General features: G+C 41.4%; 52 protein-coding genes, 1 tRNA gene, 1 pseudogene and 1 other annotated feature (1 of these 55 running past the window's edge). Of the genes and pseudogenes, 6 read left to right on the forward strand and 48 right to left on the reverse strand.

Features of this window, described 5'->3' with window-relative positions; genetic code table 11:
* From LI149_RS02010 to LI149_RS02040, 7 genes are all read right to left on the reverse strand, one after another.
* Positions 1–29 carry the beginning of a putative DNA modification/repair radical SAM protein gene (locus LI149_RS02010; protein WP_117613209.1) on the reverse strand. 1300 nt of this gene lie to the left of the window's left edge, so the window shows 29 of its 1329 coding nt (coding positions 1–29); the start codon lies at positions 27–29; the stop codon falls past the left edge of the window.
* A 233-nt stretch (positions 30–262) separates the two neighbouring features.
* Positions 263–1093, reverse strand: a complete 831-nt coding sequence (locus LI149_RS02015; RefSeq protein WP_005339188.1) for an Mrp/NBP35 family ATP-binding protein — start codon at positions 1091–1093, stop codon at positions 263–265.
* A 26-nt stretch (positions 1094–1119) separates the two neighbouring features.
* Positions 1120–1497, reverse strand: coding sequence for a RidA family protein (locus tag LI149_RS02020; protein WP_117657056.1), 378 nt, complete (start codon positions 1495–1497; stop codon positions 1120–1122).
* 135 nt (positions 1498–1632) lie between these two features.
* Positions 1633–3027 (reverse strand): MATE family efflux transporter, encoded by a 1395-nt coding sequence (locus tag LI149_RS02025; RefSeq protein ID WP_117494698.1) that lies wholly within the window; start codon positions 3025–3027, stop codon positions 1633–1635.
* Complete coding sequence (locus LI149_RS02030; RefSeq protein ID WP_168933678.1) at positions 2996–4180, reverse strand: iron-containing alcohol dehydrogenase; 1185 nt, start codon at positions 4178–4180, stop codon at positions 2996–2998. The genes LI149_RS02025 and LI149_RS02030 overlap by 32 nt, the downstream gene beginning before the upstream one ends.
* Positions 4181–4225: 45 nt before the next feature.
* Positions 4226–4849 carry a response regulator gene (locus tag LI149_RS02035; protein WP_005339183.1) on the reverse strand — a complete coding sequence of 208 codons (624 nt, stop codon included), beginning with the start codon at positions 4847–4849 and terminating at the stop codon, positions 4226–4228.
* A gap of 1 nt (position 4850) precedes the next feature.
* Complete coding sequence (locus tag LI149_RS02040; RefSeq protein WP_173786380.1) at positions 4851–5969, reverse strand: sensor histidine kinase; 1119 nt, start codon at positions 5967–5969, stop codon at positions 4851–4853.
* A gap of 151 nt (positions 5970–6120) precedes the next feature.
* On the opposite strand from LI149_RS02040, the gene LI149_RS02045 reads away from it, so the two are divergent.
* The 3 genes from LI149_RS02045 to LI149_RS02055 are packed head-to-tail and all read left to right on the forward strand — an operon-like array spanning position 6121 to position 9349.
* Complete coding sequence (locus tag LI149_RS02045; RefSeq protein WP_173786381.1) at positions 6121–7050, forward strand: ABC transporter ATP-binding protein; 930 nt, start codon at positions 6121–6123, stop codon at positions 7048–7050.
* Between the two features lie 12 nt (positions 7051–7062).
* The gene (locus tag LI149_RS02050; RefSeq protein ID WP_173786383.1) at positions 7063–8205 is read left to right on the forward strand and encodes an ABC transporter permease; all 1143 of its coding nucleotides are present in this window, start codon (positions 7063–7065) and stop codon (positions 8203–8205) included.
* On the forward strand, positions 8192–9349 hold the full coding sequence (locus tag LI149_RS02055; protein ID WP_173786384.1) for an ABC transporter permease: 1158 nt from the start codon (positions 8192–8194) through the stop codon (positions 9347–9349). The genes LI149_RS02050 and LI149_RS02055 overlap by 14 nt, the downstream gene beginning before the upstream one ends.
* Before the next feature lie 38 nt (positions 9350–9387).
* On the opposite strand, the gene dnaJ is transcribed toward LI149_RS02055, so the two are convergent.
* The 9 genes from dnaJ to LI149_RS02100 all read right to left on the reverse strand — a co-directional run bounded on the left by dnaJ (position 9388) and on the right by LI149_RS02100 (position 19386).
* Positions 9388–10578: a molecular chaperone DnaJ gene (gene dnaJ / locus LI149_RS02060; protein WP_168934072.1), complete on the reverse strand. Its 1191-nt coding sequence runs from the start codon at positions 10576–10578 to the stop codon at positions 9388–9390.
* Between the two features lie 115 nt (positions 10579–10693).
* On the reverse strand, positions 10694–12571 hold the full coding sequence (gene dnaK, locus LI149_RS02065; RefSeq protein WP_005331515.1) for a molecular chaperone DnaK: 1878 nt from the start codon (positions 12569–12571) through the stop codon (positions 10694–10696).
* 13 nt (positions 12572–12584) lie between these two features.
* Positions 12585–13220, reverse strand: a complete 636-nt coding sequence (gene grpE / locus LI149_RS02070) for a nucleotide exchange factor GrpE (RefSeq protein WP_227142915.1) — start codon at positions 13218–13220, stop codon at positions 12585–12587.
* Positions 13221–13237: 17 nt separating this feature from the next.
* Positions 13238–14281: a heat-inducible transcriptional repressor HrcA gene (gene hrcA, locus LI149_RS02075; protein ID WP_117613201.1), complete on the reverse strand. Its 1044-nt coding sequence runs from the start codon at positions 14279–14281 to the stop codon at positions 13238–13240.
* Positions 14282–14537: 256 nt separating this feature from the next.
* Positions 14538–14831: a hypothetical protein gene (locus tag LI149_RS02080; RefSeq protein ID WP_005331523.1), complete on the reverse strand. Its 294-nt coding sequence runs from the start codon at positions 14829–14831 to the stop codon at positions 14538–14540.
* 106 nt (positions 14832–14937) lie between these two features.
* Positions 14938–16257, reverse strand: coding sequence for a replication-associated recombination protein A (locus tag LI149_RS02085; protein WP_005331524.1), 1320 nt, complete (start codon positions 16255–16257; stop codon positions 14938–14940).
* Between the two features lie 42 nt (positions 16258–16299).
* Entirely contained in the window at positions 16300–17070 is a 771-nt protein-coding gene (locus tag LI149_RS02090) for a polysaccharide deacetylase family protein (RefSeq protein WP_227142916.1), read from the reverse strand.
* 63 nt (positions 17071–17133) lie between these two features.
* A complete protein-coding gene (locus LI149_RS02095; protein WP_005331528.1) occupies positions 17134–17721 on the reverse strand; it encodes a flavin reductase family protein in 588 nt (195 codons plus the stop codon).
* A gap of 15 nt (positions 17722–17736) precedes the next feature.
* The gene (locus LI149_RS02100; protein ID WP_227142917.1) at positions 17737–19386 is read right to left on the reverse strand and encodes a putative manganese-dependent inorganic diphosphatase; all 1650 of its coding nucleotides are present in this window, start codon (positions 19384–19386) and stop codon (positions 17737–17739) included.
* Positions 19387–19605: 219 nt separating this feature from the next.
* On the opposite strand from LI149_RS02100, the gene LI149_RS02105 reads away from it, so the two are divergent.
* Complete coding sequence (locus tag LI149_RS02105) at positions 19606–20280, forward strand: S1 RNA-binding domain-containing protein (RefSeq protein WP_005331537.1); 675 nt, start codon at positions 19606–19608, stop codon at positions 20278–20280.
* 99 nt (positions 20281–20379) lie between these two features.
* On the opposite strand, the gene LI149_RS02110 is transcribed toward LI149_RS02105, so the two are convergent.
* The 6 genes from LI149_RS02110 to LI149_RS02135 all read right to left on the reverse strand — a co-directional run bounded on the left by LI149_RS02110 (position 20380) and on the right by LI149_RS02135 (position 29758).
* A complete protein-coding gene (locus tag LI149_RS02110) occupies positions 20380–22299 on the reverse strand; it encodes an NAD(+) synthase (protein WP_227078360.1) in 1920 nt (639 codons plus the stop codon).
* A 107-nt stretch (positions 22300–22406) separates the two neighbouring features.
* Positions 22407–23285: an Hsp33 family molecular chaperone HslO gene (gene hslO / locus LI149_RS02115; RefSeq protein WP_227078397.1), complete on the reverse strand. Its 879-nt coding sequence runs from the start codon at positions 23283–23285 to the stop codon at positions 22407–22409.
* An 8-nt stretch (positions 23286–23293) separates the two neighbouring features.
* Entirely contained in the window at positions 23294–24061 is a 768-nt protein-coding gene (locus tag LI149_RS02120; RefSeq protein ID WP_118447122.1) for a class I SAM-dependent methyltransferase, read from the reverse strand.
* A 164-nt stretch (positions 24062–24225) separates the two neighbouring features.
* Positions 24226–25059, reverse strand: coding sequence for an Rpn family recombination-promoting nuclease/putative transposase (locus LI149_RS02125; protein WP_227078359.1), 834 nt, complete (start codon positions 25057–25059; stop codon positions 24226–24228).
* Positions 25060–25445: 386 nt separating this feature from the next.
* Positions 25446–27665 carry a hypothetical protein gene (locus tag LI149_RS02130; RefSeq protein ID WP_227078358.1) on the reverse strand — a complete coding sequence of 740 codons (2220 nt, stop codon included), beginning with the start codon at positions 27663–27665 and terminating at the stop codon, positions 25446–25448.
* Positions 27666–27685: 20 nt separating this feature from the next.
* The gene (locus LI149_RS02135) at positions 27686–29758 is read right to left on the reverse strand and encodes an RND family transporter (protein ID WP_227078357.1); all 2073 of its coding nucleotides are present in this window, start codon (positions 29756–29758) and stop codon (positions 27686–27688) included.
* A gap of 264 nt (positions 29759–30022) precedes the next feature.
* Here LI149_RS02135 and LI149_RS02140 point away from each other — a divergent pair, with 264 nt between their 5' ends.
* The gene (locus LI149_RS02140) at positions 30023–30619 is read left to right on the forward strand and encodes a TetR/AcrR family transcriptional regulator (RefSeq protein WP_227078356.1); all 597 of its coding nucleotides are present in this window, start codon (positions 30023–30025) and stop codon (positions 30617–30619) included.
* A 110-nt stretch (positions 30620–30729) separates the two neighbouring features.
* On the opposite strand, the gene LI149_RS02145 is transcribed toward LI149_RS02140, so the two are convergent.
* The 20 genes and pseudogenes from LI149_RS02145 to LI149_RS02240 form a co-directional block, all read right to left on the reverse strand.
* On the reverse strand, positions 30730–31386 hold the full coding sequence (locus LI149_RS02145; protein WP_227142918.1) for an ABC-2 transporter permease: 657 nt from the start codon (positions 31384–31386) through the stop codon (positions 30730–30732).
* The gene (locus LI149_RS02150) at positions 31383–32231 is read right to left on the reverse strand and encodes an ABC transporter ATP-binding protein (protein ID WP_227142919.1); all 849 of its coding nucleotides are present in this window, start codon (positions 32229–32231) and stop codon (positions 31383–31385) included. The genes LI149_RS02145 and LI149_RS02150 overlap by 4 nt, the downstream gene beginning before the upstream one ends.
* Before the next feature lie 5 nt (positions 32232–32236).
* The gene (locus LI149_RS02155; protein WP_040015332.1) at positions 32237–32608 is read right to left on the reverse strand and encodes a GntR family transcriptional regulator; all 372 of its coding nucleotides are present in this window, start codon (positions 32606–32608) and stop codon (positions 32237–32239) included.
* A 225-nt stretch (positions 32609–32833) separates the two neighbouring features.
* Positions 32834–33979 (reverse strand): lactaldehyde reductase, encoded by a 1146-nt coding sequence (gene fucO / locus LI149_RS02160; RefSeq protein WP_227078894.1) that lies wholly within the window; start codon positions 33977–33979, stop codon positions 32834–32836.
* A gap of 120 nt (positions 33980–34099) precedes the next feature.
* Entirely contained in the window at positions 34100–34669 is a 570-nt protein-coding gene (locus LI149_RS02165; protein ID WP_173786577.1) for a TetR/AcrR family transcriptional regulator C-terminal domain-containing protein, read from the reverse strand.
* On the reverse strand, positions 34650–35612 hold the full coding sequence (locus LI149_RS02170; RefSeq protein WP_118358292.1) for a carbohydrate kinase: 963 nt from the start codon (positions 35610–35612) through the stop codon (positions 34650–34652). Before LI149_RS02170 ends, LI149_RS02165 begins: the two co-directional genes overlap by 20 nt.
* Positions 35613–35856: 244 nt before the next feature.
* A complete protein-coding gene (locus LI149_RS02175; protein ID WP_005331563.1) occupies positions 35857–36882 on the reverse strand; it encodes a branched-chain amino acid aminotransferase in 1026 nt (341 codons plus the stop codon).
* Positions 36883–36991: 109 nt separating this feature from the next.
* Positions 36992–37510, reverse strand: coding sequence for an acetolactate synthase small subunit (gene ilvN, locus LI149_RS02180; protein WP_227142920.1), 519 nt, complete (start codon positions 37508–37510; stop codon positions 36992–36994).
* Positions 37511–37526: 16 nt separating this feature from the next.
* A complete protein-coding gene (gene ilvB / locus LI149_RS02185; protein WP_005331565.1) occupies positions 37527–39254 on the reverse strand; it encodes a biosynthetic-type acetolactate synthase large subunit in 1728 nt (575 codons plus the stop codon).
* A gap of 102 nt (positions 39255–39356) precedes the next feature.
* Positions 39357–39658 (reverse strand) — a binding site (T-box leader).
* 90 nt (positions 39659–39748) lie between these two features.
* A complete protein-coding gene (locus LI149_RS02190; protein WP_118364680.1) occupies positions 39749–40951 on the reverse strand; it encodes a glycosyltransferase family 4 protein in 1203 nt (400 codons plus the stop codon).
* Positions 40948–41439: a dihydrofolate reductase gene (locus tag LI149_RS02195; protein ID WP_005331567.1), complete on the reverse strand. Its 492-nt coding sequence runs from the start codon at positions 41437–41439 to the stop codon at positions 40948–40950. Before LI149_RS02195 ends, LI149_RS02190 begins: the two co-directional genes overlap by 4 nt.
* Positions 41440–41477: 38 nt before the next feature.
* Positions 41478–42326 carry a thymidylate synthase gene (gene thyA, locus LI149_RS02200; protein ID WP_227142921.1) on the reverse strand — a complete coding sequence of 283 codons (849 nt, stop codon included), beginning with the start codon at positions 42324–42326 and terminating at the stop codon, positions 41478–41480.
* A 147-nt stretch (positions 42327–42473) separates the two neighbouring features.
* Positions 42474–42752 (reverse strand): DUF2325 domain-containing protein, encoded by a 279-nt coding sequence (locus tag LI149_RS02205; protein WP_029731900.1) that lies wholly within the window; start codon positions 42750–42752, stop codon positions 42474–42476.
* A gap of 102 nt (positions 42753–42854) precedes the next feature.
* A complete protein-coding gene (locus LI149_RS02210) occupies positions 42855–43280 on the reverse strand; it encodes a flavodoxin (RefSeq protein WP_173789846.1) in 426 nt (141 codons plus the stop codon).
* A 41-nt stretch (positions 43281–43321) separates the two neighbouring features.
* Positions 43322–43836 (reverse strand): annotated as a pseudogene (locus tag LI149_RS02215) (DUF3793 family protein).
* Between the two features lie 145 nt (positions 43837–43981).
* The gene (locus LI149_RS02220) at positions 43982–44413 is read right to left on the reverse strand and encodes a MarR family winged helix-turn-helix transcriptional regulator (RefSeq protein WP_005331573.1); all 432 of its coding nucleotides are present in this window, start codon (positions 44411–44413) and stop codon (positions 43982–43984) included.
* Between the two features lie 52 nt (positions 44414–44465).
* Positions 44466–45824 carry an MATE family efflux transporter gene (locus LI149_RS02225; protein WP_227142922.1) on the reverse strand — a complete coding sequence of 453 codons (1359 nt, stop codon included), beginning with the start codon at positions 45822–45824 and terminating at the stop codon, positions 44466–44468.
* A gap of 22 nt (positions 45825–45846) precedes the next feature.
* Positions 45847–47139 carry a homoserine dehydrogenase gene (locus LI149_RS02230; RefSeq protein WP_173786250.1) on the reverse strand — a complete coding sequence of 431 codons (1293 nt, stop codon included), beginning with the start codon at positions 47137–47139 and terminating at the stop codon, positions 45847–45849.
* Positions 47140–47157: 18 nt separating this feature from the next.
* A complete protein-coding gene (locus LI149_RS02235) occupies positions 47158–48102 on the reverse strand; it encodes a CorA family divalent cation transporter (RefSeq protein ID WP_227142923.1) in 945 nt (314 codons plus the stop codon).
* Positions 48103–48331: 229 nt separating this feature from the next.
* Positions 48332–48404, reverse strand: a tRNA-Gly gene (locus tag LI149_RS02240).
* A gap of 327 nt (positions 48405–48731) precedes the next feature.
* On the opposite strand from LI149_RS02240, the gene LI149_RS02245 reads away from it, so the two are divergent.
* On the forward strand, positions 48732–49430 hold the full coding sequence (locus LI149_RS02245; protein WP_118399060.1) for a hypothetical protein: 699 nt from the start codon (positions 48732–48734) through the stop codon (positions 49428–49430).
* A 58-nt stretch (positions 49431–49488) separates the two neighbouring features.
* Here the strand turns inward: LI149_RS02245 and aspS are convergent, their stop codons facing one another.
* Genes aspS through LI149_RS02275 form a run of 6 tightly spaced genes read right to left on the reverse strand, consistent with a single transcriptional unit; the run spans position 49489 to position 57611 of the window.
* Entirely contained in the window at positions 49489–51279 is a 1791-nt protein-coding gene (aspS, locus tag LI149_RS02250; protein WP_117494739.1) for an aspartate--tRNA ligase, read from the reverse strand.
* A gap of 38 nt (positions 51280–51317) precedes the next feature.
* On the reverse strand, positions 51318–52589 hold the full coding sequence (gene hisS / locus LI149_RS02255) for a histidine--tRNA ligase (protein ID WP_227142924.1): 1272 nt from the start codon (positions 52587–52589) through the stop codon (positions 51318–51320).
* Entirely contained in the window at positions 52574–54046 is a 1473-nt protein-coding gene (gene hemZ / locus LI149_RS02260; RefSeq protein ID WP_117494741.1) for a coproporphyrinogen dehydrogenase HemZ, read from the reverse strand. The genes hisS and hemZ overlap by 16 nt, the downstream gene beginning before the upstream one ends.
* Positions 54047–54048: 2 nt before the next feature.
* Positions 54049–54678, reverse strand: coding sequence for an MBL fold metallo-hydrolase (locus tag LI149_RS02265; protein WP_040015333.1), 630 nt, complete (start codon positions 54676–54678; stop codon positions 54049–54051).
* 16 nt (positions 54679–54694) lie between these two features.
* Positions 54695–57040, reverse strand: a complete 2346-nt coding sequence (locus tag LI149_RS02270) for a bifunctional (p)ppGpp synthetase/guanosine-3',5'-bis(diphosphate) 3'-pyrophosphohydrolase (protein ID WP_117494742.1) — start codon at positions 57038–57040, stop codon at positions 54695–54697.
* Between the two features lie 46 nt (positions 57041–57086).
* Positions 57087–57611, reverse strand: a complete 525-nt coding sequence (locus LI149_RS02275; protein WP_040015335.1) for an adenine phosphoribosyltransferase — start codon at positions 57609–57611, stop codon at positions 57087–57089.
* Positions 57612–57671: the final 60 nt, after the last annotated feature.

Genomic DNA, 57671 nt, shown 5'->3' on the forward strand with positions numbered 1-57671 from the left:
TAGATAGACATGGGATTCTGTATCTTCATATTCTTTCCTGCTTTCCTAATATCATAGCACAAACATCTGTTCTGTTTTTATTATAAGAACATTTGTTCGATTTGTCAATTTATATTTTAATGATGCCAGGATAAAAAAAGAATAACCAACTGATATCTTTCTTCTCACATATCAGTCGGTTACTCTTTCTTTTATTGTTACATGAAGTACATCTCTGCACTCTTATCAGCAAATATTTTTCAAAATATTCCTTGTAATCTTCTTATATTTTATTTACTGCATCTGCCAGGTACTCATTCGAAACTTCATAGAACTTCTCATTCTCTACCATCTCAGAAAGAGCCGGATCGATCGGCATCTTACCAAGAACCGGAATACCTAACTCAGCTGCCACTTCATCGATATGGCTTTCTCCAAATACGGAAATCTTCTTTCCACAATCCGGGCAAGTCAGATAACTGTAATTCTCTACGATTCCGAGCACTGGAATATTCATCTGTCTTACCATCTTGTAAGCTTTCTCTACGATCATACGCACAAGATCCTGTGGAGATGTTACGATCACTGCTCCATTCACCGGAAGTGACTGGAATACTGTAAGTGGAACATCACCAGTTCCAGGAGGCATATCCACAAAGAGATAATCCAGATCTCCCCAGATAACATCTGTCCAGAACTGCGTCACAACACTTGTAATAATCGGTGCTCTCCAGATTACCGGATCCGATTCATTCGGTAAAAGCAGGTTGACAGACATAATCTTTGTTCCGTCTTTTGCAATCTCCGGAAAGATTCCATCATCGCTTCCTTTTGCTGTATCATGGATTCCATACATCTTCGGAATAGACGGTCCTGTAATATCTGCATCCAGAATTCCTACAGAAAATCCTTGTTCTCTCATCATTCTTGCCAATGATGCAGTTACCATCGATTTTCCGACTCCGCCCTTTCCACTGACAACTGCGATCACATTACGAATGTGTGATTTTGCATTCGCCGGTTTATGAAAATCCTGCGGTTTACTATTACAAGTCCCTGCATGTGCACACCCCTGGCAATCGGATGGTGAGCATCCGTTCTGATTCTCTGACATAACTAAAACTTCCTTTCTGGCCTCTTTTACTCTTCTACTGCTGCGATTACTTCAATCTCGCAGAGTGCTCCCTTAGGGAGATCTTTCACTGCAAAACAGCTTCTTGCCGGTTTAGATGTGAAATATTTTGCATAAACTTCATTGAATGCTCCGAAATCAGCAATGTCAGCCAGGAAACATGTTGTTTTAAGTACATGCTCATAATCTGTACCTGCTGCTTTTAAAATCTCTCCTACATTCTTGCAAGACCACTCAGCCTGCTCTTCGATTGTATCTCCGCCAAGATTTCCTGTCTCAGGATTGATTCCAAGCTGTCCGGATGTATAAAGAACTCCGTTATTAACATATGCCTGTGAATATGGTCCGATTGCTGCCGGTGCTTTTTCTGTTGCGATTATTTTCATAATCCTATACCTCTCTTTCATTATTCTGAAACTGCTCTGTATTTCTGAGCTCTGAATCTATTGTACTACCTTTTCAGGTAATTTATCAACCTCGAATTACCTTTAATCTTTGCTTTTACTCCCTCTTTCACAGCTTTAAATTTCCAGGTTATTCCTCGTGACATCTTTGAGCCATTTGTAACTGCGGTACCTCTTTAGCGTAAGCGGTAATTTCACCAGCTCATCACTCATCAGAAGTATATAAACGACCGGTACACTTGCGTGTAAGAAAAATGCTGCGACTGCACCCAGTAATATAGAAAATCCCCACATCGTAGACACATCCAGAATTAATCCGAATCTCGTATCTCCTCCTGAGCGAAATACACCTACTACCAATGTTGTATTGACTGCCTGTGCAATGACAAAATAAGACATGACGCCAAACATCATATAAAGATATTCTTTTGCCTCAGGCGATAATACAAGAAATGTATTTGCAATCGGAGCACAGATTAAAATTACACATGCACCACAACAGCCCATAATAAGTGCCAGCCGGATAAATCTTTTTGCATAAGCCTTCGCATAATCGAATTTACGCTCCCCGATCGTCTTACCCAGATAGACGGCTGTCGCATTTGCAATTCCAAATACAACGACCTGGGCAAGCTGTCTCGCTACTTGTGCAACTGAATTTGATGCAACCGCCGCACTCCCAAGATGACCGATGACAGCAGTATTCGCAGAGACTCCAAGTCCCCACATCATTTCATTTAACACAACCGGCATGGCATAGATTAGATAATCTTTTGCAAGTACTCTGTCAATCTGTATCATAAATCGAGGACGAATTTTCACATCCTGATTCATGAAATGTGCATAAATAAGCACGATCAATGTCTCTGTCATTCTGGCACATAATGTGCCGATTGCAGCTCCTTGTATTCCAAGTGCCGGAAATCCAAGAAGTCCAAAAATCAAAATTGCATTAATAATTGCATTGACAACCAAAGACATAAAATATACAAAAGTAGCAATCATCACCCGTTCAATACTTCTCATAATATTCAGATAAACCTGCGTTACCGCTATGAAAAGATAAGATATTCCAACGATTCGTAAGTATTTCACTCCCTCTGCAATTACTTCCGGATCCGATGTAAAAATACGCATCAAAGGACCCGGAATAGTCAAGGCCAATGTCATAAAAATTACCGCAATTGCAAGTGAGATTGTAAGTCCCATACCAAGAATCTTCTCAATAGTTCTGATATCTTTCTTTCCCCAGTACTGCGCTGTCAGTACTGTTGCTCCAGATGTGATGCCGAAAAAGATCAGCATCATAATAAACTGGATCTGTCCTGCCAGCGAAGAACCGGACAACACTTTTTCTCCCACTCTTCCAAGCATCATAACATCAACTGCAGTCACTCCGACGTTGATCAGATTTTGGAGCGCCATTGGAATAATTAAGGCAAATACATTTCTGTAAAATGCATGCCAGTCAATATTTAGATTATCTGTGGTTTGCCTTTTTATAAATCTCATATAACTCTTTTTCCCCCATTTTCTGGAAAGCGCCCACTTTCATGGTATCCCCTGCAGTCGCCTTGCCAGCCATTTCTTTTAATACTTCATCCGGCTGTACACCCATTTTCATATCTCCCAGACAAGTCGGCATATGCAAAGACCGGAAGAATTCTTCGGTTTTCTCAATCGCTGCCACAGCCGTTTTTTCATCATTTTCCTCATCAATGTTCCATACTTTTCTTCCGTAATTTGCAAATCTTGCCTCGTCCAGATGATAGACGTATCTCGCCCAGCTTCCCCAGACTGCAGATAATGTTGCACCGTGAGCTTCGTCAAATTTTGCACCAAGCTGATGTCCCAGCTTATGACACAGAAAATCCTTTGGTCTTCCAAGTCCGGTAATTCCGTTATGGGAAATACTTCCGCACCACATGATTTCACTCATAGCATCATAATCTTCTTGATTCTCATATGCCTTTGCTGCATTCCGGATCAATGTACGCATCAGTCCTTCTGCAATCTCATCTGTCAGTTCATTTCCATGTACCGGTGTGAAATAACGTTCAATTGTATGCATAAAAATATCTACAATTCCGCAAGTAAGCTGATATTTCGGAAGTGTGTATGTCAGCTTTGGATTCATAATTGCAAATTTCGGACGAATCAGATCGCTTCCGATTCCAGATTTATCCTGCGTCTCTTCATCTGTCAGTACCGCAGAATTACTCATCTCACTTCCGGCTGCTGAAATTGTCAAAACGGTTCCTACCGGAAGTGCCTTCTTTAATTCTTTTTTATTCTTCCAGAACTCCCAGATATCTGTGCCCGGATTTGCAGCACCTATCGCAATTCCTTTTGCTGTATCGATTGCACTTCCACCGCCTACTGCAAGAATCAGCTCTGCTCCAAAAGCAATCGCTTTTTCAACTCCTTTTCTTGCAAAGGACAGACGCGGATTCGGTTTTACACCGCCAAGTTCCTCATAAGAAATGTGTTCTTCATCAAGAGATTTCTTAATTTCATCGAGAAGCCCACTTCTTATAACACTTCCACCGCCATATACAAGAAATACCTTCGTTATCCCCAATTCACTGACCAGCTTTCCAGCTTCTTTTTGCGTGTCTTTTCCAAATACAACTTTCGTTGGGGTATACTGTACAAAACTCTGCATCATCAATTTCTCCTTCTTTTTTAGATTTTTCATCCACAGCTGATTTTATGTGCAATTTCTGAGATAAAAAACTGCAAGCTGTGTACGGTCTCTTAAATTCAATTTATCCAAAATCCCACTGATATAATTTCGGATTGTTCCCTCGCTTAAAAACATTTCCCCTGCAATTTCTTTATTGCTCTTTCCGTCTGCCACAAGCTTCATAACAGCGCGTTCTTTTTCTGTAATCTCATAAGTCTCATAATCAAAAGCACTCTTTCGCTCTAAAAGTTCCGGCAGTCTAGATATGATCTGAGTTCCGAACACCGTCTGCCCCGTGCACACTGCCCGGATTGCCGGCAGAATACTTGCATAATCCTGTTTTAAAAGATATCCTTTCACACCACATTTCAACGCTTTTACAATATACTCGTCATCAGAAAATGTTGTAAGGAGCAATATCTTTGCCTCTGGTTTTTCTTTTAAAATCTCTTCCGATGCCTCCAGACCGCTCATTGGACTCATGCGGATATCCATCAGCAACACATCCGGCTCATATTTCCGGTAAAGTTCTATAGCTTCCTTCCCATTTGAGGCAATACCCTGAACTTCTATATCCTGATCTTTTTCCAGAATCGTCCTAAGTGCCCCTGATACAAGCATATCGTCATCTGCAATCACGATCCTCATTTTAAGATACCTCCTTGGGAATCGTAATAAAAATACGAAATCCCTCTTTTCTTACAATTTGCATCATGCCTCCAAGCATCCGGACACGGTCGCTCATATTGCGAAGTCCCATACCCTGTCCAGACTGATATTCTCTGGATACAGCTTTTACTCCGCCACTTTGTATTGGTTCTTTCACAGTCCCATTATCCTCCACGATCAGCTGATAAAGCGCTGGGTGCTCCCGCATGACTATCTTCACTTTACTTGCATCACTGTGCCTTACAATATTGTGAAGTGCCTCTTTTACAATTGCGATAAAGCCGTATTTAATCTCTCTTGGAACATCATATCCCATATCATAAGATAAATCTACCGGGCAAAATGTAAACTCTCCCACCAGTTCTTCTGTCACTTCTCTCAGATTCACAGAATCATCATGAAGGTCATGGACACTCTCCCGCACACTGGTCATGGCTGTATTCAACGACTCCTCCAATTGTTCAATGGAAGAGGACAGTTTTTCGTCTTCATTTACAATCTTCATTGCGCCCACTATAAGGATGCATCTTGAAAGCAAATGTCCCACATTGTCATGAATTTCTCTTGCAATGCGATTTCGCTCCTGAAGTGTTGCCGTATATATTTCATAGTCCTGCTTCTCAATCAGGCTGCGATTCTTTTCATGTAAAAGCAGATTCCTTTCCTTACTGTCATCACGGGTTTTCCGGTATTCCTGTTCCAACTCCTCATAAGCCTCTTCTTTTAACTTCAACACAAGCGACAGTAAAATTCCAACTATCAAAAGATACATTTGTCCATGACTTAGATTCGCATTCCCTGACGCACCGGTAAATATCCCTCCTGCCACAGCGAGTATCATGATACCCCGGTTCTCTTTCATCCAGAATCCATAAAAAAGAACCGGCAGGAATTCACAGATTCCCACACAGTACCAACTTCCGGCTAAAATACATATTAACAGAACATACCTTTCCCAGTCATCTTTTAAGAACATCTGCATGCCAATACAGATCAATGACACCAGAAAGCCCACCACAAAATTCAGGTCAGCCGGCGAAAGCAACAAAAAAAGAAAACTATATAAAATTAACAGAAGCTGCCCTGTCATTCTTCTCATATTTGTTCTCTCCTAACTTTTCTAAAAAGCAAAACATGACATTTGTCACATCGTTTTATGACGTCTGCCACTAACATTATAAGCATAAGACATTTATAATTACAAGTAAGAAATATGCAAGTCTCAAAACTAAGAACTGGAGGAATTTCCTATGATCCATATTGAAAATCTTGTAAAAAGATATGGTGATCTGATCGCACTGGATCACCTGAACCTGGACATTAAAGAAGGGGAGATTTTTGGACTTTTGGGACCAAACGGCTCCGGAAAATCCACCGCGATCGGCTGTATGCTGGCGCTGTTGAAATATGACAAAGGTACGATTCAGATTTTTGGCAAAAACATGACCCCGGACAGTTACGATATCAAAAAAGAGATTGGTGTTGTCATGCAAAATGTGGCTGTGTTTCATCAGATGAGTGTCCGTGAAAATGTAGACTATTTCTGTGGTCTGTATGTAACTGACAAACAAAAGCGTAAAAAGCTGGTGGACGAAGCACTGGATTTTGCGGGACTTACGGAATATGCAAAAAAACGTCCCGGAAAATTGTCCGGCGGTCTTCTTAGAAGACTCAACATTGCCTGCGGTATTGCCCACAAGCCAAAGCTTATCATCATGGACGAACCAACGGTAGCTGTCGATCCACAGAGCCGGAACCGGATTCTGGAAGGAATCTTAGAACTGAACCGTCAGGGATCTACAATCATTTATACTTCCCATTATATGGAAGAAGTTGAACAGATCTGCAGCCGTATTGCAATCATTGATCATGGCCATGTACTTGCGACCGGAACATGTGAAGAGCTGAAAAATATGATCAAAACCGGTGAGACGATCACCATCGAAGCTATAAACCTAAATCCGGAAACACTCTCTGAAATCCGTACGATGCCAAATGTATTTGAACTGACCTATGAAGAACAGGTATTAAAAATCCGCCTAAGTGGAGGAAAACACAATCTGATCAGCCTCTTAAAATACCTTGGAGATCACAACATTTCTTTCGGACGTGTATTTTCAGAACTTCCAACACTCAACGATGTCTTCTTGGAAATCACGGGAAAAGAACTTCGGGACTAAGGAGGAATTTTTATGTGTCATTTAATAAAATATCGTTTTCTACAGATTACAAGAAATCGGCCTATGATGTTCTGGGCACTTGCATTCCCAATGATTCTCGGCACACTGTTCTACATTTCCTTTGGAAATATCGGCATATCTGCCACCGGAGACTCCGACTGGGATCCGGTACCCGTTGCTGTTATCAATAAGCTTGAAACGAAGTCATCCGGTACATTTTTTGCAGATTTCCTTGACGCCATGAATGGGAGAGTTCTAGATATTCAAGACGTAAAGAATGAAAAAGATGCGAAAAAGAAACTGGAAAATGATGAGATTCTTGGAATCTACTATATAAAAGAGATCCCGTCTCTTACAATCACAAGAAATGGAGTCAGCCAAAGTATTCTGACTTCTCTTTTAAATACTTATAACCAGAATGCACATCTGTTCAAAGTAATTGCCAGGACTCACCCGGAACGTCTGTCTGATGCTGTTGCTTCCTTGCAGACGAATGGCAGTTTCATCACGGAAAAAAGTGTCGGCGGAAAAACATTAAATCCGACTGTATTGTATTTCTTCGCCCTGATTGCCTATGCTTGTATGTCCGGTGCATATCTAAGTATCGAAGCAGTACGTGATACCCAGGCGAACTTAAGTCCCTTAGGAGCCAGACGAAGTATCACCCCTTACCGAAAACAATTTCTTATTTTTATTGATATGTTGGTGCTGATTTTTATACATTTCATAAATGTAATGATTCTGACTTTTTATGTGAACTATATTCTTGACATTGACCTGGGAAATAATTATCTGGCTATCCTTGCCACGAATTTTATGGGAAGTCTCATCGGAATCTGCCTGGGACTCATGATCGGCTGCATCGGAAAACTTACATTTTCAGCAAAAATCGGCATCTGTACCTCCACAACTTTACTGACCGGTTTTTTGTCTGGTCTGATGTTTGGCAATATGAAAGATGTAATAGAACAGAATGCCCCCATTCTGAACCGTATCAATCCGGCGGCTGTTTTAAGTGATGCTTACTATTGCATCAGTGTCTACAATGACACGTTACGATACCAGAGATGTATGATTACTCTGCTGATCATGAGTATTCTTTTCCTTGGTATTGCATTCTTAGGAGTAAGGAGGGAACGTTATGACAGTATTTAAAGGATTTTTGACAATTACAAAAAGAAATCTCGGATATGTTTTCATGTATATTATCATTTTTCTCACAATTACAATTGCTGTACAAAAAAGTGAACTTACAGATACCGATAAAATGTTTGAACAGACAAAACTCGACATTGCAGTCATTGACCATGACAAAAGTCCGGTGTCCGAAGCCCTGACCGATTATCTGGCTTCCCGGCACAATCTGATTGATATTCCGGATACCAAAACTGCCATTCAGGATAACCTGTTCTATCGGCACGTCTATTATGTATTGACGATTCCAAAAGATTTCACTCAAAGCTGTAAAAGCAAAACTGCAAGTCTTACCGTCACAAAAGTTCCGGGCAGTACAAGTGGTTACTATGTAGACAGTCAGGTCAATGCATGGGTTCAGGAAATGCATATGCTTCTTGCCTCCGGTTATTCAGCCGAAGATGCCACTGTAATGCTTAATGAGGCTATGACAGAAGAATCTCATGTAACGATGCTGGATCAGAACGGATATGGTGGAAATATTCCGATGCACGCATACATGTATCAGTATATGCCTTACATTATCCTGTCCATTCTATGCTATGTCATTATAACAATCATGATGTCATTCAACAATCCAGAAGTCCGCTCACGAATACTGTGTACTTCCATTTCCAACCGGAAGTACAACCTGCAGCTTGCGCTCGGCTGCACAGTCATCGGACTTGCCGTCTGGTTTTTATGCACACTCCTTCCAATCATATTGTATGGGAAAACCTTTCTGGCAGACACAAATCTTACATACTATCTAATCAACAGTTTTATGCTGTCTCTGTCCGCATTAAGCCTGGCATTCTTTGTCTCCACATTTACGGACAAAGAACAACTGATCAGTGCAGTCGTCAATGTGGTCAGCCTTGGAATGTCCTTCCTGTGCGGAGTCTTCGTCAGTATGGATATTCTCGGAAAAAGTGTACAGAAAATTGCCCAGTTTCTTCCGGTCTACTGGTACGAAGTTGCAAATAACCTGCTGAAAAGCCACAACACATTCAGTGGAACACAGATTCACACCCTGTACACCTGCTACGGCATACAACTCCTCTTCGCCCTCGCATTCTTAAGTCTCGCCCTCATTGCAGGCCGTATGAGACGTCAGACCGCATAATTTACATTTATATAAACGGGAAGAAGCCCCTGATGAACTTAATCATCAAAGGCTTCTTTTACTTTATCCATAAATCCTTTTTTCTTCTTTTCCGGCTTTTCTTTCTCACCGTCATTTTTTCCTGCCTGATTTAGTGTATTTCCCGCCAGTTCATCGAACTTACGAAGTGCTTCTTTTGCCTCATGGCTCAACTTCTCCGGTGTCTGGATCACCAGTGTTACATAGTGATCACCGCGAACCTGCGGATTACGAAGTGATGGAACACCCTTTCCTTTCAAGCGCACTTTCGTATCTGTCTTAGTACCTGGTTTCACATTGTAGATAACTTCTCCATCTACTGTCTTGATGCGGATATCTGCACCAAGTGCTGCCTGTGCAAAGGAAATCGGAACCGTTGAGAAAATGTGTACATCCTGACGCTGAAAAATTGGGTGTCTGGATACTGTGACCTGAACAAGAAGATCTCCTCTTGGTCCGCCATTCACTCCCGGTTCACCTTTATCACGAATTCTTACACTCTGTCCGTCATCAATTCCTGCCGGAATCTTGACAGAAATCTTCTTCTTACTGGAAATATATCCTGTACCGGCACAATCCGGACATTTCTCACGAATAATCTTACCAGTTCCGTGACAATCCGGACAAGTCTGTACATTCTGTACCATACCAAACAGTGACTGCTGGCTGTATACAACCTGACCTTTTCCGCCGCACTTTGAGCATGTCTCCGGAGTCGTTCCTGGTTTTACACCTGTTCCATTACATTTTGGGCATGGATCCTTTAAAATTACATCAAGTTCCTTCTCACATCCAAATACCGCTTCTTCAAAAGAAATTCTTACAGTCTTGCGGATGCTTGCCCCCTTCATCGGTCCCTGGCTGCGGCCTCTGCTTCTTCCACCGCCAAAAATATCGCCAAAGATATCACCGAAAATATCGCTAAAATCAGCGCCATTAAAATCAAAGCCGCCATATCCGCCGGCTCCTCCTGCTCCACCTTCAAATGCTGCATGACCAAACTGATCATACTGACGTCTTTTTTCAGGGTCGCTAAGTATAGCATATGCTTCCGAAGCTTCTTTAAACTTCTTCTCCGCCTCTGCATCTCCCGGATTCATATCCGGATGATACTTTTTGGCAACTTTACGATATGCCTTTTTCAAAGTCGCTTCATCGACATCCTTACTGACGCCGAGAACCTCATAGTAATCTCTCTTTGCTTCTGCCATTACTTTCTCTCCTTAACAAAAGGAAGTTCCGCGAAACCTGACCTCCTTAAAATCCAGTCACATTCCGCGGAACAGCCTTCGCATTCGATGCGGTATTATTCCGCCTTTTTATGCTTTAGACTTCTTTATAATCTCCGTCTACTACATCGTCTCCCTGGAAACCGTCTGGTGCCGGTCCTGCCTCTGGTCCTGCCTGAGCACCTGCTCCCTGTGCTCCCTGTGCAGCTGCTCCTGCCTGCTCATACATCTTTGTGAACAGTTTCTGAGCACTTTCAGAAAGCTTCTCTTTACCAGCTTTAATCTCAGCAATCTGAGCGTCTGTAATATCGTCCATATTTACTTTTTCAAGAATCTCTTTCAGTGCTTTGCAGTCAGCCTCTACACCAGCTTTATCGTTAGCATCCAGTTTATCTCCAACTTCCTGGATAGCTTTCTCTGTCTGGAACACTAAAGCGTCTGCCTCATTCTTTGTATCGATTCCCTCTTTACGTTTCTTATCTTGAGCCTCAAATGCTGCAGCCTCTTTTACAGCCTTATCAATCTCATCATCAGACATGTTAGATCCTGCTGTAATTGTGATGTGCTGCTCTTTACCTGTTCCAAGGTCTTTTGCAGATACATTTACGATACCATTGGCATCGATATCGAATGTAACCTCAATCTGCGGTACTCCTCTTGGAGCTGGTGCGATTCCATCAAGCTGGAATCTTCCGAGAGACTTGTTGTCTTTTGCGAACTGTCTCTCACCCTGTACAACATTGATGTCAACAGCTGTCTGGTTATCTGCTGCTGTTGAGAAAATCTGGCTCTTCTTTGTAGGAATTGTTGTATTTCTCTCGATCAGTCTTGTAGCAACTCCACCCATAGTCTCGATAGACAGTGACAATGGTGTTACATCAAGAAGAAGGATATCTCCAGCGCCTGTATCTCCGGCAAGTTTACCACCCTGAACAGATGCTCCAAGTGCTACACATTCATCTGGGTTCAGAGATTTGCTTGGCTCTTTACCTGTCAGACGTTTTACTTCTTCCTGTACAGCAGGGATACGTGTTGATCCACCAACAAGAAGTACCTGACCAAGTTCAGATGCTGTAATTCCTGCATCAGACAGAGCTCTCTGTACCGGCTCAGATGTCTTCATAACAAGATCATGTGTCAGCTCATCGAATTTAGCTCTTGTAAGATTCATATCAAAATGCTTCGGTCCTTCAGCAGTTGCTGTGATGAACGGAAGGTTGATGTTTGTTGTTGTTGCGGAAGACAGCTCTTTTTTCGCTTTCTCTGCAGCTTCTTTTAATCTCTGAAGTGCCATCTTATCTGTAGATAAGTCAACGCCTTCCTGTTTCTTGAACTCAGCAATCATGTAGTCCGTAATCTTCTGATCGAAATCATCTCCACCAAGTCTGTTGTTACCTGCTGTTGATAATACTTCGATAACTCCATCACCAATCTCAATAACAGATACATCAAATGTACCACCACCAAGGTCATATACCATGATTTTCTGCTCATTCTCATTGTCAAGTCCATAAGCAAGTGCTGCTGCTGTAGGCTCATTGATGATACGTTTTACATCAAGTCCTGCAATCTTACCAGCATCTTTTGTTGCCTGACGCTGAGCATCGTTGAAGTAAGCAGGTACTGTGATAACAGCCTCTGTTACTTTCTCTCCTAAGTATCCTTCTGCATCTGCTTTCAGTTTCTGAAGGATCATAGCTGAAATCTCCTGTGGAGAATATTTCTTATCATCGATTGTTACTCTGTAATCAGATCCCATCTCTCTCTTAATAGAAGAGATTGTTCTCTCTGCATTCGTAACTGCCTGACGTTTTGCAGGCTCACCAACAAGACGCTCACCTGTCTTTGTAAATGCTACAACTGATGGTGTTGTTCTTGCTCCTTCTGTATTTGCAATAACTGTTGGCTGTCCACCTTCCATAACTGCTACACAGCTGTTTGTTGTTCCTAAGTCAATACCAATAATTTTGCCCATGATCTATTCCTCCTTAATTTGCTACCTTTACCATACTGTGTCTCACTACTGAGTCACGATACATATAACCTTTCTGGAACTCTTCTGCGACTTCATTCTCTCCGAAGTTTTCATCTTCCACATGCATCACTGCATTATGGAAATTCGGATCGAACTGATTGCCAAGCGCCTCTATCGGCTTAACCTCAACGCTCTCCAGAACTGTCATAAATTGTTTGTAGACCTTTTCCATTCCCTGAATGAACGGGTCTTCTTTTTTCTCTTCCGAAACTGCATCTAATCCTCTTTCGAAGTTATCTACCACCGGGAGAATCTTCTCTATGATATCTTTCGCTCCTACTTCGTACATCTGGGATTTCTCCTTTTCTGTACGTTTGCGGAAGTTATCAAACTCTGCCATCTGACGAGTAAGTCTGTCTGTCAGTTCTTCAATCTTCTCGTCCTTTTTGTCTTTCTTATCCTTCTTGCCGAAGAATTTTTTTGAAGCTTTTTCTTCTGTCTGATCCTCTGTCCCTGCTTCCTGTTCTTCAGAAGCTTCTTCTGTCTTGGCTTCTTCTGCTTCATCTTTTGAAGCTTCTGCCTCTTTCTTTGCCTCTTCTACGGCTTCTTTTACCATATCTTCCTGACTTTTCTTTTCTTTATCTTCCAAGGATCAATTCCACCTTTCTATTCCTCTTTATGAAACATCTGATCCAGTTCACTCTGGAGACGCTTCATTGACTTTAACACATTCTCATAATCCATTCTTTTCGGTCCGATAATACCTATCGTTCCCTTTACACCGTCCCCTAATTCATAAGTGGCGGTGACAACACTGCAATCTTTCATAGTCTTCACCGGAGCCTCATCTCCGATATATACCTGAATGCCTGTGTTCTCTTCATTGGATAAAGTCTGCGTAACGAGATCTGTAAGCTGCTGCTTTTCTTCGAATGCACTGATAATTTCCTGTGCACTCTGCTTATCACTGAGTTCCGGATATTTAAAAATATTTGTTGCACCGCTTGTGTAGATCTGCATGTCTTCATCGACCTGAATAACTTCTGCAACTGCATCCAATACATTCCCCACAACCTCGCTGTGGATTCCGGCTCCTTCTTTCAGTCTCGCGATCAGTCCAAGATTAATCTCTTCTATAGACATGCCATTAAGTGTTGTGTTCAGAAGCATGTTGAGTTTTAACAAGTTCTCATTGTTGATTGGCTCATCTACATGTATGATCTTATTCTTGATCACATTTCCATCAAGCACGATCACTGCAATCATCTGTTCCTCATCAACCATCGTAAGCTGTATGAACTTAATCCGGTTGCGATTATTCATCGGTGAAGAAACCAGTGTCGCATAGTTCGTACTGTTCGCCAGAACTTTTGCTGCCTGTTTCAGAAGCTGATCCATCTTATCTGCTTTCTCAAGCATCTGATCCTGCATCTCACTTAGTTCCTGTTCTTTCTGCTCCATCAGCATATCTACATAGAGTCTGTAGCCTTTGTCCGAAGGAATACGTCCAGCAGACGTATGAGGCTGTAAAATATATCCAAGTTCTTCCAGATCCGCCATCTCATTACGAATGGTTGCTGAACTTAAGTTCAGATCCGTGTACTTGGAAATTGTTCTGGAACCCACCGGCTCGCCTGTCTCCAGATAATTCTTAATGATTGCCTGAAGGATCTTTAATTTTCGTTCGCTCAGTTCCTGTTCCTGAATCATCATATGCCTCCTTCTTTCGGATTTGTTAGCACTCATTATATTGGAGTGCTAACACCTTTCGACTATTAATGTATCACTCGATTTGACTTTTGTCAACAACATTTCTTACTTTTTTGTGAAATAAATATGAAGAAAAATAATCTTTCCATTATACGAAAGAAACTGACAGATGCAATTGGGAAAAATTGCATCTGTCAGTTTCTTTTTTTATTACAGATTTAAATTCTTTTGTTTTCAGCTACTTTGATTTTTTATATTAGCTTAACTCGATCTTCTCTGCCTCTTCTGGCTTGAAGTCGTTCTGTAAATCGTAGATGTTGTGTCCTGTAGACTCGGTCAGAACCTTTCCTTTGTAAGAATAGCAGCGAATAAATCTCTGCTTGTCAATGCTTGACCAGTGCTCAACATCCCATGTCAGATATCCATCTGCATCAGATTTCTCTCCTTTAAGATAAATGTCTACCTGACGTCCGGATACCATAATGTCGATAAGTCCCTGTGTTCCGTCTACTTCTACTTCTGTTTTGTTTACTGAATCGTATACCTTCATTTTATTTTCCCTCCTGATAATAACATACACTCTGGCGCCACATTTCTGACGACAGTACAGATTCTGCTTCGATTATACGTTTTCTCTATAAAAAATTCAAGCTTTTCTATGAATTCTTCTTTAAAAACTCCATCCATTCTTTTATTTCTTTTTCATGTCCGTTGTCACTCGGCTCATAAAATTTTGCTTTTTGGATTTCGGAAGGCATATATTGCTGTTCCACATAGTGGTTCGGATAATCATGTGCATACTTGTAACCCACACCATGTCCAAGTTTTTGTGAACCTTTATAATGAGCATCCTGCAAATGCGCCGGCACCGTAGTTTTATAATTTCTTACATTTTCCATAGCGGCACTGATTGCTTTGACTGCCGCATTACTCTTTGGTGCTGTTGCCACATATGTCACTGCCTGAGATAAAATGATCTGGGATTCCGGCATTCCGATCCGCTCTACTGCCTGGGCTGCTGCCACAGCCACTTGTAGCGCCATCGGATCTGCATTTCCAACATCTTCCGATGCACAGATCATGATCCTTCTGGCAATAAATTTCACGTCCTCCCCTGCATATAGCATTTTTGCAAGATAATATACTGCCGCATCAGGGTCTGACCCCCTCATACTTTTGATAAATGCAGAAATCGTATCGTAATGATTGTCTCCTGTCTTGTCATAGCGCACTACACGTTTTTGAATACACTCGGACGCCACGTCAAGTGTAATATGGATCTTTCCGTCCGCACTTCGCTCTGTCGTGAGAATCCCGAGTTCAATAGCATTCAATGCATTTCTCGCATCTCCTCCTGCAATGTCTGCAAGGAACTCCAGTGCTTCCTCGTCAATTTCCGCATGATAGCTTCCCATACCTTTTTCCTGATCATAGACTGCCCGCTTCAAAAGTGTTTTGATATCTTCTTTTTCAAGCGGATGAAGTTCAAAGATACTGGAACGGGAAATTAATGCTCCATTGACCTCAAAATAAGGATTCTCCGTGGTAGCTCCAATCAGAATAATTGTTCCGTCCTCCACAAATGGAAGCAGATAATCCTGCTGTCCTTTGTTAAAACGATGAATCTCATCTACAAAAAGAATGGTCTTCTTCTGATACATGCCCAGCGTCTCTTTCGCTTTCTGTACCACTTCTTCCATATCTTTCTTGCCTGCCACCGTTGCATTGATCTGGGTGAATTCTGCACTTGTCGTATGGGCAATCACTTTCGCCAGTGTCGTCTTACCGGTTCCCGGCGGCCCATAAAAGATAATAGAACTTAACTTATCTGCTTTGATTGCACGGTACAACAACTTGTCTTTTCCAATAATATGCTGCTGTCCTACCACTTCCTCCAGCGTTGTCGGCCGAAGCCTGGACGCCAGCGGTGCCTCCTGATCCATATTTTTCTGTCTTGCATATTCAAACAAATCCATGCTTTTTCTATCTCCATTCTTCCTGATTTCTTCTGGTTTTCCTTACTCAAGAATCAGTTTATCTACTGTCACAAATTCAAAGCCTTCTGCCTTTAAAAGATCTACGATCCGAAGCGCCGCCTCTACCGATGATTTATAACAATCATGTAATAAAATAATATCATTCTCCTTCGCCTGCGGCACTACTTTATTCACAACTTCATCTATATTTTCCGTAGTCCAGTCCAAAGGGTCTACCGTCCACATGACAGGTAATACGTCCAGATAATTCTCCAGTTCTCTCTTCCAGACTCCAAAGGGCGGACGGATATACTGCACGCGCTGTCCGGTAATTGCCGCAATCAGCTCATCAGTCTTGTTAATTTCATACATTGCTTCTTCATCAGAAAGTTTCGTAATCTCAACATGATGATACGTGTGATTTCCAATTAAATGTCCTTCTTCATAGATTCGTTTCACAATATCCGGATAGGTCTCAACATTTTCTCCTACTAGAAAAAATGTTGCCTTCACACCTCTCTCTTTTAATCCGTCAAGAAGTGCCGGTGTGCACACACTGGGTCCGTCATCAAATGTAATGGCAATCTGAGGCAGCTCTGTCTGTATCTGCTCATTCAAAATCCGGGATATTGTTTCCCGTGTTTCTGACTCAATTTGCAGATTTGAATCTCGTCTGTTCGTTTTTGATTCTTTCTTATTAATATCAATTGTTTGCATTGTTTTCATAGAAATTCCTGAAACATTTAAAACAACTATCATTGCCAGACACGCTGTAAGAATCTGTATCACTTTTTTTAATTTCCATTCTTTCATAATAAAGAGACCTGTTACCTTTGCACTACCAGTCTCTTTATATATATGAAATCCTGCGCTTTATTATTTTTTCTTTTTCACCTTTTTCTTCTTTTTCACACTGTAGCCAAATGTTCCAAGTGATTTTCCAAGATCAAAATATTCCCCGTGGGAATATGCCAGAAGTCCTGTTTTGTTCAGTGCAAATTTTCCATTATCCTGCATGAACCGGTCATCCACCTGCACGCCGGTCACTTTTGCAAGAAACATGTGATGTGAACCCAACTCTTCAACTTTCACGACCTGACACTCAATATTGACTGGGCTTTCCTCAATTATCGGAGCATAGATAAGTGTCTGAGCATTTCCGCGAGTCAGATGCATTTCACTCCATTTGTCCACATCTCTTCCTGAACGCACCCCGCACCAATCCGTCGCTTTTACCAGATCTTTTGTCGTCAGGTTCACTACAAATTCTCCGCTTTCCCTAATCAAATGATAAGAATATCTCGTCGGACGCACGGATATATATAACATTGCCGGATTTGTACAGATTGTCCCTGTCCATGCAATTGTAATGATATTGTCATGCCCTTCTTTGTCCGCACAACTTACCATAACCGCCGGGAGCGGATACACCATATTCCCCGGTTTCCATAATTCTTTTCCCATAGTATGCTATCCTTTCTACATCTGCTGCATGGTCTCGACCAGCACTGGTATCAGCTGTTTCTTTCTGGACACAACTCCTTTTAATATCAGACTCTTTGCATTATCCGGAAGATCAAATGCGCTGAGGGCAATTCCTCTCGCACCAGTTCCCACACACAAAAGCTCCGTGGATTCTGCCAGAATATCTGTCAGCATAAAATAAATCATATTCAGGTTATGTGCTTCCAGTACCTTTGGCAAATGCTCCGTCATCATATCACGAATAGCTGCCAGTTCTTCTTTGCTCATGGACGTGATCTGTCCTACACCAAATATCGTGTCGTTGACTGTAAACTGCTTGAAATCCTGGAAACAGATATCCTCTGCACTCTTGCCTTTCAAGTTGCTTCCTGCATTGAACATTTCCTGCGCCATCTGCTCCAGGTCAATATCTGAAATTTTTGCCAGTTTTTTCGCAGTCCTTTCATCTAACGGCGTACAGGTCGGTGAACGGAACAATAATGTATCCGAAATAATTGCGCCACATAAAAGCCCGGCAATCTCTCTTGGAACTTCGATCTCATTCTCCTCATACATCTGGTTAACAATCGTCGCCGTGCATCCCACTGGCTGATTACGGAACGTAATCGGGCTGACTGTCTCGATATCTCCAAGTCTGTGATGATCAATAATCTCAATGATTTCTGCTTCCTCAATTCCATCAACTGCCTGTGACCGCTCGTTATGATCCACTAGGATTACTTTTTTCTTGCTGGCACCGAGGAAACGACGTCTGGAAATGAATCCTTTAAATCTGCCATGACGATCCAGAATCGGGAAATCGCGAAAACGCTTTTTCGCCATAATATCTTTAATATCATCAACATAATCATTCATCCGGAACATAGTCAGTGGTCCAGAGGTCATATAAAACTTCACCGGAATGCTCTGATTAATCAGTCTTGCTGTCGTAAATGTATCATACGGAGTCTGAATGATCACTATACTCTGTTCTTTTGCCTTCTGAATCAATTTCGGAGAAACTTCTGCATCTTTGCAGATAACCATACAGCTGGCATCAATATTCACGGCACATGCCTGCGCTTCCTCAAGATCTCCTAATATCACCAGATCGTCCTTTTCAATAAACTCTTCCATAAGATTCGGACTTGAGGCTCCGATTGCTACTTTTCCTCTCATAAAATACCCATGCTCATTACCTGTTATCATTGTACCGTCCAGTGTCTTGACAATATTCCGATATTGGGTTCTCGCTTTTGATAATATCTCACTATCATACACATCCATATAAGATTTTGCAATATCTCCGGTAGATACAACTCCTACCAGCTCATCATCCTTCACGATTGGCAGTGTCTTTGCCTGCTCCTGCCGCATACGCTCCCATGTATCACGAATGGACGCATTGGGCTTAAGCCCCGGCATCTCGTGAATATCCAGATCTCTCACTTGAAGTCTGACATCTGTAAGAAGCTTGGGAGCCTCTACCCCAAAACGATCCAGTACATAAGCAGTCTCATCATTCACATGTCCTGCCCGCTTTGCCTCATGAACCTGTCCGGTTACTTTCTGCCTCAGATCTGCATAGGCAATCGCGGAACAGATAGAATCTGTATCCGGATTCTTATGTCCGATCACATAAATCTTTTCTTTTCTCTTTCCCATATATATCACCTTATAATCTTCTTGCTAATTCGAGCAGTCCATATCGGTTTTTCTGATTGCATCCGGCTATACTCATCATTTTTCCAATAATTCGTATATCTCACTCGAACTGTTACTTATTTTCTACAACATATTCTAACATAGTTAATTTTCTTTGTACAAGCAGTTTATTTATGCTATACTAAAAGCAACAATTTTACTGATAGGAAGGAATATACTATGAGCGAAGAATTCAACGAAGAAAATGTAACTATGGCAGATTTGGAAGATCATTTTGATGATGCAAATCCATGGAATGTAGTTCAGTCCTACCTCGAAAAAGGAACTGTGCTCCCTGTAAAAATCGAAGGAATTGTAAATGGCGGTGCTATCGCAATGGTAGAAGGAATCCGTGGATTTATTCCTGCTTCCCGACTTTCTTTATCCTATATCGAAGATCTGGAATCTTATCTGTTAAAAGATATCGAAGTTCAGGTCATTGATGTGGATCAGGCAAATAACCGGCTGGTACTTTCCGCCCGTGAACTTCTCAAAGAAAAAGAGAAAAAAGAGCGTGAAGAAAAAATTGCAAACATCAAAGTAGGAAGCGTTCTTACCGGAACCGTAGAATCCCTCCAGAACTACGGTGCATTTGTACGTCTGGAAGACGGACTTTCCGGACTTGTACACGTTTCCCAGATAAGCCAGAAACGTATCAAATTCCCAAAAGATGTCCTGAATGTAGGTGATGAAGTTCAGGTCAAAGTCATCGGTGTCAAAGATGGCAAGATCAGCCTGAGCATGAAAGCTCTTGAGGAAGCCATCCAGGAGGAGGAAGAAGTTAAGGTCGAGATTCCAAAGAGCGAAGACATCGGAACAAGCCTTGGCGATCTTTTCAAGAACATCCAATTATAAAACTTTTCATTTACTTGCAAAACTAAAAAAGGAACATTCCCGTAATCTTTATAATTCGGCGATGTTCCTTTTTTTGATCTCTTATTACCTTTATAGACGTTATTTTCCCGCTTCTTTTTCAAGATTCTGTATCCACAATGCTACACACGCATCACTTGGCATTCTCCAGTCGCCTCTCGGAGATAAAGCGACTGTTCCGACCTTCGGACCGTCCGGCAGGCAGGACCTCTTAAACTGCTGTGAAAAGAATCTCCAGCAAAATGTACGAAGCCATTTATAAATTGTCTCGTCGTCATACTCCCCGGCAAAGGAAAGCTTCGCAATCCGGTAAATCTTTCCTGGCTCATATCCCATTCTCAGGAAATAATACAGGAAAAAGTCATGAAGTTCATATGGCCCTACAAGATCTTCTGTCTTCTGCGCGATTTCACCGTCTTTTGGCGGCAGAAGCTCCGGGCTTACCGGCGTATCAAGCACATCATAAAGCACTTCTTTCAATGATGGATCCTCACAAGTGTCTGCATAATAATGAACCAGATGTCTGACCAGCGTCTTTGGCACGGAAGCATTTACTCCGTACATAGACATATGATCTCCATTGTAGGTCGCCCAGCCAAGTGCCAGTTCTGACATATCTCCGGTTCCGATTACAAGTCCTCCAGTTTGATTGGCAATGTCCATAAGCACCTGTGTCCGCTCCCTCGCCTGTGAATTTTCATAAGTTACGCTGTGGTCTTGTGGGTCATGTCCGATGTCTTTAAAATGCTGCATGACTGCATCACCGATCCTGACTTCTCTCAGAGTTGCTCCGACTTTCAGAGACATTTTACATGCATTCTGATACGTTCTGTCTGTCGTTCCAAAACACGGCATGGTGACTGCCGTAATACCGCTGCGCTCAAGTCCCAGTGCATCAAATGCCTTGGCTGTCACAAGCAGTGCCAATGTAGAATCCAGACCTCCGGATATTCCAACTACTGCACTTTTTGCATGAGTATGTGCAAGCCGCTTTTTCAGTCCCATCGCCTGAATTGTTAAAATCTCCTCACAGCGCTTTGCCCTCTCCTGATCATCACGAGGAACGAATGGTCTGGACGGAAATGTTCTTGTAAGAATAGTTTCTGTCTGTTCTAATCCAAACGGAATCCTCGGAAGTACATGTTCCTGTGTCTCTGTAAATGTCGTATTTTTTCTGCGTTCATTCGCAATTTTCTGTACATCAAATTCTGTATAAATAATCCCGTTCGAAAATCTCTTCGCCTCTGCCAGAATCGTTCCATTTTCCGCGATCAGATTATGTCCGCCAAATACAAGATCTGTAGTCGATTCACCTTCTCCTGCGTTGGCGTAGATATACCCGCTGATCAGCCTTGCAGACTGCCCAGAAATTAATGCCTCCCGGTAAGAAGCCTTTCCAATCGTCTCATCACTGGCCGAACAGTTAACGATCACAGTCGCTCCCTCTCTTGCCGCCTCAATGCTCGGTGGAACTGGTGACCACACGTCCTCACAGATTTCTGCTGACACGATCAGATTAGCCATCTGATTTTCCACAAATAAAAGCTGGGGTCCAAATGGAATCTCTTTTCCGCCAAACAGAATTTTCTCTGCTTTTTTCGGTCCCGGACGGAACTGGCGCATCTCATAGAATTCCCCATAATTGGGCAGAAAGCTCTTCGTTGTGAAACCTAATATATTTCCATGGTTCAAAGCCGCTGCTACATTATAAAGTTCCCCGCCAACTGCAATAGGGACTCCCACAAACACAAGCGCATCCAGATTTTTTGTATGTTCTGCAATTTCTACAAGTGCTTTTTTCGCACTATTTAATAAAATATCCTGAAGGAAAAGATCACTGCATGTATATCCTGTAATACAAAGCTCCGGAAATACAATAATCTTGGCACCTGCTTCTGCTGCCTCATCCATCTGCTTTATAATCTGCCCTTTATTGTAATCCACATCCGCTACCCGGATATCCGGTGTTGCTGCCGCGACTTTTATAAAACCATGTCTCATAATCTTCCTCCATATAAATTTACATCTAATATCTTATAATGAATTGCGGTCATAAATTTGACCGCAATTCTCTCTCTACTATTCTATTATCCGGTCTATTCACCTGATTATTTCTTACTTCTTTTCAGAATGTTCTTCAAGTCTTCGACTGTATAGTTATATGCCGTATTGCAAAAATGACATTTTACTTCAATGTCTTTTCCTTCATCGATCATTTCCTGAATGTCTTTCTTTCCGATACTTGCAACTGCCTGCTCTACACGTTCTTTAGAACAATTACAGTAAAACTGTGTTGGAATAGTATCTGTGATTTCAAGATCCAGATGTCCGATCAGTTTCTCTAACATCTGCTCCGGTGTATAGCCCTTGTCCAGAAAATCTGTAACAGAAGTCACATCCTTCAGATTCTTCTCCAACTGGCTGATAGTCTCTTCTGTTGCAAATGGCATCAACTGAATAATAAATCCACCTGCACAGCGTACAGTATTATCTTTATTCATCAGAACACCAAGTCCCACTGAAGAAGGTACCTGCTCGGAACTTGCAAAATAATAAGTCAGATCTTCTGCAATCTCACTGCTTACAAGAATTGTCTGTCCCACATAAGGCTCTTTCAGTCCCATATCTTTAATCACCTGTAAAAGACCGATACCAACTGCTCCTCCGACGTCCAGCTTGCCATTCTTTGGCGGAAGCATCACGTCCGGATTTCCAACATATCCTTTTACATTTGCATGGCTGTCTGCAGTTACAGTGATGCCCTCGATTGGGCCGTCTCCACGAATCTGAAGTGTCAGCATATCTGTATCATTTTTCATCATACTTCCCATGATTGCCCCTGCTGTCAGTGTCCTTCCAAGTGCCGCAGTCGCAACCGGGCTTGTATTATGATGCACTCTTGCAGACTCTACAAGGTTTTTCGTTGTCGCAGCAAATGCACGCATCTGTCCTCCTGCTGCCGTCGCTCTTACAATATAATCTTCCATCATCTATCTTATGCCAATCCTTTCCCATGTTCTCTTGCCACTACGCAGATTCTCTCACTCCGGTCATGTGGACTTTCTTTTGTATAGTCATCGTAGGCAGTTACATATTCAAGTCCTGCCTCAGTAAGCATATGTCTGATCTGCTCCAGCGTATATGCTCTCTGAAAATGTTCTTCCTGATACTTACGATAAAGCTGTGGTTGTTCTTCGTCCCGCACAAAAAGAGTCAGTTCATATTCATTGATCCGTTCGTCTTCATCGTAATAATTATCCCAGATAAAGCTGCATTCCTCACGGTCTTCTGCAATTGTCTGTTCTCCAAGTAGCTCCCGATACTTATACTCCGTATTAAAATCAAATACAAACAGCCCTTCCGGATCCAGATAATTATTCACCAACCGGAAAACTTCCGTCAGGTCCTCATCGTCCGTAATATAGTTCACAGAATCGCAGGCACTTATAACCGCTCTGACCGTTCCGTATAATTCAAATTCCCGCATATCCTGAAGAAGATACAAAATATCATGTCCACTCTCGACCTTCTTCTCCATGGCAATCTCCAGCATCTCTTCTGCATTATCCACACCGATCATATCATAACCAGATGAAGCCAGCATTTCTGTCATGTTTCCAGTTCCACAGCCAAGATCCAGAACAAGCCCGTCATCAATTCCATATTCCTTTAATATTTTTCCCAGATAATCCGCCCACTCTTTATACGGCACATTATCCATGAAGGTATCATATACCCTCGCAAAACTCGTATAAGCTTCCATATTCAGAAAGACTCCTTCTATACTTTCGTATCATATTCCAGGTAGCGCATCCGTTACCATCGTCCATTATATCTTATTTTTCCGGATATGCCAACTAGTAAACAATGCAGATTTTACTTCTGAAAACTATCGAAAACTACTAGTATATACATTGAACATGTCGTCTACAGCCCCAGTTCTTTTAAAAGCTTCGCCTGATACTCGGAATTCGCTGCTGCTTTTGCCAAGTCTTCATTGCGCCCCTGCTCAAGCAAATACATGATCAGTTTGTTAATTCGCGCCTCTCCAGCACGTTCACCTTCCGCATATGCTTCCTGCCTTTCCATTTCTTTTTCTTCCCACTTCTGCATAAACTTTATCTCCATTTCTTTGTTGCCCTTTAACCTGGTGACACGCTCATGCATCTGATGTATCCGTTCACTTTCACATTCCTCCGCTACTGCATCTGTAGATTTCTCCATGTATTCCAAAAGTTCAATCAACTCCTGGCTGACTAACTCCGGATGTTTTCCATGGCTATTCAGGAAGATTCTCGTTGCATCATCCCCCAGTTCCAGTTCCGGAACTTCCTCACATTGCATTTTGAATGTATAGCGATATAACTCATATCCAAATAAGTCAAATGGCATAATCATTATAATTACCACAGGATTTAGCAAATTAAAATCAATGCACCCCGGCGGTAACAAACGGCTGTCTATCATTCCCTGATATAACCGGCTTCGTTTTGGAAGATTTTTCGTGTTTGTCTTTTGTGGTTCTGTATCATACACCACATCATCTTCATCGATAGTGTAAACATCTAATCTTATCTGACGTTTTTCTAAAGAACTTCTGCACTCCTTCTCCGTCTGGGGCGGCTGTTTCAGATGCGTATTCTGTCCCAGAATGATATCCAGAAGTGTCTTCATATTTTCCTCATCTTCCATCGCTTCATCAAACAGGAACTTATCCAACAGGTTCAGGTCTTTCAATTTTCTCTTCTCTTTTGTTGACATAGCTTCTCCTTTCTTTTTGCAGATAAATGTCTGTTCAAAAGAAAATGCTATGATTTCTACTTATAGATTAACATATACTTTCAGTATATTCCAGTATATGAAGATAATTTCACATCATTTTTTAACTTCATTTATCTGTCTGCTTATCATCACTTTGGGAATTACTGCCGATTCTTCCGGCTCCGAAAATGAATGAAATTAATATAGATACTTTGCAGATAATTAGAACCATCGTCTGCGTGTAGATAGAATCGCATAGTCATGTGATAATCTCAAGAAATATTTTCTTATCTTTTCCTTAAGAAATAAGATTGAACAGGACGGAAGTCATTTCACTCCCGCCCTGTGTTTGTTTATTTTTCTTTACATTTGTAATAAAGAAATAACTAGTCGTCGATACCTTCTGTCTCGATGATAAATTTTGTTGTTCCGGATACTCCGTCACTGATTCCTGCAAATGATTTGTATTCTTTTGCAAGGTTAGTCATTGCATCAATTCGATCTGTCACACCACTAATATCTCCATTGAAGAGATCTGTCAGTTTATCAATTGCCTCTTCTTTGTATTCCTGCATTCCGTCTGCCAGAGTCTGGTTTCCATCCGCTAAGGTGTTCGCTCCGTCTAATAATGTCTGAGTTCCGTTAGATAATGTTCCGGCTCCGTCAGCAACCTGATTAGCACCACTTGCTAACTGGCTAACACCACTTGCAAGCTGGGAACCACCGTCTTTTAAGGAAGTAACACCAGCCATAAGCGGTGCACTGTTGTCATGGAGCTGCGATGCTCCTGCCTGAAGTTTTTGAGTTCCAGCCAATAGTTTTTTGCTTCCACTTGCCAGACCTGCTGCTCCTGTACCAATTGTCAATGTTTTGCCGTCTCCCAATCCTAAATATCCAGCTAATGTAGACGCTCCAGATTCAATACCATTCACGCCATCCCAAACACTTGGCTGTTCCTTAGAGCCAGAACTTTGAGTAAGAGAAGTACCTACTCCATTCATATAATCCTGCGCCCCTTTTACACTTTGTGTAATCAATTGAGCATTACCATTTACTGTTTTTTCCACTTCAATGCTGTCTTTATCTACACTTGCAGTACATTGCTCCAGTGCATCTTCAACAGCCTTTGTTATTGCTTCTTTTTCTTCTGCTGTTGTATTTTCATCAATGTGCTGATTGACAATAGCTGCTACTTCTGGTTTATTTACAGATGCTGTCACTTTATCTGTACTTACGGTTGCTGTCACACTGTTTTTAATATTCTCTTCTGTAACATTATTTAACACCTTAACACCTTCATCCAGCGTATCTTTTGCCGTTTTCAATCCATTTTTTAAAGATTGTGCGCCTGCAACAAGGCTGTTTGCACCATCAGCTGCTGATGCTATGTTCGTATTTAATGTATCAGCTCCACTTGCCAATGCCTGTGCTCCTGAAACCAGGTCATTACTTCCGGCATAGATTTCTTCTACTCCGCCCGTATAAGCCTGCACTCCGCTTGCCAGTGTGTTCACTCCACTGACCAGTGTTCCACTCTTTTCATTCAATGTATTCACACCGTCCGCCAGTGTTCCGGCTCCACTTGCCAGTGTTCCGGCTCCGTCATTCAATGTTCCGGCTCCATCTGCCAGTTCTTTTGAGCCATCGGCTGCTTCTTTAGAACCGTCTACCAACTGATTTGTTGCGTCTTCAAGATCGTCAATAGAATCCTGCAAGTCATCAAAGCTGTCGATGTCGTCCAGTCCGAATTCATTCATCAGCTCTGCGGAAGCCATTGTAATACTTGTTCCGACTGTTGCATCTTTGACATCTGCTGTAATTGTTACTGTCTCCGGAATATCAATGTCCATATCCAGATCTTTCAGATTCAGATCATTTGCAAGTCCCGGGAATGCAACTCCGACTACAATATTTTTATCTCCGTCAGAAATAAGTTTTCCATTTTCAACAGACACATTGCTGTACTCATCAGAGGAAAGCATCATTGCACTGACCATGGTAAATGGTGTGTACATTTCTACATCTTCACCATTTACATTGACAGTCTGTTTTGATTTGTTGTCATAGCTAAACTGAATCTCAACCTTTCCGCTTTTACCTTTCAGATCTTTCGGGGAAATGCTCTTTCCGTCCAGTTTGTAGGATACTTTCACATCTACCGGGAGCTCTTTATCTATTGTTCCCTGATAGTAAATGTCATTTCCTTCAGACTTCCAGCTTACGTTGTTGTTGCTTCCTGTCTCAAATGTTTCGTCACCTTTTACATTTTTAATATCTTTCAATTCAGATGTGTCAGAAATGGTTCCTTTTTCCGGATTTTTCAGCCATTCAGATACCGTCGTTTTCTTTACATTTCCACTTGCATCTGCTTTTACATACACAGATTCCTCTTTTGAAAATCCTGTATCCTCAGAATCTGTTGCGTGGTCTGCCAATACATTTTCCGCAGTCTCTTTTAATTCCTGAGTGTCTTTGTCCTTTTGCTCTGCTGCCTGTACCTGCATGACATTATTGTGATATTCATATGTTCCGGCAAGTCCGGCAGCCATCATGACAGCCATAGATCCTGCTACAATTTTTTTTGCGATTTTTTTATTTCCGTTCATAGTGATCCCTCCTGTGAATCTTATGCCTCTTTCGGCAGAAAACCTTTACTTGTTTTTACGATTACTTTGTCAAATACCATAAACATGGATGGCAGTACGAAGATTACGACTACCATACTGATCAGCGCTCCCCTTGCCATCAGGATACACAGCGAACTGATCATATCAATGTTGGAATAAAGTCCGACTCCGATAGTCGCTGCGAAGAAGCTTAAGGCACTGACCATAATGGACTGTGCTGATACACGGTGGGCTGTCGTAATGGCATCATGTTTATTTGCCCCATGGTTTCGTTCACGCTTATATCTTGTCGTCATCAGGATTGCATAGTCAACCGTAGATCCCAGCTGAATCGTTCCGATAACGATAGAAGCAACAAATGGAAGCTTCGTGCCTGTGTAATAAGGAATTCCCATATTTACAAAGATTGCAAATTCAATAACACCTACCAGAATGACCGGAAGTGAAATGGATTTGAATAACACAAGGATAATGACAAATATAATTCCAATGGATACTGCACTGACCGTCTTAAAATCCTGATCTGTAATATCAATCAGATCTGCGGTCAGCGGTCCTTCACCAATCAACATTCCGTTCTTATCATATTTGTGCAAAATCTTATTCAATGTCTTAATCTGGGCATTGACTTCATCAGATGCTACCTTATATTCAGAGTTTACAAGAAGCAGCTGATATTTATCATTTTTCAGCATACTGGATACGGACTCCGGAATCATATCAGACGGAACTGACGGACCTACAAGAGAGTCCAGCCCAAGTGCCCATTTGACACCGTCTACCTTATCCATTTCTTTTATCATTTTATTGACATCTGTTGAAGATACGGAACTGTCCACCAGAATCATGTGCGTTGTATTCATATCGTAATCTTCTTTTAACTTTTCATTTGCAATGATACTTGGCAGATCCTTTGGTAATGTCTCGTCCAGGTTGTAATAAACTGCTGTATGGTTATTTCCATAAATTGCAGGAAATAAGAATAACAAAAACAATACTACATATACCAGGTATCGTTTCGTAACCTTGTCAGAAATTCTTCCAATATCCGGGAGGAATGGTTTGTGTTTCGTCTTCTCAATGATTTTGTCACAACAAAGAATCATAGACGGAAGAATGGTCACACATGCAATCACTCCAAAGATAACTCCTTTTACCATAACGATTCCAATATCCAGTCCCAGTGTAAAGGACATAAAGCATAATGCAATGAATCCGGCAATTGTTGTAATGGAACTTCCCATAACTGATGAAAATGTCTGGGAAATCGCATGTGCCATGGCACGCTTCTTATCTCCGTCGTATCTCACCTGCTGTTCTTCATAACTGTGCATCAGGAAAATGGAATAATCCAACGTAACACCTAGCTGCAATACCGCTGCCAACGCTTTCGTAATATAAGAAATTTCTCCCATAAAATAGTTACTTCCCAGATTGTAAATGATTGCCATTCCGATACTCAGCATAAAAAGTAACGGTACGAAAAATGATTCCATTGTCAGTCCAAGTACAATGACCGCCAAAATAACGGCAATCAGTACATATACCGGAGTCTCTTTTTCTGCCAGATTCTTCGTGTCCGTAACTACTGCGGACATTCCACTTAAAAAACATTGCTTGCCGGCAATTTCCCGGATCTGTGCAATTGCATCCATCGTTCCATCTGAAGATGTTCCCTCATCAAAGAAAATCGCCATCATCGTTCCGGTATCGGAATTAAATACATCGTAAATGTCGTCCGGCAACATACTCATCGGCACGGAAATATCTGCAATAGAGTCGTACCATATTACATTTGCCACATGATCGACTTTCTCAATCTTCTCTTTCAGTTCCGCTACATCTTTCTCTTCCATACCATCAACAATGAACATAGAAAATGCTCCGGTTCCAAAATCATTCACCAGAATATCCTGTCCTTTCATCGTCTCGATATTGTCTGGAAGATAAGTCAGAACATCATAATTGACCCGGGTGTTCAGATAACCGAGGACTGACGGAATCAGCAACAGCACGCCAAGTATCAGTATCAATACTCTGTATTTCACCACTTTCTTTCCAAAGTTAACCATAACTCCTTCTCCCTTTCATTTATGACTGTTAGTCATTTTCTTTTTCAAACAGCATAATACACCAAAAATGACCAATAGTCAATATATTTTTGACTATTGGTCATTTTTATGTTAAATTATTTTCATCAATAAAAATATGACACATTACTTTTACAATCATACATTAGAAATGCACTCACGTTTTCTACCTTTAAGCAAAAAATTAACTTGCACATTACCTTGCCGTACAGTTATAATTGCTGTTGAACAGAAAAGAGGATAATCATGGGAAAAGTAGACGAAAATAAAAAAAAGAAAAAAGAAGCCCTCTTCAACACCGCATACGAACTTTTTACCACAAAAGGTATCAATGCTACTGCTATTTCTGATATTGTAGAAAAAGCCGGTGTTGCAAAAGGAACTTTCTATTTATATTTTAAAGACAAATATGATATCAAGAATAAACTTACCGCTTTCAAGACTCATGAACTATTTGAGAAAGCAGCAAAAGCATTACGGAAAGCAGACATTTCCGGGCTGGAAGAACAATTAATCTTTATCATTAATTACATTATAGATGCTCTCGCCAGCAATAAGGCATTGTTAAACTTTATTTCCAAGAATCTAGTCATGGGTGCACTTCGCTCCGCCCTTCTCACCGAAGAACGGACCGAACCAGATTTTTATGAAGAATTTCTCAATCTCGTTAATGAAGATTCTTACAAATACGAATGTCCGGACGTTATGCTATTCACCATCGTAGAACTGACCGGATCCACGGCATATAATTCAATCTTATATAACGAACCACTGCCCATCGAAGAATATAAGCCTTATCTGTACCGGACAGTACGGCTGATAATTGCAAGCCACAGACAATAAAACTGCATTTTTTAAAAATTGGGGACGGGGTTTTTCTAAAAAAACCCCGTCCCCAATTTTTTTACCATCACGTATTCTCAGTCTTTACTGTTTCTCACACCTGTCCCTTTTTAAAATTCACGCTTTTTCATTGCTTTCATTGCGCACACTAGTGAAATGCAAATTAATATAACCGAAACTGCAAAAATCAGTAAAATTACAATTCCATCACTTAATTTTTCAGCTCGACTTATGATTTTCAGTATCGCCCCATTCCGTTCTTTTGATATTTTTATTCCCAGGTACAGTATTAAAAAAATAGCTGCCATTCCGCTTACTGACACAATTCTGCTCTTTTCTATTCCGAACTTTATATACAACGGAATCATATAGCTTATCATAATAATTGATACAAAGCAGGCACCGGCCAGACCTGAATACATATCACTTTGTGATATCGCCAGTCCGCGGATTTTAACGACACCATATGCCATAGCATACATGATCACTCCAGTCGCGGTGCTATTCACCAATGCAAATACATACTTTTCTAATACATATGTGTTTCTACTGATTGGAAGTGTGAACAAATAAGCCATTCCATTTTCATATTCATCATAACTTAGTGTACTAACTGTAAACATAGTACACATGACCGTAATAAATACAACAGCAAATGTAGGGTCTTTGTAAATAATGAGATATAATACCGCCATAAGAGCTGCCATTCCCAAAAAGGATTTTTGTCCCAACATGAGTTTGTAATCTTTGATCAACAATCCTTTCATTCTTGCTGCCCCCTTTTCATCATAATGATCACATCATCAATTTTTCCTTTTTCAATGGTGATATCTGGATAGTTTTCCTGATAATACTGCCGTTCATTTGTCAGGCAGCTATAACCATACTCTTCTTTCTTATGCGCCAAAATGTACGCCTTGTCAAGCGCCTCGTACTGGTCTGCCTTCACCTTTAAAAGTCCATACTGATCCAAAAGTTTGTCGGTCTCTTCATGCAAAAGAATCTTTCCTTCATCAATCATATAAATGTCATCACAGATTCCTTCCAGATCTGTGGAAATGTGTGAACTAATCAGAATAGAACGTCCTGGTGTTTCCATATACTCTCGTAAAATATCTAACATCTCGTCTCTTGCCATAACGTCCAGTCCTGCGGTCGGTTCATCCAGAAGCAACACATCTGCGCCATGTGAAACTGCCGCTGCAATCTGTAATTTACGTTTCATTCCCGTTGAAAACTCCTTGATCTTTTTGTCTAATGGCAACTGGTATTTTTTGCACATTTCCAGGAAATCTTCTTTCTGAAACTTATGGTACATACTTTCAAGCATCGGAAGTATATCTTTCACACGTAAATATCCACTGAAACCAGAATCAGCCAGAACAACTCCAATCCACTCTTTATCCTGCACTGTAAAATCTTCTACATTTTTTCCCAGCATCTTTACAACACCTGCATCTGGTCTGATCAGACCTAATGCTGCTTTGAATGCTGTACTTTTTCCTGCACCATTGGCTCCGATCAGTCCGGTAACATAACCTTCCGGTACTTCCATTGTAAGATTCAGTTCAAAATCTTTATAGTGCTTTTTCACACCTTCAAATTTCAACATACTTATCAATCCTCCAAAACAATCTGAAACAACTCCAGTAATTCCTGATCCGTCATTCCACAGCTTTTGCCTTTTCGGATGGCCATCTCCAAATCAGCTTCCACTTCTTTTTTCTTCTCCTCCAGCATCAGCCCCTGATCTGCAAATGCTACGAAACTTCCTTTTCCATGAATCGTAATTACAAATCCTTCTTCTTCCAGAGCATCATATGCTTTTTTCACGGTCAGTGCACTGACCTTAAGTTCTTTAGCTAAAGTACGAACTGACGGGAGTGGGGTATCTGCTTTTAATATACCATGCATGATCTTTTCTTTTATCTGATCTCCAATCTGTTCATAGATTGGCTGCATGGATGAATGGTTTACTATGATATCCATAAAACTCCTCCTTCGTTATAAACAGTATAAAACAGTATATAACAGTTTGTCAACTGTTATATACTGTTTTATACTGTTTTCTTCTCATTTTAATTTTTCGAAATATTAAAAACTCCTGGCACTGGATATCAATGTCAGGAGTTCTCTTATCTTAGATTATGTAATAATGCATGATGCATGCGGATTACTCTGTGCTTTGCACTCCCACAATCCGCCCTGGCATCATTACATTAATTTTCTGAACAGATTCTTCAGATCTTCAACACTTGCATCTTTCGGATTACCCGGAGCGCATGCATCTGCGTGTGCAGACTCAGCTAAGAAGTCAAGATCCTCTTCTTTTAACGCTTCCAGTTTTGTTGGGATTCCAACGTCGATAGAAAGCTGCGAAACAGCGTCTACTGCTGCTTTTCTGTATTCTTCTACAGACATATCATCAACACCTTTGACACCCATAGCTCTTGCGATCTCTTTGTATTTCTCGCCTGTGCATTCAGCATTATACTCCATAACGATTGGAAGCATCATAGCACATGCAACACCATGTGGTGTGTCATAAACAGCTCCAAGTGTATGAGCCATAGAATGAGCAATTCCAAGACCTACATTTGAGAATCCCATTCCTGCGATATACTGTCCAAGAGCCATTCCCTCACGACCCTCTTTCTCATTTGCAACTGCTCCTCTTAAAGATTTGGAAATAATCTCGATTGCTTTGATATGGAACATATCTGTCATCTCCCATGCAGCCTTTGTTGTATATCCTTCGATTGCATGTGTAAGAGCATCCATACCTGTGGAAGCTGTCAGTCCTTTTGGCATAGAGGACATCATATCCGGGTCTACAACTGCGATGACTGGCATATCATGTGGGTCAACACAGACAAATTTTCTCTTCTTCTCTACATCTGTAATTACATAGTTGATTGTAACCTCTGCTGCTGTACCTGCTGTTGTCGGAACTGCTATGATCGGTACACAAGGTTTCTTAGTTGGCGCAACACCTTCCAGACTTCTTACATCCTCGAATTCCGGATTAGCAATAATGATACCGATTGCTTTTGCTGTATCCATGGAAGATCCTCCACCGATTGCTACAATGTAATCAGCCTCAGCCTTCTTAAATGCTGCAACTCCATTCTGTACATTCTGAATAGTAGGATTGGCTTTGATGTCAGAATAAATCTCATATACGAGTCCAGCCTCATCTAATACATCTGTTACCTTTTTTGTTACCCCAAATTTAATAAGGTCTGGATCAGAGCATACAAATGCTTTCTTAAATGCTCTTGTCTTTGCTTCTGTTGCAATCTCCTTGATTGCTCCTGCTCCGTGATAAGATGTCTCATTCAGCATAATTCTGTTTGCCATTTCAATCTCTCCTTTTCTTACATGACATGATTTGCTTTCATTCAGCTTTTATGTTTTTATTTTAACAATATTGCCCCCAAAATGAAAGTTACAAAATTGTGAAAATGTAACGCGAATGGATTATAGAAGATCCAGCCCTTCAAAGACTCCCGCCAGTTCCTCTGGCATCGCTTTCACGAGATCTGCTGCCAGTTCCTCCGGCGTACGTTTCACTCTTCCAAATACCCACTGTACAGTCATGTAAATAGAACCCTGGCAATACATTTCTAGCAGGAATTTTAAATCTTCCGACAATGGCTTTCCGGATTTTTCCTGGATCCGGTCTGAATAAAATGCCAGGATCAGTTCAAAATCATGGTCTCTCAGACAGTTCTGATCATCAGATTTAAATGCCATTTTAAAGAAAAGTTTCTCTTTCTGAATATACTGGAATTTTTTCACCAGTCCTTCATAGATGGTCTCGCCTTCTCCCATATGTTCAAATGATTCCAGAAGAATCTTATCAAAATACCAGTTAACCAGGTCATATTTATCCTGAAAATGCCGGTAAAATGTTTGTCTGGTCGTTCCGCACGCATCTACGATTTCCTTTACCGTAATCTTCTCCACCGATGTCGTCTTCATGCAGACTTTCACAGCTTCCGCCAGGCGATATTTCATTTCTTCTGACTTACACTCCTCTTTGCACATGCGAAATCTCCTCTAACTTGGGCATTACCCGAAGCGCCCCTTTTCTTGTTGTTACAATAGATGCTGCTGCATTGGCAAACTCCAGCATCTCTCCAAGTTCCTTTTCATTGTATTCACGCCATCCATGTTCCAGTATGTAATGCAGGATACAACCGCAAAATGCATCTCCTGCCCCAGTCGTCTCTATGGTATCTTCTGTCACAAATGCCGGTCGTTCCACTCGGAACTTGTCTGTATAAGCTCTGCTGCCATTCTTGCCCATAGATAACAGAATCAATGGAATATGATACTTTTCCATCAAAAGCAGAATCCCCGCATCATAGTCTTCCATTCCGGTCAGCCACTGAATCTCATTATCCGATATTTTCAGAACATTACAATGCTGCATTCCATATAAAATCTGTTCTTTCGCTTCGTCCATTGATTTCCAAAGCGGCTCTCTTAAATTTGGATCATACGAAAGGATTGCACCAGACTTTTCTGCAATCTCAATTGCTTTTCTCGTTGCCTTCCGACACACTTCGTCTGTCATAGATAATGAACCAAAATGAAATATTTTGCTGTCTTTAATCAGTGTCTCATCAATATCTGATTCCGAAAGCATCATGTCCGCTCCCGGATTCCGGTAAAATGAAAACTCCCTGTCCCCGTCTTCCAATGTATGTACAAATGCAAGTGTTGTATGTACCTGTGAATCACGCTTCAGTCCTGTTGTATCAATTCCTACTTCTTTAATTGCATAAGTCAACTGATTGCCAAACATATCATCACCGATTTTTCCGATAAATGCTCCTTTATGCCCAAGCTTTGACAGCATAGATAATACATTGCATGGTGCTCCTCCGGGATTTGCCTCCAGAACTGGATTACCTTGTCCGCTAATTCCATTTTCCGTAAAATCAATAAGTAATTCACCAAGCGCCGTCACATCGTAAGTCTTCATACTTCAAAACCTCTGTTCTTTTATTTTCTGTATGCGAATTCAAATCTGACATTCACAGTTTCTATATCATATTGCGAAAAGAGCGGGACAGATTTTCGCGTTTCTGTCCCGCTCCATATGTCTTGACATTATTTTACAAAATTCTCATTTTCCCGTCAACCTGATCTGGCATGTGAATTTTGTTTTATTCTAACTCATACGAATCAAATGCCTGTTGATTGTTCTGCCCTACACGCTCACAATCCTAGCAGATCTTGCAGATCCAGCCCTCTGGTGCTTCAATGTGACCCATCTGGATTCCTGTCAATGTCTCATACAGTTTCTTTGTAACTGGTCCCATCTCTTCCATTCCACTTGGGAAGCAGATTTCTTTGCCATGATCTACAATCTTGCCAACTGGTGAAATAACTGCTGCTGTTCCACAAAGTCCACACTCTGCAAAATCTTTTACTTCATCAAGGTATACTTCTCTTTCTTCTACTTCCAGTCCAAGATAATGCTCTGCTACATACATCAGAGAACGTCTTGTAATAGAAGGAAGGATTGTAGATGACTTCGGTGTTACGACTTTATTGTCTTTTGTTACGAAGATAAAGTTTGCTCCACCTGTCTCTTCTACTTTTGTTCTTGTTGCAGCATCCAGATACATATTCTCATCGTATCCTTCTCCGTGTGCTGTCACGATTGCATGAAGGCTCATTGCATAGTTAAGACCTGCTTTTACATGACCTGTTCCATGCGGTGCGGCACGGTCAAAGTCTGAAACCTTAATTGTGATCGGCTTAGCGCCGCCTTTAAAGTATGGTCCAACTGGTGTAGCAAATACACGGAACTGATACTCCTCTGCAGGTTTTACTCCGATAACCGGACTGGAACCAAACATATACGGTCTTACATAAAGTGTAGCTCCTGACCCGTAAGGCGGTACATATGCCGCATTAGCTGCTACGACCTGTTTGATTGCATCTACGAATCTGTCCTCTGGGAATACCGGCATCTCAAGTCTTGCTGCTGAATCAGCCATTCTTGCTGCATTTAAATCCGGACGGAAAGTTACGATATGTCCGTCTTCTGTTGTGTAAGCTTTCATTCCTTCAAAGCATGTCTGTGCATACTGAAGTACACCTGCGCACTCGCTGATTGTTATGGTTGCGTCGGAGGTAAGAGTTCCTTCATCCCATGCTCCGTCTTTGTAGTTGGATACATATCTCTTATCTGTCTGCATGTAGCCAAATCCGATGTTTGACCAGTCAATGTTCTTTTTCTCCATGATAATTTCCTCCGTTCATCTATATAACTTTAATTTTTTAACTATTCTACTGATATTATTATAATACCATCATATTCAAAATTCAAGAGTGCGCTCTGTTTTTTTAGAATTATCTTTCCATCATACTAATAGACTCAATTCCAACGCTTCCTCCACGCACAACTTCAATACTCTTGAACTCTTCTTTCATCAGCTTAATAACTGCGTCATTTTTGGTTCCTGTCTGTACAAATTCCAGCAAAAGACTATCTCTTCCGTAGTCAATGACTTTTGCCTTAAACGTCTCCGCAATCTGGAAACATTCCACCTTATCCTCCGGTGTACATTTTTGAACTTTAATGTACATAATTTCTTTCATTCTTACAAAAACATCTGTAAAATCAATGACTTTAATAACCTCTACCGTACGGTTAAGCTGCTTTTTGATCTGTTTAAACGTCTCATCGTCACTGACCGTTGCTATTGTCATTCTCGACACAGTCGGATCTTCTGTTGTTCCTACAGTAAGGCTGTCCAGATTATATGACTTTCCAGAAAAGAGTCCGGAAATTTTAGACAGAACACCTACCTGATTTTCTACATAAAGTGATATCCAGCGTTTTTTCATTCCATTATTTGTTCCACTCATAATTCCATTCTCCCTTCTAACAATCCATGATCAGCTCTTCCAGAGTTCCGCCCGGTTTGATCATTGGGTATACAAGATCCTCCGGATCGATCATAAACTCGATAATCGTCGGTCTGTGTTTATTTTCAAGTGCTGCTCTGAATGCAGGCTCAATATCTTCTTTTTTCTCCACACGGATTCCTACTGCGCCATAACTTTCTGCCAGTTTGATAAAGTTCGGTGTATACTCCGGATATTCAAAATTCTCATCATCTGCTGCCCTTCTGCTTGCAGCACCGGATCGTAAATTCGTCATAGAGTAACGTTTTCCATAGAATAATTTCTGCCACTGGCGAACCATTCCAAGGTTATAATTATTAAAAATGCAGCTAATGATTGGAAGTTCCTCTAATACTGCTGTTGCAAGTTCCTGAATATTCATCTGCATCCCACCGTCACCGGAGATGGAAATGACCGGTACATCCGGATTACCGATTTTAGCACCAATCGCTCCCGGAAGTCCATACCCCATTGTTCCAAGTCCACCTGACATAAGAAGTCTCTTCTTCTGTGTAATCTCAGCAAACTGAGCCGTGAACATCTGATGCTGTCCTACATCAGTTACAATAATTGCTTCATCAAACATGCGGTTGATCGTCTCAATAATATCCTGAGGTGTCATGATCGGTTTTTCTTTCATTTTCAGAGGATGTTCCTCTTTCCAGCTTTCAATCTGTTCCAGCCACTTTGATGTCTCATTCGGCTCTACATACTCTAACATCTTCTCAATTGCATCTTTTGCATCCGCAACAATCGGAATATCTACCTGTACATTTTTTGAAATTGCAGCTGTATCAATATCGATATGTACAATCTGTGCATTCGGTGCAAATGAATGCAGCTTTCCGGTAATTCGGTCATTGAACCTAGTTCCGATTGAAAACAGCAGATCACAATCACTGACAGCCATATTGCAGGCATATGCTCCATGCATTCCAAGATTTCCGATGTAGAGTGGGTGGTTTGTCGGAATTGCCCCGCGTCCCATGACTGTTGTTACGACCGGAATATTCGTCTTCTCCACCAATTTGGTAAATACTTCGTTTGCACGGGAAATAATCACACCTCCACCTGCTAAAAATAATGGTTTTTTTGCACGTCCAAGCATTTTGATCGCACGTTTTAACTGTCCGATATGTACGCTTGTATTCGGCTTATAACCACGTATATTAACAGTTTCCGGATATTCTGCGCTTCCAAGTTCTCCCATAACATCTTTTGGAAGATCGATAAGGACCGGACCTGGACGTCCTGTTCTTGCAATGTAAAATGCTTCTTTTAAAATTCTTCCAAGGTCTTCTCTGTTTCGCACCGTTACTCCATATTTGGTGATACTTCTTGTAATTCCTACAATGTCAACCTCTTGAAATGCATCATTTCCAATCAGATGTCTGGACACCTGCCCAGTGAAGCACACAAGCGGAACACTATCATAATATGCTGTTGCAAGACCTGTTACCAAGTTCGTTGCTCCCGGACCACTTGTAACAAGGCAAACACCGACTTTTCCGGTAGATCTTGCATAGGCATCGGCCTCATGGACAAGTGCCACTTCCTGCCTTGGCAAGATTACTTTCGTAAAATCCTGCTTGTAAAGTTCGTCACTGATATCAATGGTACATGCCCCAGGATAACCGAACAGAGTATCTACTCCTTCTTCTTTTAAGGCTTTTACTAATAACTTATTGCCACTGATTTTCTTCATAAATGTCTTCCTCCTTTAACATTCCCAGATTTTGCTTCGTCATGAATATCCAACAGAGTATACATTTCCCGTCAGATATAGAAAAACGCCCTAAGCGAAATAGCTTAGGGCGAATATACCATCCGTGTTACCACCTAAATTCAGAGAATTCTCTCTGCACTCATGTCAATACGGGAAACCATAACGATTATCCGATATTGCTCCCTTGTAACGTCGGGACAGACGTTGAAGTCTACTCAGATCATGTAACGGTAAAGGCTTTCTTTCAAAAGCACGATCAGCCATTCATCTTTTCGGTTCACTGCTCAGAGGCTACTTCCATAAATCCTTCACGAAAACTTACACCACCCGTCTTCTCTCTTAGCTTCCGGTATCTATGTACTCCTCCCCGTCATTGCATTTCACAAAACTGTTTTATCGAATATTTTTATATATTATAATCATAACTTTGTGTTACTGTCAATGACATTTTTCATCTGTTTTCTTGATATATTTTATGATGTCAGAGATAATACTTTCAGCACTTCGCCTGCGATTTTTGTCCAGGAAAGTCCGCTGACATCTACTTCTTTTGTTTTACCTGCCTCCACAGACTCCCAGATTCGCTGACCGATCCGCCTTTCAAAATCCGGCAGCGTCGCAGGAACTGCCTCGTCCACATTACGCATCAATGGCAGTGTCACATATCTTATATCTGCCCCCGGCGCATAAGTATCAATCCATTCTTTCACTCCGGGCAGGTCCGTCATGACTACTCTGTCTCCGCATGCAAGCGCCTCAATGACCGTAAGAGGCAGTCCTTCAGAGAATGACAGAAGTGCAAAGATGTCACAGGAATTGTAGACCTTCGCCAGTTCTTTCTGTGGAAGCTTTCCTAAAAATGTCACCTTATACGGACATTTTTTCGCAAGCTCTACTATCTGCTCATACTCTTCTTCATTCCCGGCTCCTCCGGCAAGCAAAAGCTCAATCCTTTCCTTTTCATATCCCAAATAATCCAGGCTCCGGATCAGGCTTTCCACTCCTTTTTTCACCGAAATCTTTCCGGCAAATGCAATTCTTGTCACACCGTCATTCACACGCAGGCTTTCATTCTTGAAAATATGGCTGTTATACCCCATTCCAATCACCTGTATTTTTTCTTTCGGCACATCATAAATATCCTGAATGGTCCGCTTCTGCTCTGCATGCAGTGCAAAAATCCGATCAAGTCTTCGAATCTGCCCCGTAATGTACTCCCGTTCCAAATCTGTCTTCTGCATCTGCCGCAAATCTGTATTATGGCAAAATCCAAAGACCTTCCGGTCTGGAAAATGTTCCCGTACGATGGCAGTCAAAAGATAAAGATGATGGCACAAAATCAGATCCGGATTCAAATCTCTTACCGCCTCATCCAGCTGTTTCAAAAAACTTTCTTTGAATGCCGCTTCCATCTTTGGTGTCATATCCCGGTATCTGGTACTCGGATATGGCATCTCGTCCGACATTCCTACAATCGGAAAGTTCAGTTTCCCCTGTTCAAAATATACCGGATAAAATGTGACCCGATCCGGTACCGGAGTTTCCTCCTCAGGATACACACCGGCCACCAGTGCCTGTGTGTGTCCCTTATTTGCAAATTCCTTCATAAGCTCCGACAGAAAAATCCCACTGCCGGTGCTGTTCGGTTTCTGCGCTGTTACATTTAAAATTCTCATGATACCCTCTCGTAAATTGTAAATACATACTCCAGATCAAAATACGTCTGCTCATCACTGATCTTGGTCATCTGCCACTGTGGGTCCTGATCCAGATCCGGGAAAAATGTATCCGCCTGGTAAGCGTGATCGATCTTTGTAATATATGCCGTCTTACAGTATGGCAGAAGCTGTCTGTAAATGCTCTCTCCCCCGATCACAAAAATATCTTCATCGTTATATTTTTTCAGTTCTTCCACCATTTCGTCAATGCTGTGGACCACAACAGTTCCTTTCACATTGTATTTTTTATCTGATGTCAGAACAACATTGACTCGGTTCTTTAAAGGCTGTCCGCCCGGAAAACTTTCCAATGTCTTTCTTCCCATGGCAACGACCTTCCCCTTTGTCGTCTCACGGAAGAACTTCATATCCTGCGGAATACTTACAAGTAACTTATTGTCCATTCCAATTGCCCAATTCTTATCCACTGCCACAATCAAATTCATGCCGGTTTCCCCCTGTTTTTTCTTACTTCATTTTTATCTTAAACTGCCACCGGAATATTTTTAATCTGCTCATGTGTCTCATAATCGATCAGTTTCACATCATCCGGTGTAAAATCATAGAAATCCTTCACTTCCGGATTAAGCCAGAATTTCGGTGCCGGAAGCGGCTCTCTTTTTATTAACTCCTCCACGAGCGGAATATGGCGGTCATAAATATGTGCATCTGCAATCACATGTACCAGTTCCCCGACTTCCATATCACACACCTGTGCCAACATATGAAGAAGCACTGCATACTGACATACATTCCAGTTATTCGCAGTGAGTACATCATTGGATCTCTGATTGAGCATTCCATTCAGCGAAAGCTTCTCATGTCCTTCTTTTTTCGTAACATTAAATGTCATACTGTACGCACACGGGTACAGGTTCATCTCATGAAGATCCTGATGTACATAAATATTCGTCATGATCCTTCTGCTGTACGGATTGTTCTTCAGATCATAGATCACACGGTCTACCTGATCGAACATTCCCTCCTTGTACTGATGTTTTACGGACATCTGGTATCCATAGGCTTTTCCAATCGATCCATCTTCATCTGCCCAGCTGTCCCAGATATGACTGTTCAAATCATGAATGTTGTTCGATTTCTTCTGCCATATCCATAAAAGTTCATCTGTACAGCTCTTAATCGCAGTTCTTCTAAGTGTCAGTGCCGGAAATTCCTTAGACAGATCATACCGGTTTACCACACAGAATTTCTTTACTGTATAAGCTGGTGTTTTATCCTCCCACACCGGACGCACTTTTTCCCCTCTTGTGTCTGTTCCATTGTCGATGATGTCGCGGCACATATCTATAAATACCTGATCGGCATAACTCATTTGCCTTTCCTCCTGCATTCTTATCATTTATTGCTTTGTAGCATCAAACCATTTGATTATTGTACCATGAATTGCATACAAAAAAAAGAGGAATGCAATGTTATTTTTTTTACATTCCTCTTTTTATTTTGTGAAAACATATCCTTATTAACAGCAGCCCTGAAGTACATTTTCCAATGCACTTGCGCTACTGGAATGTGCACGCTCCACGCGGATATTGTAACGCTCTGCTTCTTTCAATGCACAATGTACCATTTTATGTGCCACAGTTGATGTGAATAAGATGATCAGATCTGGCTGTCCGATCTGTGTCTTCAGATTACCGGACATTCTCGTGAATACTTTTGCTTTACATTTATGCTTTTTACAGATCTGCTTGTACTGCTGTTCCATTCTTTCATTGCCGCCAATGATTACTACACTCATTTTTATCACCTGTCCTTTTAGCAATGCCACAGACCACGAATATTTTAGCATAATTTATGTCTTGCTTTCTTCCATTCCTGATCTGCTATATCCTGTTCCATATTAATCAACAAGTTTTGCTCCTGCCGCCTTGCATGAATCCAATTCATCACTTCCCGGTGTCTCATTTGCGATTACGCCTTCTGGTTCTGCCATCTCGGCTCCGGCTGCCGTCATACGTTCTACCCAGCTTCTCATCCATTCTCCGTCTCCCCAACCATAGGATCCGAATAACAAAATCTTCTTTCCACTTACTTTTCCTTCAAGCTCAGCTACAAATGGCTCCATCTCAGACTCTTCTAACTCCTCAGCTCCCATAGCAGAGCAGCCAAGGGCAAACACATCTTCTTCTGCCAGCGCATCTACACTTGCCTGATCTACAGAGATTACATTTGCCTGTGCTCCTGCACTTTCAATTCCTTCTCCAATTGCCTCTGCCATTGCCTGTGTGTTACCTGTTCCGCTCCAATATACTACTGAAATACTCATGATTTATTATCCTCCTGCTGTTCTATTTAATCAACTATCATTTAACACGCTGCCACATATGCAATATCTCGAATGCTCTTTCCAATCAGATATTCATTTACCGCACTGGTCTTTGCCTTATCATACGCCCAGAAAATCATTTTTGCTCTCCCTGGATTGTTATAGACTTTCCAGTATCCGGAAAACAGATTTCTCCATCTGAATACTGACAGACACGTTTCGAGAGACGTTCCAGCATCTTCTCCGGTTCCACGTCCTCATATCCGTAGGAACCTAAAAATTCCCTGACATCTGTCCGTTTCAAATATCTGGAAAACGACTCGCGCCGGTACAAAAATACAAGACATTTTCCATGATTTCTTGTCAGAATTTTAAATTTGATCTCTGTTCCTTCCAGGATTTCATAAAGCTCTCTACTGTTTTCTTCCGTAATATTCAAAATACAGGCAATCTTGATTCCTTTCAGAAACGGCGCACACTGCAGAATTAACTGAACCTGCAGACTTTTCATATTATCCATACCAGATAACATATAAGACACTACTTCCTTTGACATTGCATATCCTCATCCGTAATTGATTTTGATTATCATTTGCATATTTATAATATCATAGAGGTTAGTTTAATGCAACTGTTTTAAATGATTGTCTTTTATCAAAAAAGGCACCATGCATTTTCATACATGATACCTTTTATATTTCCTACGGCTCTGCAATATTATACAATACTTTGTTCAGCATCTTCTCCAAAGCCTCAATTTCTTTTTTATTCATTCCGATTGTCAGCATCTTATCCAGCTTCCGTCTCTGATTCTCCATGCGTCTCTGGATATCGTAAGCTTTCTCCGTCAGGTAAATGTTCTTGCAGCGCTTATCCGTATTACTTGGAACTGATAAGATATATCCCTTTTCGTCCAGCCGTTTCAGCAGACCGGTCACGGTAGGATTTCTGAGATTCAATCCTTTTTCAATGTCCCTCTGTGTCACTTCTTCTTTCTCACAGTCGAACAGATAATCCAGTACTGCACACTGTGATGCGGTAATGCCAAGCGTACGCAGCCGGTTATTAAATTCCTTCTCATACACATTATTTATCTGCTTGAACATAAATCCTATCGTTCTCTTCTTTTGCATACGCCTTATCCTTTCTTTTAATCCCAGATCCTGACAACCTTCTCTTTACTTATCAGCTCATCTTTTTTATCTCACTTCTCGCAAGCACAATTGCAACTACTGCTGCCGTTCCGTCCGCGATCGGACCTGCATACATTACACCATCAATTCCGATAAATATCGGGAATATAATAATGAGTGGCAAAAGAAATAATATCTGTCTCGTCAGAGACACAACTGCTCCCTTTGCAGCTTTTCCGATTGCAGTGAAAAACTGCGAGCAGACCGGGTGGATTCCATTTACAAACGTCATAAACATATAAATGCGGAAATACCTCTCTGCAAACCGGAAATATTCTTCGCTTCCATTTCCGAAAATACTGACGATCTGTCTTGGAAATACTTGAAAGCACACAAAACAGATACCGCCGACCGCAAGCGCTATCTGCATGGATCGCTTATATGTGTGTCTGACTCTCACATAATTGCCTGCTCCATAATTAAAACCCCAGATTGGCTGGCATCCCTGGGCAAGACCGATACAGATTGCCATAAACACCATATTGACTTTTGCAATTACACCGACACACGCCAGTGGAATATCTGATCCATATACAGAAAGAGAACCATAATATCTCAATGTATTATTTAACACGATCTGCACGATTGCCATAGCTATCTGATTGATACATGAAGCCATACCAAGTGTGAGAATGCCTTTGATATACATTCCACGGGGCTTTATCATCTCCGCTGTCAGTCCCATCTTTTTAAAATGTACAAAATACACAATTACCAGACACCCAGACACGATCTGACCGATTACAGTTGCCCATGCAGCTCCTTTAATTCCCCAATGGAATCCAAAAATAAACAGTGGATCCAGAATCGTATTGATGATTGCCCCCGTAAGCATACAAGTCATAGAATAAGTCGGGCTTCTGTCTGCACGGATCAGATGATTCCCCCCTGTCGTCAGAATCAGAAAAGGAATTCCAAATGCTGTAATCCCTGTATAATCCTGTGCATAAGGCAGGACGTCTTTTGTAACACCGAATACATGAAGCAGCGGGTCTAAGAACAATAATACGATGACCGCGATCGTCACACCGCAAAGCATCAGCATTGCAAGTCCTGTCCCTGCATACCTGCACGCACATTCCTGCTCTCCTGCCCCCGAGGACAGATTAAAATTTGAAGCACTTCCAATCCCAAGAAGCAATGCCGTTGCAGTACAGATAATCGTAATTGGAAATGCGATATTAGTCGCTGCATTTCCAAGAAGTCCTACACCTTGTCCAATAAATATCTGGTCTACAATATTATAAAGCGAGCTGACCAGCATACTGATGATTGCCGGGATGGAGAATTTTAATATCAACCGCTCGATCTTCTCTGTTGCAAGCGGATTGACCTTTACACTTTCTTCCAAACCTAAACCTCCAATATTTCTACTAATATTCACGAATGACACTGCTGACTTCGCGAATTGTCTCCATATCTTTGAGATGCTCCAGAGAATCCAGCATCTGGCTTTCTTTGACAGCCTCTGTTACAATAACAAGTTCAGCTACATCAGCGTTCTCGCACTGTTCCTTCTGCATGACTTTTGTAATGCTGACCTTGTGAACACCAAATACCATGGCAATGGAAGCCAGAACTCCAGGTTTATTCTCCACCTGCATACGGAGGAAAAATTTATTTTTCACATTCTTAAAATTCTTGACTGGTGTTGTCCGATAACAGGTACAACTGATTCTTCCGGTACAGTGATACTGCGTGTCACGCACTACGTCGATCACATCTCCGACAACTGCACTGGCAGTCGGGAACTCTCCCGCACCACGTCCATAGAACATTACATCTCCAACTGCATCTCCATGCACAAATACGGCATTGAAAGAATCTCTGACAGATGCCAGTGGGTGATTCTGTGAAATCATCATCGGATAAACACCCACTTCAATTCCATCTTCTGTATTATGAGCCACGCCAAGTAATTTGATAACATTGCCAAATTCTTTTGCATATGCTATGTCTCTTGAAGAAATCTTTGTAATTCCCTCTGTATATACATCCTTGAACACAACTCTGGAATGAAATGCGATGGAAGCCAGAATTGCTGCTTTACGTCCGGCATCTAATCCTTCAATATCTGCTGTCGGGTCCGCCTCTGCATATCCAAGCTCTGTCGCTTTTGCCAATGCTTCATCAAAATCCATATTGTCTTCAAACATCTTTGTCAGGATATAGTTTGTTGTACCATTCATGATTCCAATGACTTCATCAATCTCATTTGCCACCAGGCATTGCTTTAACGGACGGATGATCGGGATTCCTCCGGCTACTGCAGCCTCAAACAGAAAATCCACACCATGCTCTTCTGCTGCATCCAGAAGTTCTTTTCCGTGCTCAGCAATCAGATCTTTATTAGCAGACACAACATTTTTTCCTGCATTTAAAGCATCCAGGATCATGGTTCTTGCCGGCTCAATTCCACCCATCACCTCAATTACGAGTTGAATCTCATCATTATCAATAATATCTCTCCAGTGATCGGTAAGAAGAGACGGATCCACACCTTCACGCTTTTTCTCCATATTGTGTACAAGAATCTTTACAATCTCAACATCTGCTCCTGCCTTTTTACAAAACTCCTCTTTTTGCTTTTCAATTAACTTATATACCCCACTTCCAACTGTTCCCAGTCCTAAAAGTCCGATTTTTATCTTGTGCGGCTTGCTCATTCCTGTTCTCCTCCTGCTTTATAACATTTTTTTCTTTTTAAAGTAAATACATTCCGCAATAATTACTACGATTGATATTATGATGACACAAATATATCCATATTGACAGTGAAGTTCTGGCATATTATAAAAGTTCATTCCATACCACCCGGTAATCAATGTCAACGGCATAAATATTGTCGTCACTACTGTCAGAAAATTCATAACTCTATTTTGCTGCAAGGTAATCTGGGTCTGATAAATTTCACGGATCTGCTGAGTATACTCTTTCATCTCCGCGGCATACTGATGCAAACGCTCAGTTCTATGAACATAACGCTCCCAACCCATTTCTTCATCCTGGATTTCATTTCTGTTCATATAAAGCTGCATATGCTCACCCATATTGGTCATCTGATCATAAGAAACCAGCAGTTCCGAAAAATGTTTCCGATACTTCATAATTCTTTCATCCAGATGTTTCTGGACATGTCCAATTACATTTTCTTCGATTTTCTCCAGTTGTTCTTCAATCTTCTGCATTCTGTACACATCATCATCAATCAGATAGTTTAAAATCATAAGCAAAACTTCATGAAGTCTGCAGTTTTTATAGACATCATTCTTCACATGTTCCATAAGAAGTTGAATTTGATTTGTTTCCTCCACAAAATAAAGAGTCTGCTTATACATGCAAAAGCCAAATACGAACATTTCATGATTTTTCAAATCTGGCACCCGCATAATTCCCTGTACACAATCATGAAACGAATCTACTTTACAGTACCTGACATGATTCATACTGTATAGAAGATTCTTCTTATGTGGAATATATTCCTTAATCTGTTCGTATTCTTTCAGATTCATAATCTGAACCTTCATAGTATCATCTATTTTTTTATCACTTATCCTCTTGTAATCTGCTTCTTGCATCCTATCCTGAATAAGCTGTCCTTTTTGCCAATCCAGAGTGTATGTTTCCATAGTCTGCCTCCACTTTTTATCAACATTGTTTCTTTCTGAGATTTGACTCTCATATCATATCATAATTTTTTATTTTACGCATGTTTTTCTATCTGTAATTATTGGAATTATAGGAGAATTTTAATGCATGAACCTCGCAGCAAGAATGCCGAGGCATTCTTGAATATATAAAAAATACAAGTTATCATATACGAAAAAATCTCAATCCGAAGATTGAGATTTTTATAAGAGCGACAGACGGGGTTCGAACCCGCGACCCCGACCTTGGCAAGGTCGTACTCTACCAACTGAGCCACTGTCGCATTCATTATATTGTTCCGTTTGTTTCTTGTGTTCCTTGGAACAATACATACTATACAGGATAATCAGACTTTTGTCAACAGCTTTTTTTAATTTTTTTCAAAATTTTTGATGCAATATATTTTATTCCATTTTTTTGCACACTTCTCATATATGAAAGTCTCTAATCTCCTTTCTTTTAATAAGACTAATCTTGGAAAATCAGTTGTTTTTTATTTTTTTTACTGTTATGATAAACAAAACGATGATTCAAGAATGCCTCGGCATTCTTGCTGCGAGGTGGGAGTCATCTCCCAGCTGATATATATAATTCACATAGGAGGTCTGTTATGTCAGAGACAATTACAGAAGGAAATACAACTACAGAAGAAAATATAACTACAATAGATCATGCATCTGCTACAGAAACTATATCTGGTCAGAAAGATACATCTGCTACAGAAAATGCATCTGGTCAGGAAGATACATCTGCTTCTAGCAGCACAACTATCCAGAAAGATACGTCTGCTTCTAAAAGTTCAACTATCCAGGAAGATACGTCTGCTTCCGGTAGCACAACTGCCCGGAAAAATGCATCTGTCATCAATAATGCTACTGCTCCAGGAACGGAATCTGCTTATAACCTGGATTCTGAGATGGATCCGTTTGACAAAGCTGAAAAAGAACGTGATTCCTCCGGATTTTTTGCCCGTTTTTCTGCTAAAATTGCAAATATCCACTCCCGCCGCGAAGCCAGACTTGTTCGCGATGAAATTATACTTTCCCGTATTCCAGACAAGGACTTGATGGAATACTTAAAATTAGAACAGAAGCGTCTGGAATCCCAGCAGCATGCCAGAGAAATTCGTGAAAAAAGAATCTGGATTGCATTCCAGATGACCATTGCGTTAATTGCCGCAGTCTTAGTTATTTATTTTTTGAAAGACAGTCCGGCAATTCTGATCAGCATCTTATACACAGCCGGTCTTTTGATCGCATTTAACATCTGGAATAAACACAAAGATGGACGCTCACCAAAAGATCAATAATTTAATAAAAAATCCCATCCGGTATTCTTCAACGCAAGAATATCCGGGTGGGATTTTTTTATTCTTCCTCTTCTACCACTGAAAGTCCCAATTCATCAAGCTGTTTCTGATCAACTTTTGTTGGAGCCTCTGTCATAAGATCCGAAGCATCTTTTACCTTCGGGAATGCTATCACGTCACGAATGCTATCCTGTTTTGCCATGAGCATAACAAGACGATCCAGTCCATATGCAAGTCCTGCGTGTGGCGGTACTCCATACTTGAATGCTGTCAGGAGGAATCCGAACTGCTCCTGTGCCTGCTCTGGTGTAAATCCAAGCACCTCGAACATCTTGCTCTGGATCTCAGGGTTAAAGATTCGCACACTTCCTCCACCAATCTCATTTCCATTCAGAGTAATATCGTATGCTTTTGCACGGACTCTTCCCGGATCACTGTCGATGTACTGAAGATCTTCTTCCATTGGCATTGTAAATGGGTGATGCATTGCTGTGAAACGGTTCTGTTCTTCACTCCACTCAAGAAGCGGGAACTCTGTGATCCACATAAATTTGTACTCATTCTTATCTAAAAGATCCATCTGGCGTGCAAGTTCCAGACGAAGCGCACCTAATACATCCCATACAACTTTATTCTTATCTGCTGCAAAGAGAAGCAGATCACCATTCTCACCGTCCATAGCCTGAATCAAGTTCTTCTGCTCATCCTCTGTCATGAATTTTGCGAAAGAAGATTTTACAGTTCCATCTTCATGGATTGCAATGTAAGCCAGTCCTTTTGCACCGTAATCCTTTGCATAATCAACCAGCTTGTCAATCTTCTTACGTGCCATTCCTCCCTGGCCTTTTGCGTTGATACCACGAACGGTACCACCATTCTCAATAGCACCCTTAAATACAACAAACTCGCTGTCTTTTACGACATCTGTCACATTGACAAGCTCCATGCCGAATCTTGTATCCGGTTTATCGGAACCGTAACGATCCATAGCCTCCTGCCATGTCATTCTCGGAATCGGAAGCGGAACTTCCACACCAAGAACTTCTTTAAACAGCATCGCAAGGAATCTTTCATTGACATCAATGACATCATCAACATCTACGAAAGACAGCTCCATATCCATCTGTGTGAACTCTGGCTGACGGTCTGCTCGAAGATCCTCGTCACGGAAACATTTTGCAATCTGGAAATATCTGTCATAACCAGAACACATTAAAAGTTGCTTAAATAGCTGTGGTGACTGTGGAAGTGCATAAAAATGTCCCTGATGAACGCGGCTTGGTACAAGGTAATCTCTTGCTCCCTCCGGTGTACTTCCGATGAGTACCGGTGTCTCAATCTCAAGGAATCCTTCATTTGCCATAAACTGACGTGCAAGTGTAGCCACCTTGCTTCTCATCATCAGATTGCGCTGCATATCCGGTCTTCTAAGATCCAGATATCTGTATTTCAGACGGACTTCTTCTTTTGTCTTAGAATTCTCCTCAATCTGGAACGGAGGTGTCTCTGACTCAGAAAGTACACGAAGCTCCTCTGGGATAATCTCAATTTCACCTGTTGCAATGTTCTCATTGACTGCACCAGATCGTTTTGCAACTTTTCCTACAACTGCAACAACATATTCACTGCGAAGCTTTGCAGCCTTCTCGATCAGTGCTGCATCTACACTTCCTTCATCAAATACAACCTGGATAATTCCGGAACGGTCTCTTACATCTACAAATACGAGACCTCCTTTATTACGATTTTTCTGTACCCAGCCCATAATGGTCGCTGTCTCGCCTACGTTAGCTGCTGACAGTTCCCCACATCTGTGGGTTCTCTTTAAGCCCTGCATTGACTCTGCCATTTTTCTATATCTCCTTTTTCACTTGTGCGTTCTATTCTCTACAGCCTGTCTACGGAATCTGCATAACAGTCTGCAATTTCTGTATATCCATCTTCTATTAGCTGCTCTTTCTGAAACTTCTTATTCTTCTTCATATTGACGATCAGCACCTGTCGTCCTGCCTCCCGATCAGCTTTTGCAAGAGCAAGAACCTTCAACATGGCCTCTTTTGGAAGCTTCTTCTCCAGAAGATATGCCTTTTTCTGGCGTCCTCCCGGAACTTTATATCCATTTTCCAGAAGCAGCATGACAATTCTCTCAAATCCAATGGAAAATCCGCATGCCGGTGTATCCTGCCCTGTAAACTTGCCGATCATCTTATCATAACGTCCGCCTCCGGCAACAGAACCGCCAAAGTCGTCCATAGTTACCTCAAAAATTGTTCCGGTATAGTAGGACTGTCCTCTTACGAGGGTTGGTGTGAACTGAAGCTTAAAATCACACTCTTTTGCAGCTTCTACACTTGACATAATCAATTCCAGACCGTCAGCTGTCTCATCGCTCAGATAATCTCCAAGCTTTTCTTTCAGGTAACGGACTCCGGATACATCAGAAGCAACCTCATCAAAAAGAGAAAGGTAGGTCTTAACACTTTCCCTGGTATATCCCATCTCAATAAGCTCTGCCTCGACACCTTCCGGTCCAATCTTATCCATCTTATCCAGAACAATGAAGACTTCATCATAGTCTTCCTCTTTAAAACCACTGTAAGCAGCCATAGATTTCAATATATTACGGTCATTAATACATACAGTAAAATTCTTAAAGTCCAGTTTCCCAAGCATCGCCGTTGTGGCAAGGATCAGCTCGATTTCGGCGAGATTAGAAGCCTCTCCTAATATATCGATATCGCACTGCACAAACTGGCGGAAACGTCCTTTCTGCGGGCGGTCTGCTCTCCATACACTTCCAATCTGAAGTGCTTTAAAAGGAGACGGCAGCTCATTTGCATGATTAGAATAATATCTTGCAAGCGGAACTGTCAGGTCATACCGAAGTCCTCCATCCACAAGATCATTTTCCTCTTTTGCCTCGTCAATTTTTAACTTTTCTCCACGTTTCAAAATCTTGAAGATCAGTTTTTCGTTATCTCCCCCCTGCTTGCTGCATAGGTTCTCGATATGCTCAACACATGGAGTTTCCATAGATTGGAATCCAAATGTTTTATAGGTGTCTTTAATCAGGCCGATCAGGTAATCCCGGATTTCCATCTCTGCCGGCATTACATCTTTCATACCGGTTACTGGTTTCTTCTTTAACGCCATAGCCATTCTCCTTTTCGTTCTATCATCTCGTCCACCCGGCTGATGTAAGCATCGATTGCTTTTACATTCTCCTGCCGGATCAGACTGGTTTTTTTCTTCTTTTTGCTTTCAGGATTTATGACAGGTTCTTTCAGTACGATTTTTGTAGACGCACCTGCACCTGCTGCAATAATGGATTGCTTTTCCTCCATAATTAGTATATTGTATATTCCTGCTTTGTCAACCTTTGCATAGCCCACATTTTCAAAATTTCCGGCAATATTCTTCTGACGATACAGATAATACGGAAAAAGTCCCATCTGTCGGGCTTTATTTCCTGCCATCTCTACCATCGTACCTATTTCATCTTGTATGATCGTTAATCGTTTCCCTTCTCTCTCTTCCTGGCCCATTTTAGCTGCACGTTTAATTGCAAGGGAATGTACCGTCAGATTATCAGGTCCAAGTAACGCAATCTGTCTTAGAGTATCCTCCATATCCTCCGGTGTCTCTCCCGGAAGTCCTGCAATAATATCCATATTGATATTATCAAATCCCAGCTTTCTCGCCATATGAAATGCTTCATACACTTGTTCTACAGTATGCTTACGCCCAATTGTATCCAAGGTCTTCTGCTGCATGCTCTGAGGATTGATAGAAATTCGATTAATACCGTGATTTCGAAGCACCTGAAGTTTCTCTTTCGTAATACTGTCCGGTCGTCCGGCTTCCACCGTAAACTCCAGAAGTCCTTCCCTTACAAAATGTCTATCAATGCATGTAAGCAGCCGGTCTAACTGATCCGCATTCAAAGTTGTCGGTGTTCCACCGCCCATGTAAATGGTGTCAGCTTTTCTTCCTTCAGACATTTTCGCAATTGCTTCCAGTTCCTTCATAAGTGCAGCCAGATAGTCTTCTACCCGGTGTTCCCAGTCACCTAATGCACCAGAACTAAACGAACAGTAACTACAAACCGTTGGGCAGAACGGGATTCCCACATAAAGACTATAGCCATTTTCATAATCCAACTGATCCAGAAGCTTTTTTTCTCTCCCTGCAATCTGCCATGCAAGATGTGCTTTTTCTTCACTCACCAGATTTTCCTTCTGGAACCATGGAACAAACGTCTCCTGTGTCATACCTTCTTCCAGTTTTCTCATAGCAATTTTAGTCGGTCGTACTCCCATCAGGATTCCCCATGCAAGAGTTCTGCCACTTTGCTCTGACAACTTTTTGTATAACATCCGGTCGAGATATTTTTTCATTGCAGATTTCTCCGCTGGCATGTCATTTGTCTGCCTGTCTGCAATTTCAATCATCGCCTCTTTCTGCCCGTCTGTACCATCTTCTGCAAATTCCACGGTTACATAATTAGAGGCTTTTTCGTCCACTGAAGACGTAACAGTCTCCGATGGATAAAAAGCCTTCACCATATGATATGCATTATATACAAATGTCTCCTGATTGCATATAACCCGGATCATTCTTAGCCCTCCTGTACATATGGATTGTGAAGCTTCTCATACTCTATCTTTGTCTCACCCATATGTCCCGGATAAACAATCGTATCATCCGGAAGTGCGAACAGTCGTTCTCTTACAGAACGTACGATTGCATCCTGACTGCTGTTCGGAAAATCCGTACGTCCGACAGAACGCTGGAATAAAGTATCTCCACTAAATACTGCATGTTCTACAGGCAGATAATAGCAACAGCCTCCCATCGTATGTCCCGGTGTATGAATGACTTCTATCGTCTCACCTGCCAGTTCCAGTTTTTGTCCGTCTTTTAACGGTTTTGCACCATCAAAGGAATAACCATTCGTGTAAGACGAAGACAGATTCAGCTCTGGATCCGTCATAATCGGAAGATCCTCTTCCTCTACATAGACCGGAATATTCCAGTTTTCCAGAATAGAATCAATTCCCATAATATGATCGAAATGTCCATGAGTCAGAAGAATTGCCACAAGGTTAAGTTTTTCTTCCTCAATGTATGCTGTAAACTTCTTAGAATGTCCACCTGGATCCACTACAACTGTATCCTTTGTCTCTTCATTTATCAAAAGGTAACAATTCGCCCCCAAAATTCCAAGGGGAAATTTCTCTATCTTCATTGCTTTTTCTTTCCTCCTAGCCTGTTGTTCTCTCAATATCAATCACGTCATCAATCTGACGCAGTTTACCAATTACTTTTGCAAGTTCCTCTCGGCCATGCACAATAAATCCAGCCTCGATGGTCGCAGTTCCCTGCTTGCTCGTGCGGATATTTAAGGATTTGACATCCATCTCCATCTCCGTAAATACTTTGGAAATACTCATCAGAAGTCCCTGCTGATCTCTTGCATACATCTTGATCTCAGCCAGATACTGACCTCCTGTCTCTTCTGCCACATTTCCTTCCCACTCAGCCGGAATCAGTCTTGCACGTTCTGCTTCTGTCAAATGTATCATATTAACACAATCCGTGCGGTGAATCGAAAGTCCTCTTCCTCTTGTAACAAATCCGACAATCTCATCTCCCGGTACCGGATTACAGCATCTGGAAAACCGGACTGCCACATCATCAATTCCTTTTACGACAATTCCACTCTTGGACTTGGCAATATGGACTTTATTCTTAGCCGCCTCTGCAACTTTTTCAAGTACAATTTCATCTGTCAGTTCCTGCTTGTGATCCTTGCCATATTCTTCCGCCAGACGATTCACGACCTGTCCTTCTTTTAAGCCGCCATGTCCGATCGCGGCAAGCACAGAATCCCAGTCCTTGAATCCATATTTTCTCTGTACGATCTCTTCATATTTTGGCTGGAGCAGATTAGAAAGGTTGAGAGATTTTGCTTTGCAATAGGAGGCCACCATCTCTTTTCCTTTGATAATATTGCTCTCTTTAAATTCTTTTTTGAACCACTGATTGATCTTATTTTTTGCCTGTGTACTCTTGACTACATTCAGCCAGTCACGGCTTGGTCCTTTCGAATTCTGGGAGGTCAGAATTTCTATTCTGTCTCCATTCTGGATCCTGTAATCAATCGGAACAAGCTTTCCATTCACTCTGGCACCGACCATCTTATTGCCGACTGCACTGTGTATGGAATAAGCAAAGTCGATTGGAGTGGACCCCGTCGGCAATGTCTTTACATCCCCCTGCGGTGTAAAGCAGTACACATCATCTGCAAACAGATCCAGATCTCCTTTGATGAGGCTTAAGAATTCCTTGTTGTCAGACATATCTCTCTGCCATTCCAGAATCTGTCTGAGCCAGCTCATTTTCTCTTCTTCAGCCATAACACCTTTCTTGCTGCCGCCGGACTCTTTATACTTCCAGTGAGCAGCAATACCATATTCGGCTGTCTTATGCATCTCCTGTGTACGGATCTGGATCTCAAACGGCTGACCGATCGAACTCATCAGCGTTGTATGCAGAGACTGATACATATTCGGTTTCGGCATGGCAATATAATCTTTAAATCTTCCAGGAATTGGCGTATAAATCTCATGGATAATTCCCAATGCCGCATAACAGTCTTTGACAGAATCCACAATGATACGGACTGCAAACAGGTCATAAATCTGATCTACTGTCTTATCCTGATTGACCATCTTCTTATAAATACTGAAGAAATGCTTTACACGTCCATTTACATCTGCTTTAATCCCCGCATTTTTCATATGCATGGACACTTCATCCACAATCTGTTGGACAAATTCCTCACGCTCTGTTTTTCTGGCATTGATCTGATTTACAAGATCAAAAAATACATCTGGTTTCAGATACTTCAATGACAAATCGTCAAGTTCTGTCTTAATTTTAGAAATACCAAGCCTTCCCGCGATTGGCGCATAAATATCCATTGTCTCACGAGCCTTTTCCTGCTGTTTGGCCGGAGTCATGAACTGCAGTGTACGCATATTATGCAGACGGTCCGCAAGTTTAATGATAATAACCCGGATATCCTTTGCCATAGCAAGGAACATCTTTCTCAAATTCTCCGCCTGAAGTTCCAGTTTGTCCGCAGAATAAGCTACACGGCCAAGTTTCGTAACACCGTCTACCAAAAGAGCTACCTCTTCTCCAAACTCTTCTTTGATATAATCCTCTCCAATCCGAGTATCTTCCACTACGTCATGAAGAAGAGCTGCAATAATTGTCTCCTTATCCATCTCAAGATCCGCAAGAATGATTGCTACCCAGAGCGGGTGGATAATATACGGTTCTCCCGACTTTCTCTTTTGGTCTCCATGCGCTTTTTTTGCCAGATTATATGCCTTCTCGATCTGAGTAACATCCGCAGACGGATGATACTTTTGAATACGGGCAATTAACATGCCATAAAGCTTATCCGGATCATCATAATCTGCCTCCTGTTTGATCCCGTGCCCATCTACCATCTGAAGTTTCCCTCTTGTGTCTTTTAGCAATGCTTCCGGAGCAATCTTGCCGTCCAGTGACTCATATGTTGTTTTATTCTCTGACATATTAACGCCTCCTTCCCTCTCTAGTCTCTCAAATGTATATCTTTTTCTATTTTCCAGGATATACAATAACTGAATCTATATCATATCCCTGTAATCTGTCACGTCCATGAAGTCCTGCCAGTTCCATTAAAAACACAGTCTTTACAACCTTTCCGCCAAGACCTTCAATCAAATGGATCATTGCCTCATTCGTTCCGCCTGTCGCGATCAGATCATCAATGATCACAACTCTCTGCCCTGGCTTGATCGCATCTTTGTGCATCTCGATAGTTGCTGTGCCATACTCTAATTCATACTCTGCAGAAACCGTCTCTCTTGGAAGCTTTCCTTTTTTACGAATCGGAATAAATGGCTTTTTCAGATTATATGCGATCGGTACCCCGAAAATAAATCCTCTGGATTCCGGTCCGACTACTACGTCAAAGTCAAGACCTTCTAATTTTTCCTGCATCAGATCAATTGCAAGATGCAGTCCTTCCGCGTCCTGTAATACACTTGTCACGTCACGAAATATGATCCCCGGTTCTGGAAAATCCGGAATACTTACTACATAATCTTCTATCGGTTTCATAATTATTCTCTCCTTCTTCTCTTTCAAGGTAAAGTATATCTTTTAGTATAGCATTATTTG

Source organism: Dorea sp. 210702-DFI.3.17, from assembly GCF_020560825.1.
GTDB classification, from domain to species: domain Bacteria; phylum Bacillota; class Clostridia; order Lachnospirales; family Lachnospiraceae; genus Dorea; species Dorea formicigenerans.

Coding starts and splice junctions, on each gene's coding strand:
- LI149_RS02140 (WP_227078356.1), top strand. CDS start 30,023: ATGGGAAAAGTAGACGAAAATAAAAAAAAGAAAAAAGAAGCCCTCTTC.
- dnaJ (WP_168934072.1), bottom strand. CDS start 10,578: ATGGCAGAAGCAAAGAGAGATTACTATGAGGTTCTCGGCGTCAGTAAG.
- LI149_RS02090 (WP_227142916.1), bottom strand. CDS start 17,070: ATGAAAGAATGGAAATTAAAAAAAGTGATACAGATTCTTACAGCGTGT.
- hemZ (WP_117494741.1), bottom strand. CDS start 54,046: ATGATCCGGGTTATATGCAATCAGGAGACATTTGTATATAATGCATAT.
- LI149_RS02275 (WP_040015335.1), bottom strand. CDS start 57,611: ATGAAACCGATAGAAGATTATGTAGTAAGTATTCCGGATTTTCCAGAA.
- LI149_RS02105 (WP_005331537.1), top strand. CDS start 19,606: ATGAGCGAAGAATTCAACGAAGAAAATGTAACTATGGCAGATTTGGAA.
- LI149_RS02015 (WP_005339188.1), bottom strand. CDS start 1,093: ATGTCAGAGAATCAGAACGGATGCTCACCATCCGATTGCCAGGGGTGT.
- dnaK (WP_005331515.1), bottom strand. CDS start 12,571: ATGGGCAAAATTATTGGTATTGACTTAGGAACAACAAACAGCTGTGTA.
- LI149_RS02020 (WP_117657056.1), bottom strand. CDS start 1,497: ATGAAAATAATCGCAACAGAAAAAGCACCGGCAGCAATCGGACCATAT.
- LI149_RS02220 (WP_005331573.1), bottom strand. CDS start 44,413: ATGCAAAAGAAGAGAACGATAGGATTTATGTTCAAGCAGATAAATAAT.
- fucO (WP_227078894.1), bottom strand. CDS start 33,979: ATGGCAAACAGAATTATGCTGAATGAGACATCTTATCACGGAGCAGGA.
- ilvB (WP_005331565.1), bottom strand. CDS start 39,254: ATGAAGAAAATCAGTGGCAATAAGTTATTAGTAAAAGCCTTAAAAGAA.
- LI149_RS02205 (WP_029731900.1), bottom strand. CDS start 42,752: ATGAGTGTAGTAATCATTGGCGGCAATGAAAGAATGGAACAGCAGTAC.
- LI149_RS02050 (WP_173786383.1), top strand. CDS start 7,063: ATGTGTCATTTAATAAAATATCGTTTTCTACAGATTACAAGAAATCGG.
- LI149_RS02055 (WP_173786384.1), top strand. CDS start 8,192: ATGACAGTATTTAAAGGATTTTTGACAATTACAAAAAGAAATCTCGGA.
- LI149_RS02100 (WP_227142917.1), bottom strand. CDS start 19,386: ATGGGAAAGAGAAAAGAAAAGATTTATGTGATCGGACATAAGAATCCG.
- LI149_RS02125 (WP_227078359.1), bottom strand. CDS start 25,059: ATGTCAACAAAAGAGAAGAGAAAATTGAAAGACCTGAACCTGTTGGAT.
- LI149_RS02085 (WP_005331524.1), bottom strand. CDS start 16,257: ATGGATTTGTTTGAATATGCAAGACAGAAAAATATGGATCAGGAGGCA.
- LI149_RS02265 (WP_040015333.1), bottom strand. CDS start 54,678: ATGAAGATAGAGAAATTTCCCCTTGGAATTTTGGGGGCGAATTGTTAC.
- thyA (WP_227142921.1), bottom strand. CDS start 42,326: ATGAGTTATGCCGATCAGGTATTTATAGATATGTGCCGCGACATCATC.
- LI149_RS02080 (WP_005331523.1), bottom strand. CDS start 14,831: ATGAAGGTATACGATTCAGTAAACAAAACAGAAGTAGAAGTAGACGGA.
- LI149_RS02175 (WP_005331563.1), bottom strand. CDS start 36,882: ATGGAGAAAAAGAACATTGACTGGTCAAACATCGGATTTGGCTACATG.
- LI149_RS02155 (WP_040015332.1), bottom strand. CDS start 32,608: ATGGATATCATAGTAAACCATTCATCCATGCAGCCAATCTATGAACAG.
- LI149_RS02030 (WP_168933678.1), bottom strand. CDS start 4,180: ATGCAGAGTTTTGTACAGTATACCCCAACGAAAGTTGTATTTGGAAAA.
- LI149_RS02150 (WP_227142919.1), bottom strand. CDS start 32,231: ATGTTGAAATTTGAAGGTGTGAAAAAGCACTATAAAGATTTTGAACTG.
- LI149_RS02095 (WP_005331528.1), bottom strand. CDS start 17,721: ATGGGAAAAGAATTATGGAAACCGGGGAATATGGTGTATCCGCTCCCG.
- LI149_RS02195 (WP_005331567.1), bottom strand. CDS start 41,439: ATGAATTTGATTGTGGCAGTGGATAAGAATTGGGCAATTGGAATGGAC.
- LI149_RS02210 (WP_173789846.1), bottom strand. CDS start 43,280: ATGAGTATTTCAGTAGTATATTGGAGCGGAACAGGTAACACACAGGCA.
- LI149_RS02235 (WP_227142923.1), bottom strand. CDS start 48,102: ATGGAAACATACACTCTGGATTGGCAAAAAGGACAGCTTATTCAGGAT.
- hslO (WP_227078397.1), bottom strand. CDS start 23,285: ATGGAAGATTATATTGTAAGAGCGACGGCAGCAGGAGGACAGATGCGT.
- LI149_RS02170 (WP_118358292.1), bottom strand. CDS start 35,612: ATGAAGACTTACGATGTGACGGCGCTTGGTGAATTACTTATTGATTTT.
- LI149_RS02245 (WP_118399060.1), top strand. CDS start 48,732: ATGTCAGAGACAATTACAGAAGGAAATACAACTACAGAAGAAAATATA.
- ilvN (WP_227142920.1), bottom strand. CDS start 37,510: ATGAGTGGAACAAATAATGGAATGAAAAAACGCTGGATATCACTTTAT.
- LI149_RS02025 (WP_117494698.1), bottom strand. CDS start 3,027: ATGAGATTTATAAAAAGGCAAACCACAGATAATCTAAATATTGACTGG.
- LI149_RS02270 (WP_117494742.1), bottom strand. CDS start 57,040: ATGTCAGAGAATAAAACAACATATGAGTCACTGGACGGCAAGATTGCT.
- LI149_RS02110 (WP_227078360.1), bottom strand. CDS start 22,299: ATGAGACATGGTTTTATAAAAGTCGCGGCAGCAACACCGGATATCCGG.
- LI149_RS02230 (WP_173786250.1), bottom strand. CDS start 47,139: ATGAGCAAGCCGCACAAGATAAAAATCGGACTTTTAGGACTGGGAACA.
- aspS (WP_117494739.1), bottom strand. CDS start 51,279: ATGGCAGAGTCAATGCAGGGCTTAAAGAGAACCCACAGATGTGGGGAA.
- LI149_RS02165 (WP_173786577.1), bottom strand. CDS start 34,669: ATGTGCAAAGAGGAGTGTAAGTCAGAAGAAATGAAATATCGCCTGGCG.
- LI149_RS02040 (WP_173786380.1), bottom strand. CDS start 5,969: ATGAGAAGAATGACAGGGCAGCTTCTGTTAATTTTATATAGTTTTCTT.
- LI149_RS02035 (WP_005339183.1), bottom strand. CDS start 4,849: ATGAGGATCGTGATTGCAGATGACGATATGCTTGTATCAGGGGCACTT.
- LI149_RS02145 (WP_227142918.1), bottom strand. CDS start 31,386: ATGAAAGGATTGTTGATCAAAGATTACAAACTCATGTTGGGACAAAAA.
- LI149_RS02120 (WP_118447122.1), bottom strand. CDS start 24,061: ATGGAAGCTTATACGAGTTTTGCGAGGGTATATGATACCTTCATGGAT.
- LI149_RS02190 (WP_118364680.1), bottom strand. CDS start 40,951: ATGAGAATTTTAAATGTAACAGCGCAGAAACCGAACAGCACCGGCAGT.
- LI149_RS02135 (WP_227078357.1), bottom strand. CDS start 29,758: ATGGTTAACTTTGGAAAGAAAGTGGTGAAATACAGAGTATTGATACTG.
- LI149_RS02045 (WP_173786381.1), top strand. CDS start 6,121: ATGATCCATATTGAAAATCTTGTAAAAAGATATGGTGATCTGATCGCA.
- hrcA (WP_117613201.1), bottom strand. CDS start 14,281: ATGATTCAGGAACAGGAACTGAGCGAACGAAAATTAAAGATCCTTCAG.
- hisS (WP_227142924.1), bottom strand. CDS start 52,589: ATGGCTATGGCGTTAAAGAAGAAACCAGTAACCGGTATGAAAGATGTA.
- LI149_RS02130 (WP_227078358.1), bottom strand. CDS start 27,665: ATGAACGGAAATAAAAAAATCGCAAAAAAAATTGTAGCAGGATCTATG.